Source organism: Amycolatopsis sp. cmx-8-4, from assembly GCF_046548675.1.
In the GTDB taxonomy this organism is placed as follows: domain Bacteria; phylum Actinomycetota; class Actinomycetes; order Mycobacteriales; family Pseudonocardiaceae; genus Amycolatopsis.
On record NZ_JAEBDZ010000024.1, the window covers coordinates 52990 to 108118 of the forward strand.

Annotated in this window: 57 protein-coding genes (3 of these 57 only partly in view); 35 read left to right on the forward strand and 22 right to left on the reverse strand. The window is 71.8% G+C overall.

Features of this window, described 5'->3' with window-relative positions; all coding sequences use genetic code 11:
- Positions 1 to 5, reverse strand: partial view of a response regulator gene (locus ACLJQZ_RS36770; protein ID WP_247061497.1) — the 5' portion only. The gene continues 646 nt to the left of window position 1, outside the view; only the first 5 of its 651 coding nucleotides appear in the window; its start codon is at positions 3 to 5; its stop codon lies beyond the left edge, outside the window.
- Positions 1 to 1195: the 5' portion of a sensor histidine kinase gene (locus tag ACLJQZ_RS36775; RefSeq protein WP_410624865.1), read on the reverse strand. Its footprint begins 8 nt before the window's first position; only the first 1195 of its 1203 coding nucleotides appear in the window; its start codon is at positions 1193 to 1195; its stop codon lies beyond the left edge, outside the window. Before ACLJQZ_RS36775 ends, ACLJQZ_RS36770 begins: the two co-directional genes overlap by 13 nt.
- 133 nt (positions 1196 to 1328) lie before the next feature.
- On the opposite strand from ACLJQZ_RS36775, the gene ACLJQZ_RS36780 reads away from it, so the two are divergent.
- From ACLJQZ_RS36780 to ACLJQZ_RS36795, 4 genes are all read left to right on the forward strand, one after another.
- A complete protein-coding gene (locus tag ACLJQZ_RS36780; RefSeq protein WP_410624867.1) occupies positions 1329 to 2063 on the forward strand; it encodes an ABC transporter ATP-binding protein in 735 nt (244 codons plus the stop codon).
- A gap of 2 nt (positions 2064 to 2065) precedes the next feature.
- Positions 2066 to 4609, forward strand: coding sequence for an ABC transporter permease (locus ACLJQZ_RS36785; RefSeq protein ID WP_410624996.1), 2544 nt, complete (start codon positions 2066 to 2068; stop codon positions 4607 to 4609).
- Between the two features lie 180 nt (positions 4610 to 4789).
- Positions 4790 to 5455, forward strand: coding sequence for a glycoside hydrolase family 11 protein (locus ACLJQZ_RS36790; RefSeq protein ID WP_410624869.1), 666 nt, complete (start codon positions 4790 to 4792; stop codon positions 5453 to 5455).
- Positions 5456 to 5457: 2 nt separating this feature from the next.
- Positions 5458 to 6114, forward strand: coding sequence for a polysaccharide deacetylase family protein (locus ACLJQZ_RS36795; RefSeq protein WP_410624870.1), 657 nt, complete (start codon positions 5458 to 5460; stop codon positions 6112 to 6114).
- 37 nt (positions 6115 to 6151) lie between these two features.
- Here the strand turns inward: ACLJQZ_RS36795 and ACLJQZ_RS36800 are convergent, their stop codons facing one another.
- Both ACLJQZ_RS36800 and ACLJQZ_RS36805 read right to left on the reverse strand, forming a co-directional pair.
- Positions 6152 to 6868 carry a hypothetical protein gene (locus ACLJQZ_RS36800; RefSeq protein ID WP_410624872.1) on the reverse strand — a complete coding sequence of 239 codons (717 nt, stop codon included), beginning with the start codon at positions 6866 to 6868 and terminating at the stop codon, positions 6152 to 6154.
- Between the two features lie 17 nt (positions 6869 to 6885).
- The gene (locus tag ACLJQZ_RS36805) at positions 6886 to 7788 is read right to left on the reverse strand and encodes a LysR substrate-binding domain-containing protein (RefSeq protein ID WP_410624998.1); all 903 of its coding nucleotides are present in this window, start codon (positions 7786 to 7788) and stop codon (positions 6886 to 6888) included.
- A 111-nt stretch (positions 7789 to 7899) separates the two neighbouring features.
- Here ACLJQZ_RS36805 and ACLJQZ_RS36810 point away from each other — a divergent pair, with 111 nt between their 5' ends.
- Both ACLJQZ_RS36810 and ACLJQZ_RS36815 read left to right on the forward strand, forming a co-directional pair.
- Entirely contained in the window at positions 7900 to 8895 is a 996-nt protein-coding gene (locus tag ACLJQZ_RS36810) for a YncE family protein (RefSeq protein WP_410624874.1), read from the forward strand.
- A gap of 54 nt (positions 8896 to 8949) precedes the next feature.
- Entirely contained in the window at positions 8950 to 9798 is an 849-nt protein-coding gene (locus ACLJQZ_RS36815) for an alpha/beta fold hydrolase (protein ID WP_410624876.1), read from the forward strand.
- On the opposite strand, the gene ACLJQZ_RS36820 is transcribed toward ACLJQZ_RS36815, so the two are convergent.
- Complete coding sequence (locus ACLJQZ_RS36820) at positions 9795 to 10397, reverse strand: response regulator transcription factor (RefSeq protein ID WP_326946607.1); 603 nt, start codon at positions 10395 to 10397, stop codon at positions 9795 to 9797. The genes ACLJQZ_RS36815 and ACLJQZ_RS36820 overlap by 4 nt on opposite strands.
- Positions 10394 to 11536, reverse strand: coding sequence for a sensor histidine kinase (locus ACLJQZ_RS36825; protein ID WP_410624878.1), 1143 nt, complete (start codon positions 11534 to 11536; stop codon positions 10394 to 10396). The genes ACLJQZ_RS36820 and ACLJQZ_RS36825 overlap by 4 nt, the downstream gene beginning before the upstream one ends.
- 107 nt (positions 11537 to 11643) lie before the next feature.
- On the opposite strand from ACLJQZ_RS36825, the gene ACLJQZ_RS36830 reads away from it, so the two are divergent.
- The 4 genes from ACLJQZ_RS36830 to ACLJQZ_RS36845 all read left to right on the forward strand — a co-directional run bounded on the left by ACLJQZ_RS36830 (position 11644) and on the right by ACLJQZ_RS36845 (position 16821).
- Positions 11644 to 12528 carry an ABC transporter ATP-binding protein gene (locus ACLJQZ_RS36830; RefSeq protein ID WP_328646293.1) on the forward strand — a complete coding sequence of 295 codons (885 nt, stop codon included), beginning with the start codon at positions 11644 to 11646 and terminating at the stop codon, positions 12526 to 12528.
- Positions 12529 to 12543: 15 nt separating this feature from the next.
- Positions 12544 to 13263 carry an ABC transporter permease gene (locus ACLJQZ_RS36835; protein ID WP_247061517.1) on the forward strand — a complete coding sequence of 240 codons (720 nt, stop codon included), beginning with the start codon at positions 12544 to 12546 and terminating at the stop codon, positions 13261 to 13263.
- A gap of 173 nt (positions 13264 to 13436) precedes the next feature.
- Entirely contained in the window at positions 13437 to 13598 is a 162-nt protein-coding gene (locus tag ACLJQZ_RS36840) for a hypothetical protein (RefSeq protein WP_410624880.1), read from the forward strand.
- 100 nt (positions 13599 to 13698) lie between these two features.
- On the forward strand, positions 13699 to 16821 hold the full coding sequence (locus ACLJQZ_RS36845) for a BTAD domain-containing putative transcriptional regulator (RefSeq protein WP_410624882.1): 3123 nt from the start codon (positions 13699 to 13701) through the stop codon (positions 16819 to 16821).
- A gap of 67 nt (positions 16822 to 16888) precedes the next feature.
- Here ACLJQZ_RS36845 and ACLJQZ_RS36850 read toward each other — a convergent pair whose 3' ends face one another.
- The 5 genes from ACLJQZ_RS36850 to ACLJQZ_RS36870 all read right to left on the reverse strand — a co-directional run bounded on the left by ACLJQZ_RS36850 (position 16889) and on the right by ACLJQZ_RS36870 (position 21438).
- A complete protein-coding gene (locus ACLJQZ_RS36850; RefSeq protein ID WP_410624883.1) occupies positions 16889 to 17626 on the reverse strand; it encodes an ABC transporter permease in 738 nt (245 codons plus the stop codon).
- On the reverse strand, positions 17623 to 18546 hold the full coding sequence (locus ACLJQZ_RS36855) for an ATP-binding cassette domain-containing protein (protein ID WP_410624885.1): 924 nt from the start codon (positions 18544 to 18546) through the stop codon (positions 17623 to 17625). Before ACLJQZ_RS36855 ends, ACLJQZ_RS36850 begins: the two co-directional genes overlap by 4 nt.
- Positions 18543 to 19757, reverse strand: a complete 1215-nt coding sequence (locus ACLJQZ_RS36860) for a cytochrome P450 (protein ID WP_410624887.1) — start codon at positions 19755 to 19757, stop codon at positions 18543 to 18545. The genes ACLJQZ_RS36855 and ACLJQZ_RS36860 overlap by 4 nt, the downstream gene beginning before the upstream one ends.
- Before the next feature lie 85 nt (positions 19758 to 19842).
- Positions 19843 to 20937: a sensor histidine kinase gene (locus ACLJQZ_RS36865; protein WP_410624889.1), complete on the reverse strand. Its 1095-nt coding sequence runs from the start codon at positions 20935 to 20937 to the stop codon at positions 19843 to 19845.
- Between the two features lie 6 nt (positions 20938 to 20943).
- A complete protein-coding gene (locus ACLJQZ_RS36870; protein WP_410624890.1) occupies positions 20944 to 21438 on the reverse strand; it encodes a VanZ family protein in 495 nt (164 codons plus the stop codon).
- 182 nt (positions 21439 to 21620) lie between these two features.
- On the opposite strand from ACLJQZ_RS36870, the gene ACLJQZ_RS36875 reads away from it, so the two are divergent.
- Together ACLJQZ_RS36875 and ACLJQZ_RS36880 are read left to right on the forward strand one after the other, a co-directional pair.
- Positions 21621 to 22094, forward strand: a complete 474-nt coding sequence (locus ACLJQZ_RS36875) for a nuclear transport factor 2 family protein (RefSeq protein ID WP_410624892.1) — start codon at positions 21621 to 21623, stop codon at positions 22092 to 22094.
- Between the two features lie 25 nt (positions 22095 to 22119).
- Positions 22120 to 22746: a TetR/AcrR family transcriptional regulator gene (locus ACLJQZ_RS36880; protein ID WP_410624894.1), complete on the forward strand. Its 627-nt coding sequence runs from the start codon at positions 22120 to 22122 to the stop codon at positions 22744 to 22746.
- A 24-nt stretch (positions 22747 to 22770) separates the two neighbouring features.
- Here the strand turns inward: ACLJQZ_RS36880 and ACLJQZ_RS36885 are convergent, their stop codons facing one another.
- Complete coding sequence (locus tag ACLJQZ_RS36885; RefSeq protein ID WP_410624895.1) at positions 22771 to 24261, reverse strand: right-handed parallel beta-helix repeat-containing protein; 1491 nt, start codon at positions 24259 to 24261, stop codon at positions 22771 to 22773.
- A gap of 337 nt (positions 24262 to 24598) precedes the next feature.
- On the opposite strand from ACLJQZ_RS36885, the gene ACLJQZ_RS36890 reads away from it, so the two are divergent.
- From ACLJQZ_RS36890 to ACLJQZ_RS36910, 5 genes are all read left to right on the forward strand, one after another.
- Positions 24599 to 25219 (forward strand): dihydrofolate reductase family protein, encoded by a 621-nt coding sequence (locus ACLJQZ_RS36890; RefSeq protein WP_410624897.1) that lies wholly within the window; start codon positions 24599 to 24601, stop codon positions 25217 to 25219.
- Positions 25220 to 25263: 44 nt separating this feature from the next.
- Positions 25264 to 25587: a YciI family protein gene (locus ACLJQZ_RS36895; RefSeq protein ID WP_410624899.1), complete on the forward strand. Its 324-nt coding sequence runs from the start codon at positions 25264 to 25266 to the stop codon at positions 25585 to 25587.
- Positions 25584 to 26819 (forward strand): RNA polymerase sigma factor, encoded by a 1236-nt coding sequence (locus tag ACLJQZ_RS36900; protein WP_410624901.1) that lies wholly within the window; start codon positions 25584 to 25586, stop codon positions 26817 to 26819. The genes ACLJQZ_RS36895 and ACLJQZ_RS36900 overlap by 4 nt, the downstream gene beginning before the upstream one ends.
- A 62-nt stretch (positions 26820 to 26881) precedes the next feature.
- A complete protein-coding gene (locus tag ACLJQZ_RS36905) occupies positions 26882 to 27943 on the forward strand; it encodes a hypothetical protein (protein WP_410624902.1) in 1062 nt (353 codons plus the stop codon).
- A gap of 54 nt (positions 27944 to 27997) precedes the next feature.
- Complete coding sequence (locus tag ACLJQZ_RS36910; protein ID WP_247061536.1) at positions 27998 to 28441, forward strand: hypothetical protein; 444 nt, start codon at positions 27998 to 28000, stop codon at positions 28439 to 28441.
- A 24-nt stretch (positions 28442 to 28465) separates the two neighbouring features.
- Here ACLJQZ_RS36910 and ACLJQZ_RS36915 read toward each other — a convergent pair whose 3' ends face one another.
- Positions 28466 to 28837 (reverse strand): winged helix-turn-helix transcriptional regulator, encoded by a 372-nt coding sequence (locus ACLJQZ_RS36915; RefSeq protein WP_410624904.1) that lies wholly within the window; start codon positions 28835 to 28837, stop codon positions 28466 to 28468.
- A 92-nt stretch (positions 28838 to 28929) separates the two neighbouring features.
- Here ACLJQZ_RS36915 and ACLJQZ_RS36920 point away from each other — a divergent pair, with 92 nt between their 5' ends.
- The 4 genes from ACLJQZ_RS36920 (at position 28930) to ACLJQZ_RS36935 (ending at position 31967) form a co-directional block, all read left to right on the forward strand.
- The gene (locus ACLJQZ_RS36920) at positions 28930 to 29769 is read left to right on the forward strand and encodes an SDR family oxidoreductase (protein WP_410624906.1); all 840 of its coding nucleotides are present in this window, start codon (positions 28930 to 28932) and stop codon (positions 29767 to 29769) included.
- 118 nt (positions 29770 to 29887) lie between these two features.
- Positions 29888 to 30382 (forward strand): RICIN domain-containing protein, encoded by a 495-nt coding sequence (locus ACLJQZ_RS36925; RefSeq protein WP_410624908.1) that lies wholly within the window; start codon positions 29888 to 29890, stop codon positions 30380 to 30382.
- A 113-nt stretch (positions 30383 to 30495) separates the two neighbouring features.
- Positions 30496 to 31320 (forward strand): DUF72 domain-containing protein, encoded by an 825-nt coding sequence (locus tag ACLJQZ_RS36930; protein ID WP_410625000.1) that lies wholly within the window; start codon positions 30496 to 30498, stop codon positions 31318 to 31320.
- A 101-nt stretch (positions 31321 to 31421) separates the two neighbouring features.
- The gene (locus tag ACLJQZ_RS36935; protein ID WP_410625002.1) at positions 31422 to 31967 is read left to right on the forward strand and encodes a dihydrofolate reductase family protein; all 546 of its coding nucleotides are present in this window, start codon (positions 31422 to 31424) and stop codon (positions 31965 to 31967) included.
- Here ACLJQZ_RS36935 and ACLJQZ_RS36940 read toward each other — a convergent pair.
- The 9 genes from ACLJQZ_RS36940 to ACLJQZ_RS36980 form a co-directional block, all read right to left on the reverse strand.
- Complete coding sequence (locus ACLJQZ_RS36940) at positions 31873 to 32958, reverse strand: RNA polymerase subunit sigma-70 (protein ID WP_410624910.1); 1086 nt, start codon at positions 32956 to 32958, stop codon at positions 31873 to 31875. The two genes, ACLJQZ_RS36935 and ACLJQZ_RS36940, sit on opposite strands and share 95 nt — an antisense overlap.
- A 5-nt stretch (positions 32959 to 32963) precedes the next feature.
- Positions 32964 to 34388 carry a M1 family metallopeptidase gene (locus ACLJQZ_RS36945; protein ID WP_410624913.1) on the reverse strand — a complete coding sequence of 475 codons (1425 nt, stop codon included), beginning with the start codon at positions 34386 to 34388 and terminating at the stop codon, positions 32964 to 32966.
- A 166-nt stretch (positions 34389 to 34554) separates the two neighbouring features.
- Complete coding sequence (locus ACLJQZ_RS36950) at positions 34555 to 35757, reverse strand: MFS transporter (protein ID WP_410624915.1); 1203 nt, start codon at positions 35755 to 35757, stop codon at positions 34555 to 34557.
- 40 nt (positions 35758 to 35797) lie between these two features.
- Positions 35798 to 36871 (reverse strand): hypothetical protein, encoded by a 1074-nt coding sequence (locus tag ACLJQZ_RS36955; RefSeq protein ID WP_410624916.1) that lies wholly within the window; start codon positions 36869 to 36871, stop codon positions 35798 to 35800.
- A 10-nt stretch (positions 36872 to 36881) separates the two neighbouring features.
- Positions 36882 to 37625, reverse strand: a complete 744-nt coding sequence (locus ACLJQZ_RS36960; protein WP_410624918.1) for a class I SAM-dependent methyltransferase — start codon at positions 37623 to 37625, stop codon at positions 36882 to 36884.
- Between the two features lie 11 nt (positions 37626 to 37636).
- A complete protein-coding gene (locus ACLJQZ_RS36965) occupies positions 37637 to 38578 on the reverse strand; it encodes a TauD/TfdA family dioxygenase (RefSeq protein WP_410624919.1) in 942 nt (313 codons plus the stop codon).
- A 2-nt stretch (positions 38579 to 38580) separates the two neighbouring features.
- Positions 38581 to 40164, reverse strand: a complete 1584-nt coding sequence (locus tag ACLJQZ_RS36970) for an AMP-binding protein (RefSeq protein ID WP_410624921.1) — start codon at positions 40162 to 40164, stop codon at positions 38581 to 38583.
- Entirely contained in the window at positions 40164 to 40832 is a 669-nt protein-coding gene (locus ACLJQZ_RS36975; protein ID WP_410624923.1) for a thermostable hemolysin, read from the reverse strand. The genes ACLJQZ_RS36970 and ACLJQZ_RS36975 overlap by 1 nt, the downstream gene beginning before the upstream one ends.
- Before the next feature lie 81 nt (positions 40833 to 40913).
- On the reverse strand, positions 40914 to 42230 hold the full coding sequence (locus ACLJQZ_RS36980; protein ID WP_410624925.1) for an FAD-binding protein: 1317 nt from the start codon (positions 42228 to 42230) through the stop codon (positions 40914 to 40916).
- A 253-nt stretch (positions 42231 to 42483) separates the two neighbouring features.
- Here ACLJQZ_RS36980 and ACLJQZ_RS36985 point away from each other — a divergent pair, with 253 nt between their 5' ends.
- The 14 genes from ACLJQZ_RS36985 to ACLJQZ_RS37050 all read left to right on the forward strand — a co-directional run.
- Positions 42484 to 42846 carry a MarR family winged helix-turn-helix transcriptional regulator gene (locus ACLJQZ_RS36985; protein ID WP_410624927.1) on the forward strand — a complete coding sequence of 121 codons (363 nt, stop codon included), beginning with the start codon at positions 42484 to 42486 and terminating at the stop codon, positions 42844 to 42846.
- On the forward strand, positions 42843 to 44273 hold the full coding sequence (locus ACLJQZ_RS36990; protein WP_410624929.1) for an MFS transporter: 1431 nt from the start codon (positions 42843 to 42845) through the stop codon (positions 44271 to 44273). The genes ACLJQZ_RS36985 and ACLJQZ_RS36990 overlap by 4 nt, the downstream gene beginning before the upstream one ends.
- 33 nt (positions 44274 to 44306) lie before the next feature.
- Complete coding sequence (locus ACLJQZ_RS36995) at positions 44307 to 44600, forward strand: DUF1330 domain-containing protein (protein ID WP_410624931.1); 294 nt, start codon at positions 44307 to 44309, stop codon at positions 44598 to 44600.
- Between the two features lie 135 nt (positions 44601 to 44735).
- The gene (locus ACLJQZ_RS37000; protein ID WP_410624933.1) at positions 44736 to 45941 is read left to right on the forward strand and encodes a sensor histidine kinase; all 1206 of its coding nucleotides are present in this window, start codon (positions 44736 to 44738) and stop codon (positions 45939 to 45941) included.
- Complete coding sequence (locus tag ACLJQZ_RS37005; RefSeq protein WP_410624935.1) at positions 45923 to 46585, forward strand: response regulator; 663 nt, start codon at positions 45923 to 45925, stop codon at positions 46583 to 46585. Before ACLJQZ_RS37000 ends, ACLJQZ_RS37005 begins: the two co-directional genes overlap by 19 nt.
- A 102-nt stretch (positions 46586 to 46687) precedes the next feature.
- Complete coding sequence (locus tag ACLJQZ_RS37010) at positions 46688 to 47857, forward strand: glycosyltransferase 87 family protein (protein WP_410624937.1); 1170 nt, start codon at positions 46688 to 46690, stop codon at positions 47855 to 47857.
- A gap of 294 nt (positions 47858 to 48151) precedes the next feature.
- On the forward strand, positions 48152 to 49579 hold the full coding sequence (locus tag ACLJQZ_RS37015) for a CshA/CshB family fibrillar adhesin-related protein (protein ID WP_410624939.1): 1428 nt from the start codon (positions 48152 to 48154) through the stop codon (positions 49577 to 49579).
- Positions 49580 to 49671: 92 nt separating this feature from the next.
- Complete coding sequence (locus ACLJQZ_RS37020) at positions 49672 to 51357, forward strand: hypothetical protein (protein WP_410624941.1); 1686 nt, start codon at positions 49672 to 49674, stop codon at positions 51355 to 51357.
- A 2-nt stretch (positions 51358 to 51359) separates the two neighbouring features.
- Complete coding sequence (locus ACLJQZ_RS37025; RefSeq protein WP_410625003.1) at positions 51360 to 51854, forward strand: hypothetical protein; 495 nt, start codon at positions 51360 to 51362, stop codon at positions 51852 to 51854.
- A complete protein-coding gene (locus tag ACLJQZ_RS37030; protein WP_410624943.1) occupies positions 51851 to 52201 on the forward strand; it encodes an LPXTG cell wall anchor domain-containing protein in 351 nt (116 codons plus the stop codon). The genes ACLJQZ_RS37025 and ACLJQZ_RS37030 overlap by 4 nt, the downstream gene beginning before the upstream one ends.
- Before the next feature lie 95 nt (positions 52202 to 52296).
- A complete protein-coding gene (locus tag ACLJQZ_RS37035; protein ID WP_410624945.1) occupies positions 52297 to 52527 on the forward strand; it encodes a hypothetical protein in 231 nt (76 codons plus the stop codon).
- A 205-nt stretch (positions 52528 to 52732) separates the two neighbouring features.
- Positions 52733 to 52984 carry a hypothetical protein gene (locus ACLJQZ_RS37040; RefSeq protein WP_410624947.1) on the forward strand — a complete coding sequence of 84 codons (252 nt, stop codon included), beginning with the start codon at positions 52733 to 52735 and terminating at the stop codon, positions 52982 to 52984.
- Positions 52985 to 53104: 120 nt separating this feature from the next.
- Positions 53105 to 54691, forward strand: a complete 1587-nt coding sequence (locus ACLJQZ_RS37045; RefSeq protein WP_410624949.1) for a plasmid pRiA4b ORF-3 family protein — start codon at positions 53105 to 53107, stop codon at positions 54689 to 54691.
- 4 nt (positions 54692 to 54695) lie between these two features.
- A protein-coding gene (locus ACLJQZ_RS37050; protein WP_410624950.1) for a hypothetical protein crosses the window boundary here: on the forward strand, positions 54696 to 55129 show its 5' portion. 286 nt of this gene lie beyond the right edge of the window; 434 of the gene's 720 nt are visible here — the first part of the coding sequence; it begins with the start codon at positions 54696 to 54698; its stop codon lies off the right edge, out of view.

Consider the following 55129-nt stretch of genomic DNA (forward strand, 5'->3'; position numbering starts at 1 on the left):
CGCATGGCAGCTCCACTCGCAGCTCGGTCGGCCCACCGGGTGGGCTGGTCAGGGTGAGGGTCCCGTCGAAGGCCTCGGCGCGCCGCCGGATCCCGGCGAGCCCGCTGCCGGCGGCCTCTTCGGCGCCGCCGCGGCCGTCGTCGCGGATGTCGATGGACAGCAGGCCCGGCGTGCCGCCGAGGGTGATCTCGATCTTCGACGCGTCGGCGTGCTTGGTCACGTTGGCCAGCGCCTCGGCCACGACGAAGTACGCGGCGGCCTCGACCGCCGCCGGCCGTCCGGCGTCGTTCTCGACGGTGAGCGCGACCGGCACCGGGCTGCGTTCGCCGAGGGCCCGCACCGCGCCGGCCAGCCCGCGTTCGCTCAGCAGCGGCGGGTAGATGCTGCGCACGACTGTCCGCAGCTCGGCCAGCGCGTCGGTCGCGGTGTCCTGCGCCTTGACCAGCAGGTCCCGCACGGTGTCCGGGTCGCGCTCGTACAGCTGCCCGGCGATGCCCAGCTGGAGCACGACGGCGGCGATCCGCGCCTGCGTCCCGTCGTGCAGGTCACGCTCGATGCGGCGCAGCTCGGCACCGTGCGCCTCCAGCGCGGCGGCCCGGGTCGCCGTCAGTTCGGCGACGCGGTCGGCCAGGACGACGCCCGCGCCGGGCTTGAGCAGCGACCGCGCGGTACGGGCCTGCCAGCGCGCGACCACCGGCGCGAGGAACAGGGTCACCGCGGCCATCGCGACGCCGCTGAGCACGGCCAGCCCGGCGGTCGGCCACGAGTGCACGACGATCCCCATGGACGCTTCGATCCCGCCGGGCACCGCCGGCCAGACGGCGGCCGTGACGACCTGCTGGACCGCGCCGATCGGCAGGCCGAAGGCCAGTGCGCCGATGAGCATCCCGGTCGCCGCGTGGATCGCCAGCCACGCGATGTCACGGCGGGTCGCCGGGTCGGTCACCGGGTTGCCGTCGCGGTAGGGCTCGGGGATCGGCTCGCCGAGCGCGCGGGCGGCCCGGCGGCGATCGAGCCGGACGACCTTGCGCGACAGCCGGATCGCGGGCGCCACCGACGGGATCCCGATGCCGAACGGGCACAGCACGAGCACGACGAGCAGCCCGATGAGGGCGAAGATCGACAACAGCGACGTCGCCGCCCCGGCCAGCAGGTAGCGCACCGCCGACCAGCAGGCACGCAAGCGGGTCGTCACGCCGTCAGTGTCCCACCGAGGCACACCCCACCGCTCTGGTGGTGCAGGCGCTACCCCCGATCCACCTCCCCACGGGATCGATCGGACGCCGCCACGAACCTAGTTTTGGTGCTACAGAACGAAAGGGATCGTGATGACCACAGGGCATGCGCTGGAGCTGGCCGAGGTGCGGAAGGTGTACGGCCGCGGGGACGGCGCCGTCACCGCGCTCGACGGGGTGTCCGTGGGGGTGCCGCGAGGGACGTTCACCGCCGTGATGGGGCCGTCCGGATCCGGCAAGAGCACGTTCCTGCACTGCGCGGCCGGGCTCGACCGGCCGACGTCGGGCCGGGTGCTGCTGGGCGACACCGAGATCGGCAAGCTGAAGGAAACCGCGCTCACGCAGCTGCGGCGCAGCCGGATCGGGTTCGTCTTCCAGGCCTACAACCTGCTGCCGTCGCTGAACGTGCTGCAGAACATCACGCTGCCGACGCGGTTGGCCGGCCGCAAGCCGGATCCGCACTGGCTGCGGGAAATCGTCGAAGGCGTCGGCATCGCGAAGAAGCTGGAAGCCCGGCCTTCGGAGCTGTCCGGCGGGCAGCAGCAGCGCGTCGCGATCGCGCGGGCGCTCGTCAGCCGGCCCGAGGTCGTGCTGGCCGACGAGCCGACCGGCGCGCTCGACACCCGCACCGGGCGGCAGGTGCTCGACCTGCTCCGCGCCGTCGTCGAAGGCATGGGCCAGACCGTCCTGATGGTCACGCACGACCCGGTCGCCGCATCGGCGGCGCACGGCGTGCTCTTCCTCGCCGACGGCAAGCTCGCCGGCCACCTCACGCAGCCCACGCCCGAGCGGGTCGCGGAGCGCATGACGCACCTCGGGGAGTGGTGACCGTGCTGACCCTGGCCCTGCAGACGATCCGGACGCGCATCGGCGGCTTCGCCGGCGCGTTCGTCGCGATCCTGTGCGGCGCGGCCCTGGTGGCCGCGTGCGGGATCCTCATGGAGTCCGGCCTGCGCGCCGGCGTCCCGACGCAGCGGTACGCGGCCGCGGCCGTCGTCGTCGGCGGCACCCAGTCGGTGCGGCCGCCCGGCGCGGACGCGCTGTCGTCGGAGCAGGTCGCCGAGCAGGCCACCGTGCCCGCGGACCTGACCGGCCGGTTCGCCGCGGTCCCCGGCGTCCGCGCCGCGGTGGCGGAGCAGAGCTTCCCGGCGCAGGTGGTGACCCGCGACGGGCAGGTGCTGACCGGCGTCCCGTCGCTCGGGCACAACTGGGACGCGGCGGTACTGGCGCCGTTCACGCTGAGCGCCGGCCGGGCGCCGGCGACCGACGGCGAGGTCGTCCTCGACGCCGACCTGGCCCAGCGCGCCGGCGTCGCCGTCGGCGACCAGGTGCGCGTCATGACGCGGTCGGCGCCGGTGCCGTTCCGGGTGTCCGGCGTCGCCACCGCGGCCGGCCTGTCGCGGCAGTCGGCACTGTTCTTCACGGTTTCCGAGGCCGCTCACCTGGCCGACCGGCCGGGCCAGGTGAACGCGATCGGCGTTCTGGCCGATCCGGGTGTCGCTCCGGACGCGCTCGCCGACCGCGTGCGGGCCGCGACGGCCGGGGCGCCGGTCGAGGTGACCAGCGGCGTCGAGCGCAGCACCGTCGAGTTCCTCGACGTCAGCCAGACCCGCACGCTGCTGCTCGCGATCGCCGGCTCGTTCGGTGGGTTCGCGCTGATGGTGGCGGTGTTCGTGGTGGCGAGCACCCTCGCGCTCACGATCAACCAGCGCCGGCGCGAGTTCGCGTTGCTGCGCGCCGTCGCGGCGACGCCGAAGCAGATCCGCAAGCTCATCGGCGTCGAGACGACGCTCATCGCGCTGGTCGCCGGCGTGCTCGGCAGCCTGCTCGGGCTGGCGGTCGCCGCCGGGATGCGCGACGCGTTCGCCGCGATCGGCGTCATCCCGGCGGACTTCGGCCTGGTGATCGGCCCGCTCCCGCTGGTGGCGGCGGTGGTCCTCGGCCTGGGCGCGGCGCGGCTGGCGGCCTGGACGGCGTCGCGGCGGCCGTCGACGATCAAGCCGGTCGAGGCACTCGGCGAAGCCGCGGTGGAGCGGCGTGAGCTCGGCAAGGTCCGGCTCGTCACGGGCTGGGCGCTGGTCCTGATCGGTCTCGGCGGCGCGGCGGTCCCGCTGTTCGTGCACGGCGACGCGGGCACGGCGGCGTCGTCGATGGCGACGCTCGTGACCGTCATCGGGCTGGCGGTCGTGGGGCCGCAGGTGGTCGGGCTGATGGTGCGGGTGCTCGCGCCGGTGCTGTCGCGGGTGTCGCGGATCAGCGGCTACCTGGCCGCGGCGAACAGCCAGGCCAACACGCGCCGGCTGGCGGCGGCGGTGACCCCGCTGATGCTGGCGGTCGCGTTCGCGCTGTCGATGTTCTACAGCCAGACGTCGGCCTCGGCGGCCGCCGAGCAGCAGACGGCGCGCTCGACCACGGCGGACTACGTGCTCACGAGCCCGGCGGGCGGCATCTCACCGGAGGTGGCCGAGGCGGTCCGCCGCGTCCCGGGCGTGGCGGCGGCGACCCCGGTGGTGCGCACCCAGGTGATCGTCGCGACGCCCACGGGCGAAGACATCGACGTCCAGAGCCTGCCCGCGCAGGGCCTGCTGGGCGACCAGGCCGGCGCGACCCTCGACCTGGGCGTCTCGGCCGGCCGCCTGGCGGACCTGCGGGGCGACACGGTGGCGTTGAGCGAGTCGGAGGCGAGCTGGCTGGACAAGAAGATCGGCGACCAGGTCGAGTTCTATTACGGAGACGGAGTTCCGGCCACGCTCCGCTTGGTCGCGACGTACACGCACGACTTGGCCTTCGGCGACTTCGTGCTGCCTGCTTCGCTGGCTCGTGCGCACACCGGCGACCAGCTGGACGACTCGGTCCTGGTCCGCCGTTCGCCCACCGCGGATCCCTCGGCCGTGTCCGCGGCTCTGGGCGCGGTCGCCGAGCGCTACCCGGGCTTGGGTTTCACCGCGGCATCCCCGGAAACGGGCGGCCAGCGGCAGGCGCAGTTCTACCTGAACCTGGTGGCGGTCGGCGTGCTGATCGGATACGTCGCGATTTCGGTGGCCAACACACTGGTGATGAGCACCGCCCAGCGCGGCCGCGAGTTCGCGTTGATGCGCTTGGTGGGCACGACGCGCGGCCAGGTGATCCGGATGATGCGCCTGGAGGCACTGGCCACGGTCGGGGTCGCGGTGGTCGTCGGGACGCTGGTTCCGTTGTTACCGTTGGCACTGCTGAACATGGGCCTGCGGGGGACCGTGGTGCCATCGGGCTCGCCGACCGTCTACTTGGGAATCATCGCGGGTGCGGTGTTGCTGGGACTGCTGTCGATGGGCCTGGCTACCCGGGTGGCCCTGCGAACCAAGCCGATCGACGCCATCGGGCTGCGGGAGTAGCCGTAGTCGCGGATCCGCCCTGCTGCAGTCAGTGACTGCAGCAGGGCGTTGATCCGTAGGTGGGGCGTCTCGAAACTCTCGAAACTCTCGAAAATCCTCGAAAGTTATTGCCCAACCAACCGTGCGGAAATCATGCTTCCGTCATCCTGGCTTGCCTGCCAGCCTCAATGAGGAGGAAGCATGCGCACCAAGAACCACGGCCGCTTCAGGGCGTTGACCGGCGGGGTCGCCCTGGCGCTGATCGCCGCGTTGACGCCGGGTGTCGCCCACGCCGACACCGTTGTCACCACCAACCAGACCGGGACCAGCAACGGCTACTACTACTCCTTCTGGACCGACGGTGGTGGCTCGGTTTCGATGACGCTCGGCTCCGGTGGCAACTACCGCACCTCCTGGAGCAACACCGGGAACTTCGTCGCCGGCAAGGGGTGGGGCAACGGGAGCCGGCGGACCGTGAACTACTCCGGCAGCTTCAACCCCTCCGGCAACGGCTATCTCGCGCTCTACGGCTGGACGTCGAACCCGCTCGTCGAGTACTACATCGTCGACAACTGGGGCACCTACCGGCCCACCGGCACCTACAAGGGCACCGTCACCAGTGACGGCGGCACCTACGACGTCTACCAGACCACGCGGTACAACGCGCCGTCCGTCGAAGGGACCAAGACGTTCAACCAGTACTGGAGCGTGCGGCAGCAGAAGCGGACCGGCGGCACCATCACCACCGGCAACCACTTCGACGCGTGGGCCCGCTACGGCATGCGGCTGGGCAACTTCAGCTACTACATGATCCTCGCGACCGAGGGTTACCAGAGCAGCGGCAACTCGAACCTGACGGTGGGCTGATCATGCGCAAATCCCTGGTGGCCGCCGCCATGCTGGCCGCGGCGAGCACGATCTCCGTCACTCCGGCCCACGCGGCCGCCTGTTCCGGGTACGTCGGGCTCACCTTCGACGACGGCCCGTCCAACGGCAACACTCCGGCACTGCTGACCGCGTTGCGGCAGAACGGCTTGCGCGCGACGGTGTTCAACGAGGGCCAGTACGCGGCCGCGTACCCGGCGCAGGTGCGGGCGGAGGTGAGCGCCGGGATGTGGGTCGGCAACCACAGTTACACGCACCCGCACCTGATCCAGCAGAGCCAGTCCCAAGTGGACTCGGAGATCTCCCGGACGCAGCAGGCGATCGCCAACGCGGGCGGCGGCACCCCCCGCCTGTTCCGGCCGCCGTACGGCGAGACCAACACGACCCTCCGGACGGTCGAAGCGAAGTACGGTCTCACCCAGATCATCTGGGACGTCGATTCGCAGGACTGGAACGGCGCGAGCGTGGACGCGATCGTCGCGGCCAACGCCCGGTTGCAGAACGGCCAGATCATCCTGATGCACGAGTGGCCGGCCAACACCCGGACGGCGATCCCGCGCATCGCGCAGGGGCTGGCCTCCCGCGGCCTGTGCGCGGGGATGATCTCCCCGCAGACGGGCCGCGCGGTCGCGCCGGCCTGAACCGGAAGCGCGGCGGCTCCCGGCGAGCCGCCGCGCGTCAGTTCACGTACCACTCGACCCGGACGGCCGTCGCCGACCGGGTCCGCAGCTCCGCGCACACCTCGTGCGTCACGAGCACGCCCGTGCGCCGGCAGAGCCGGGGCACCCCGTCGATCTCGCTCGCCGGCGTGAAACCGTGCGGCGCCAGATAGCCGCGCATCACGTCGGTGGCGCGGTCGCCGGTGGCGTCCAGGACACCCCAGCACCCGCCGGACCCACAGCCGACGGTCCGCACGACCGTCAGCTGAGACGGCCCGGGCGCGACGCCTTCGTTCCCGGGCGGCGCCTCCCACTCCGAGAACACGATGACGCCGGCCGCCACGAACCCGATGACCACCATGGTGAGCAGCAGCGAGCTGGGACGTTGCCGTTCGGCCAGCATGCCGGCCGCGCCGACGACGGCCGCGAGGGTGGTGTGGAACCAGTAGACCTCGATCGCCGCGGGCACCCACGGCCCGGCCAGCTCGAGCCCGCGCGGCACCGTGAACCAGGCCAGCAGGAGCAGCAGGAGCAGTCCGAAGAGCACGCCGGTTCGCGGTGCCGTCGCGAGGAAGCACCAGGCGATGATCGGAAGCAGCCCGAAGAAGGCCGCGAAGGGGTGCTCCCAGGAGAACGCGGCGACGCCGACGGCGGCGGCGACCAGGGCGATCCGCCACCAGTGCCGACCCAGCCACGACGGCACGGTGGTCGGTTCGGCTACCTCGGCATCGGACACCGGGTGATTGTCCCGGCTCAGCGATCGTCCTCGCCCAGCGCCCGCCGTACGGCCGAGCGCAGCCAGGAGTGCCCGCCGTCCGCGGAGTTCCGCGGGTGCCACGCCATCCCGATCACCACCGGTGGCAGTGGCAACGGCACCTCCAGCAGCCGCAGCCCCAGCGCGCGGGCCGCCTCCGTCATCGGGCCGGTCTCCCCGCCCGGCACCAGGCAGACCAGGTCCGTCCGCGCCGCCAGCGTCATCGCCGTCAGGTGGCTGGGCAGCACCGCCACCACCCGCCGCTGCAGGTCGGCGTCCGCCAGGGCCGCGTCCGCCGGGCCCGTGAAGCGGCCTCGCCGGCTCACCACCACGTGCGACGCCGCCGCGAAGCGGGCCGGCGTGAGGGGTCCCTCGGTCAGCGGGTGGCCCGCGCGGACCCCCGCCGCCAGGTGCAGGGTGACCAGCGGTTCCGTGCGGGTTTCCGGGTCCGCGTGGTCCAGGGCTCCGACCTCGAGGTCGACCTGGCCGTCGCGCAGCGCCGGGCCGCCCTCCAGTTCCTCGGCCCGGAACCGAACCGACACCCCGGGTGCCTCCGAAGCCGCGAGGTCCAGCAGGCCCGGGGCCAGTGCCGCGGCGACGATGTCGGCCGCCTGGACCGTGAACGTCCGATGCAGCGTCAGCGGGTCGACGTCCTTGCCGGGGGAGAGCAGCGCCCCGCAGCGGCGGACCACCGCCGCCACCTCGTCGCGCATCGCCTCCGCTCGCGGCGTCGGCACCATCGCCTGCCCCGCGCGCACCAGCAGCGGGTCGCCCAGCAGCCGCCGCAGCCGGGCCAAGGTGCGGCTCATCGCCGCCGGGGACGTGCGCAGCCGCTCCGCCGCGCGCGTGACGCTGTGTTCGGCCAGCAACGCGTCCAGCGCCACCAGCAGGTTCGCATCGATGTTCACCAGCACCGTTCCGATCTGAGCAACTATCCCGTGCCGACATTCCTATTGTGGCAATCCCGCCGCACGACGCAAGGTGGGACCAGAACGAACGAAGGAGAAACCAAGATGTCCACTTACCCCCGCCCCGGCGACCGGATCGCCGTCGTCAGCCAGAGCGGTCCCACCGTCACCCTGTTCGACGCCGTCACCCACGAGGCCGGCGCCGTCCTGACCGTGCCGGCCGAGCCGCACGAACTGTGTTTCGACGCCGAACACCGGCTGCTCTACTGCACCAGCGCCTACGTCCGCGGCTACTACGGCGCCCACGACGGCCACAACCACCAGGTCACCGTCATCGACCCGGACGCCGGTGAGATCGTCGAGGTGCTCGACCTCTCACCCGAGCACGGGCCGCACGGCCTGGCCCTCGACCCGGCCCGGCGGCTGCTCTACGTCAGCGTCGAGGCCGGTCCGGCGGGCCCCGGCGGGGTCGTCGTCGTGGACACGACCACGCGCCGCGTGCTGCGCCGCATCGACACCCTCGCGCCCGGCCCGCACTGGTTCGCCATCGACCCGGACGGCCTGCGCGGGTATGCGGCGAACAAGGAAGCGCCGTTCGTCACGGTGGTCGACCTGGCCACCGGCGAGCTGCTCGACAAGATCGCCGTGGCCGGCAGCGAGGGCATCGCCGTCAGCCCGGACGGCGCGACCGTCGCGGTGGCCGTGCGGGACGCCGAGCCCGGCGTCGCCCTGATCGACACCCGGAGCGGCACGGTCGTCCGGACCCTGCCCGCCGCCCACGCCGTGATCCCGGTGCACTGGACGGCCACCGGCCTGCTGCTGGCCGGCGAGCAGCACCGCCCCGACGGCCGCCTGTCCGTCTGGAAGGGCGCGTCGCCCGAGGCGCTGGAGCTGGTCGGGACGGCGGAGGTCGGCGCGATGCCGCTGACGCTGACCTCGTCCCCCGACGGCGACCGCGCGTACGTTTCGGCGGTGGTCGGTTCCACCGTCACGGTCGTCGACCTGGCGGATCCCGCCGCGCCCGCTGTCGTGGGCACGCTCGCCGTGCCGCGCGCCGGCGAGCCCGGCGCGCACGGCCTGGCCTACATCCCGGCCGGCTGAGGACTGGAACCGGCGGGGCGCATGAGGCAGGGTGGGCGGAACGAGGAGGCAACGATGCCCGATGAGACGTTCACCCTGCCCGGAAGCGTGACCGCGTACCGCTGGGACCCGGCAGGACCGCCGGTCGGCGTGCTGCAGCTGACCCACGGCATGGGGGAGCACGTGCTCCGCTACGACCGGGTCGCCCGCGCGTTCACCGAGCGCGGGTTCGCCGTCTACGGCCAGGACCACCGCGGCCACGGCGCGTCCATCCGGGACACGCCCGGCGACCTCGGCCCGGACGGCTGGCCGGCGCTGGTCGCCGACATCGGCGTGCTCACCGCGCACATCCGCGAAGAACGGCCGGGCCTGCCGGTCGTCCTGCTCGCGCACAGCATGGGCTCGTTCGCGGCCCAGCAGTACCTGCTCGACCACTCCGCGGACGTCGACGCGGCCGTCCTCACCGGCACGGCCGCGCTCGACGTCCTGGAGCCGGCGCTGGACCTCGACCAGCCGCTGGACCTGGCGATGTTCAACGCGCCGTTCCAGCCACCGCGCACGGACTACGACTGGCTCAGCCGCGACGAGTCCGAAGTGGACGCCTACGTCGCGGACCCGTTGTGCGGCTTCGGGATCGACCCGGCGAACACGAAGGCGATGTTCGCCGGTGCCCGCCGGCTGGCCGATCCCGAAGCGGTCGGCGGGATGCGCGCGGACCTGCCGCTGTACCTGGCCGTCGGCGAGCAGGATCCGGTGAACGGCAACCTCGCGCTGTTCGACGTCCTCGTCCAGCGCTACCGGGACGCGGGCATCAAGGACCTGACGGTCAAGGTCTACCCGGGCGCCCGGCACGAGATCCTCAACGAGACGAACCGCGCCGAGGTCGTCGCGGAACTGCTGGCGTGGACGGAAAAGCTGGTCTAGAGCCAGTCGTGCTCGCGGGCGTAGCGGGCCGCTTCGTGGCGGGTGCGGGTCTGGGTCTTCTGCATCGCGTTCGAGAGGTAGTTGCGGACCGTGCCCTCCGCGAGGTGCAGCTGGCCCGCGATGTCGGCGACCGCGAACCCCTCGCGGGTCGCGCGCAGGACGTCGACCTCGCGGTCGGTGAGCGGGCAGTCGTCGACGACGGCGAGCGCGGAGACGTCCGGGTCGATCCAGCGCTTGCCCTCGTGCAGGGTCTTGATCACCGACGTGATGTGCGCCGGTTCCGCCGCCTTGCTGACGAACCCCTGGACGCCGAGTTTCAGCGCCTTGCGCAGCACACCGGGCCGGGCGTGCCGGGTGAGCATGAGGATCACCTGGTCCGGCCGCGTGCGGCGGATCTCGGCGACGGCGCCCAGTCCGTCCACGTTGGGCATTTCGAGGTCGATCACGAGCACGTCGGGCCGGTGTTCCAGGGTGGCCTTCACGGCTTGTTCGCCGTCTTCGGCCTCGGCGAGCACGGTGATCTCGCCCTCGAGGGGCAGCAACGCCGCCAACGCCTTGCGCAGCAACGCCTCGTCGTCGGCGAGCACCACGGTCGTCATCGGACGTCCTCCCGTCGCGGGAATGCGGCCGCCGTCAGGAACCGGCCGTCCCGCTGTTCCACCTTCAGTTCGCCCCCGGCCTCCGCCAGCCGCTGCCGGAGGGTGGCGAGCCCGTTGAGCTCGGGCAGCCCGTCGTCCTGTGCGCCGTCGTTGACGATGCTGATCCCGGTCTCCGTCAGCGTGATCCGCACCTGCTCGGCCTGGGCGTGGCGCAGGATGTTCGTCGTCGTCTCGCGCAGGACCTGGCCGAGCAGCTCGCCCGCCCGCGCGTCGACCTCGGCCTCGCGGTCGACGCGCACGTGGATGCCCGCGGCCTCGAAGAGGTTCTTCGCGTTCTCCAGCTCCGCGGACAGGTTGAGCCGCCGCTGGGCGTAGGCGAGCTCCTTGGTCTGGACGATGGTGTCGCCGACCAGGGTGTGCACTTCCTTCAGCTCCTCCTGGGCCCGGTCGACGTCGCTGCGCAGCAGCTTTTCGGCCAGCGCGACCTTCAGCTTCACGACGTGCAGCGTGTGACCCTGGATGTCGTGCAGGTCGCTGGCGAAGCGCATGCGTTCGCGGATGACGGCCAGCTCCGCCTCCCGGTCGCGGGACTGCTCCAGCTCGGCCACCAGGTCGTAGAACCGCTGGCTGACGAACGTGAACGCGGTCGAGACCACGACGGAGACGGCCGGGATGACGACGAACTGCATCAGCCGCCCGATGCCGTGGCCGGGGTCGGAGTGCGCGAACAGGTTCGTCGAGCCCAGCGCGGCGACCAGCACGCCCAGCCCCAGCAGGGCCGCGATGCGGTGGCGGGGCAGCGGCGGGATGGTGAACGAGCCGACGACGCACAGGCCGTAGAACGCGGAGGAGTCGTCGGTCATCGCCCCGGCGAGCCAGACCGCCGCGGTGATGGCCACGCAGGGCCGCGCGACGCGGATGAAGTCGCCCGCGGTCCAGCGCTCCGCGGTCGCCAGCGCGGCGATCAGGCCCACGACCTGCAGGACGACGTGCCACCAGGTGCGGGCGGTGAGCACCACCAGCAGCACCCCGACGAACGCCAGCGGCGGCACCGTCGTGATGAGGTTGAGCCGGCGCAGCCGTTCCTGCACCGCCCCACCGGTCCAGGTCGCCCGGCGCGCGAGCGTGGTCACCTCCATACCCCGAGCGTAACGGCCACCGCGGGTACCACCAGTGACACCACGTCATGTCCCGTGGTGACGTGGCCACACTGCCGCCGGGGCGCGAACGGCGCTGGAATCGGAGCATGTCCACGACACCAGTCATCGACGTCGACCACCTGAACCTCACCTACGGCGGCTTCCACGCCGTCCGGGACCTCTCGTTCCAGGTCGAGCGCGGGGAGCTGTACGCGCTGCTCGGCACGAACGGCGCCGGCAAGACCTCGACCCTCGAGACCGTCGAGGGCCACCGCGCGCCCACCTCGGGCGCCGTGCGGGTGTTCGGGAAGAGCCCGCGCGACCGCGCCGCGGTGCGGCCGCGGATGGGGATCATGCTGCAGGAGAGCGGGTTCTCCCCGGACCTGACCGTGCGCGAGTCGGTCCGGCTGATCGGGAGTCTCACCGAGCGGGCCGACAACGTCGAGCGCGTGCTCGGCATCGTCGACCTCACGCGCAAGGCCGGCACGAAGGTGTCGCAGCTTTCCGGCGGCGAGAAGCGGCGGCTGGACTTCGCCACCGCCGTCTACGGGACGCCCGAGCTGATCTTCCTGGACGAGCCCACCACCGGCCTGGACATCCAGTCCCGCGACGCGCTCTGGGACGCCGTCGACCGGCTGCGCGAGGACGGCTCGACCATCGTGCTCACCACGCACTACCTCGAAGAGGCCCAGCAGCGCGCCGACCGGATCGGCCTGATGCACGAGGGCACCTTCCACCGCGAGGGCACCGTCGCCGAGCTGACGCGGACGCTGCCCTCGACCATCCACTTCGCACTCCCGCCGCACGCGCCGGCGCCGCCGCTGCAGGCCACCCGCGAGCCGGACGGCCGGTTCCTCATCGAGACCTTCGGCCTGCAGAAGGACCTCCACACCGTGCTCGCCTGGGCGCAGGACCACGCGGTCGAGCTGCGTGGGCTCGAAGCCGGCCCGACCCGCCTCGACGACGTCTTCCGCGCCATCAGCAACTCCTGAGAAAGGGCCTCTCCCATGCTTTCGATCGCTCGCGGCGAACTGATCCAGATCTTCCGCAACCGGCTGGTCCTGGTCACCGCCCTGCTCCTGCCGGTCGCGTTCAGCGCGTTCCTCATCAATCAGCACGAGCTGTTCACCAAGGTGGGCAGCCTCGGTTACATCGCGGCGCTGGCCCTGTTCTTCGTGGTGAGCATCGGGCTCTACACGACGTCGGTGACGACGCTCGCGTCCCGCCGCCAGAACCTCTTCCTCAAGCGGCTGCGTTCTACCGCGGCCGGTGACGTCGGCATCCTCGCCGGGCTGCTGGTGCCGATCACCGTGCTCACGCTGGTCCAGGTCACCGTGATCCTGGGGGTGCTGGCCGCGGTCACCGACCGGCCGGCCCACCCGCTCCTGCTGGTGGCGGCGGTCGTCTCGACGATCGTCATGATGCTCGCGCTGGGCCTGGCCACGGCCGGCCTGACCAACTCCCCGGAGCACGCCCAGGTCACCACGCTGCCGGTCACCGTCGGCGTCGTCGCCGTGGCCGGCTGGGTCGGCGCCACCGGCACCGAGCAGCTCACGCTGCTCAAGCGCCTGCTCCCCGGCGGCTCGGCCACCGAGCTGATCCTCGACGCCTGGAACGGCGGCGTCGCACTGGGCGACTCGCTGATCCTGCTCGCGCCCACGCTGGCCTGGGTGATCGTCGCGATCGCGCTGGCCACCCGCCTCTTCCGCTGGGAGCCGCGCCGGTGACGCCGTGCGTGTCCACAGTGGACTGACTCGCCGGGGCTGGCTTCGCCTTCTCGTCCGGCTGATGGGCCGGTGGCCGTCGATCGGCTTCCTCGACGACCGGGATCGGCGCCGATCGGGCGTTCGGCGGCGTTCTGGAGTCCTATGAGGACATTCGCGGGCGCGTCTTCACGGCCGTGGAACGGGAGATCGCGTGGGGCGCCGGCCTATGGCCCGCCGTGCACAACGCCCGCTGGGAAGCCCTGCACGGCGACCGCCCGCTGTCCGGTGCCGCGCTCCGGGCGCAAGCGGCCGAACGGCTGCGCCGGGCGAACGCCCGACCCCGCGTCTCGCCGTAAGCTGCGCAGCGAACCCGGCTCGCCACTGTTCGTGACCCCCGGCCGGCGGGAAATCTTGCCGGACCACCCGTAGCCGGGCGCCCGTGGCAAGATCGGCCGGGTGCAGATCGGGATGCTGGGACCGTTCGAGGTGCGCACGGACGACGGCGGCACCGCCGACGTGCCGGGCGCGCGGCTGCGCGGGCTGCTGATCGCCCTCGCGCTCGAACCGGGGCACGTGGTCCCGAAGACGGCGCTCGTCGACTGGATCTGGGGTGAGCACCCGCCCGCGGAAGCGGCGAACGCCCTGCAGCGCTTGGTTTCCCGGCTGCGGAAAGCGTTGCCGGACGGCTCGGTCGAGGGGCAGCCGGACGGCTACCGGCTGAAGGTGGACCCCGACGCCGTCGACGCCGTCCGGTTCGAGCGCCTGGTCAACCGCGCTCGTACCGAGGAAGACCCGCGGCTGCTGCGTGAGGCCGTCGGGTTGTGGCGCGGCGCGGCCATGCAGGACGTCGGTCTCGCGGAGAGCGAGGCCTTCGACGCGGCCGTCACCCGGCTCGAGGCGTTGCGCCTGACCGCCGTGGAGGACCGGTTCGACGCGGAGATCGGCGCCGGCCGCGGCGCGGACCTCGTCGCGCAACTGACCGACCTGGTGGCCGCGCACCCGGTGCGCGAGCGGCTCGTCGCCGCGTTGATGCGCGCCCTCGCCGCGGCCGGCCGCGACACCGAGGCGCTGCTCGTCTACCAGCGCACCCGGGAAGCCCTGGCCGACGCGCTGGGCGTCGACCCGTCGCCGGAGCTGGCCGCGGTGCACGTCGCGCTGCTGCGCGGCGAGCTGGCCCGGCGGGAGGAGACCCGGCAGACGAACCTGCGCGCCGAGCTGACCAGCTTCGTCGGCAAGGACGCCGACGTGGCGACGGTCCGCGACCTCGTCGCCGCGCACCGGCTCGTCACCCTGATCGGGCCCGGTGGCTCGGGAAAGACCAGGCTGGCCACGGAAACCGCGCGCACGCTGCTCGGCGGCTTCCCGGACGGCGCCTGGGTGGTGGAGCTCGCGGCCCTCGGCGCGAACGGCGATGTCGCGCAGGCGACGCTGTCGGCGCTCCGGCTGCGGGACGCGCTGCTCGCCGAGGCGACGGACGCGGAGGCGACGGACCGGGTCGTCGCCGCGGTCCGCGACCGGGACGTGCTGCTGGTCCTGGACAACTGCGAGCACGTGATCGAGTCGGCGGCGACGTTCGCCCACCGCGTGCTCGGCGAGTGCCGCCGGCTCCGGATCGTCGCGACGAGCCGGGAACCCCTCGGCATCACCGGCGAGGCGCTCTGGCAGGTCGTGCCGCTGGTCCTGCCCGCGGACGACGCCGGACCCGGCGAGATCGAGGCCGCGCCGGCCGTCCGGCTGCTGCGGGACCGGGCCGGCGCGGTGCGCACGGACCTCGCGACCGACGCCGCCACGGCGTCGACGCTGGCGCGCATCTGCCGGGCGCTGGACGGGATGCCGCTGGCCATCGAGCTCGCCGCGGCCCGGCTGCGCACGATGGCCCCCGACCAGCTCGCCCACCGGCTCGACGACCGGTTCCGCCTGCTGACCGGCGGCAGCCGCACCGCGCTGCCGCGGCACCGCACGCTGCGCGCGATGGTCGACTGGAGCTGGGAACTGCTGACCGACGCCGAACGGACGGTCCTGCGCCGGCTCGCGGTGTTCTCCGGCGGGGCGAGCCTGGACGCGGCCGAGCGCGTCTGCGCCGGTGACGCCGTCGAAGCGTGGCAGGTGCTGGAACTGCTGACCGCGTTGACGGAGAAGTCGCTGGTGGTCACGGGAAACGATGCGGCGCCGCGCTACCGGATGCTCGGCACGATCAAGGAGTACGCCGCCGAGCGGCTCGCCGAGGCGGGGGAGGCGGAGCAGGCGCGGCACGCGCACCTCGCGTACTTCACCGAGCTGGCCGAAACCGCGGAGCCGCACCTTCGCCGCGTCGAGCAGCTCGACTGGCTGGCCACGCTCGCGGCCGAGCACGACAACATCGGGGCCGCGATGCGCGGCGCGCTCGCGGCCGGCGAGGCCCAGGGCGCGATGCGGCTCGCGGCGGGCGCCGCGTGGTACTGGTGGCTCGGCGGGCACAAGGCCGAGAGCAACGAGCTGATCATGGCGGCCACCGCCGTGCCCGGCGAGGTGACCGACGACGTCCGCGCCACGGTGTACGGCTACGCCACGATGTTCCTGAGCTCCGGGCGGGGCGGGGACCAGTACCGCGCGGAGGAGTGGATTCACAAGGCGTACGAATTCACCCGGCGCAGCCCACGGCACCACCCGATCTGGGGCGTCGTCGGCGCGCTGGAACGGCTGCTGCGGGCACCGGAGGAGCCCCTGCCCGCGTGGGAACCGCTGCTCGCCGACGAAGATCCGTGGGTCCGCGCCCTCGCCCGGCTGCACCTGGGCAAGATGCGGATCGAGCTCGGCCGGGAGGGGCGGGCCGCGGATGAGTACCTCGAGCTGGCGCTGGCCGAGTTCCGCGCGCTCGGCGAGCGGTGGGGGATCGCGTTCGCCCTGATGGAGCTGGCGAACCGGATCGCCACCCGCGGCGAGTTCGCGCGGGCGTGCGAGCACTACGAGGCCGCGATCGCCGTCGTCACCGAGGTCGGCGCGCTCGACGACGTCGTGCCGATGCGGTCGCGGCAGGCCCAGCTGTACTGGCTCTCGGGGGACGCGGAGGCGAGCGAAGCGGCCATGGCGGAGGCGCAGCGGCACGCGGAACGCGTCGCCTGGCCGAGCGCGCTGGCCGAGCTGGCCCTGGCGAAGGCGGAGCTCGCCCGCTGGAGCGGCGACACCGAGCAGGCCCGCCACCAGCTCGACGCGGCGACGGCGTTGCTGGGCGAGGCCGCCGAGCTGCCCGGCGTCCGCGCGATGACGCGGGACCTGCTGGGCTACCTCGCCGACGACGTCGCCGAGTCCCGCGAACACCGCGCCGCGGCCCTGCGCGCGGCGACCGAGGCGGGACACCCGCTGACGATCGCCCAGGTCCTCGTCGGGTTCGCGGACGTGGCCCTGCGTGAAGACCGCCCCGCGCAGGCCGTGCGGCTGCTCACGGCCAGCGCCGGCCTGCGCGGCCTGCAGGACTGTTCCCACCCGGACGTGGCCCGGCTCGAGCGGGCCGCGCGAGACCGCCTCGGCGGTGAGGGGTTCGCCGAGGCGGTTCGCGAGGGCACGGAGACGGCGTGGAGCGAGCTGGTCAAGCCCTCGTGAGTGGTTAGGGCGGTTCTAACCGCCCTAACCACTCACGACCACCGGCACCGAGGTCCAGGCGAGGTGGTCACGCTCGTTTCTTGAACGTCGCCCGCGCCCAGAGGTAGCCGACCACCGCGATCCCGGCGCACCAGGCCAGGGCGGGGATCACGTCGGCCGCCGTCGGGGCGCCGTTGAGCAAACCGCGCAGGGTTTCGATGATCGGCGTGAACGGCTGGTACTCCGCGAACTGCCGCAGGCCCGGGCCCATCTTCTCGGCCGGGACGATCGCGCTGCTGAAGAACGGCAGCATGACCAGCGGCACGGTGGCCAGCCCGGCCGTCTCCGGGGTCTTCGCCGCCAGTCCCAGCGCGACGGTGAACCAGCCGGCCGCGACCCCGAGCAGCACGACGATCCCGGCCACGCCGAGCCAGTCGAGCAGGCTCGCCGACGTGCGGAACCCCAGCAGGAACGCCACCCCGACGAGCGCCGCGATGGCGACCAGGTTCGTCAGCAGGCTGGCGACGACGTGCCCGGTCAGCACCGCGCCGCGGGAGACGTCCATGACCTTGAAGCGGTTGATGATGCCCTTCGTCATGTCCGAGTTCACCGACGTCGCGGTCGCTCCCAGGCCGTAGCAGACGGCCAGCAGCATCAGCCCCGGCGTCGCGTAGTCCACGTAGTCGACCCCGACGCTGAACGCGTCGCCGAGCATGTACACGAACATCAGCATGATCACGATCGGCATCAGCACCGCGTTGAACACCGACGTCGGGTTCCGGGCGATGTGCTTGAAGTTGCGGCGCACCATGACCTGGGTGCTCATTTCACGGTCACCTTCGTGTTGTGGCCCGTCAGGGCGAGGAAGACGTCGTCGAGGTCCGGCGTGTGGACGGAGAACCCCTCGGCACCGACCGCGTACTCGTCGAGCCGGTCGAGCAGGGCCCGCAGCGACTGCGTCCCGCCGTCACTGGGCACCCGCAGGGCCAGGGTTTCGTCGTCGCGCGTGGCGCCGGGGAAGATCCGCGCGGCCGCGTCGAGCTCGGCGGCGGTGGTGAACCGGAGCCGGACGTGCGTGCCGGGGAGCCGGTGCTTGAGCTCGTCGGGCGTGCCCTGGGCGACGAGCTTGCCCTGGTCCAGCACCGCGATCCGGTCGGCGAGGCGATCGGCTTCCTCGAGGTACTGGGTGGTGAGGAAGATGGTCACGCCGCTGTCGACCAGCTCGCGGATGATCGTCCACATGGTCCGGCGGCTGCGCGGGTCCAGGCCGGTCGTCGGCTCGTCCAGGAAGATGATCCGCGGGTCGCCGACGAGCGTCATCGCCAGGTCCAGCTTCCGGCGCATGCCACCGGAGTAGGTCGACGCGAGCTTGCCCGCCGAGTCCGTCAGATCGAACCGCTCGAGCAGCTCGGTGACGACCCGGCCGTCCGCCCGCTTCAGGTCCACCATCAGCTGCAGGTTCTCCCGGCCCGTCAGCAGCTCGTCGACCGCCGCGAACTGGCCGGTGACCCCGATCCGGGCGCGCACGGCCTTGGCCTCGGTCCCGACGTCGTGCCCGCCGACGCGGACCGTCCCGCCGTCGGCCTTCATCAGCGTGGTCAGCACGTTCACCGTGGTCGTCTTGCCCGCGCCGTTCGGGCCGAGCAGGGAGAAGACCGTGCCCTCGGGGACGTCGAAGCCGACGCCGTCGAGCACGACCTTGTCCTTGAACGCCTTGCGCAGCCCGGAAACCTCGATCGCCGTCACTGGTCCGCCGCCGTCCAGGTCACCGGCAGCTCGTGGACGCCGTAGATGTTCATGTCGGTCCACAGCTTCACTTCGCTCGCGGGGACGGCCAGTTCGAGCGTCGGGAAGCGGCGCAGCAGCGCCTCGAACCCGGCGCGCATCTCGATCCGGGCCAGCTGCTGGCCGAGGCACTGGTGGACGCCGTGGCCGAAGGACAGGTGCCCGCGGGCCGTGCGGTGGACGTCCAGGGTGTCGGGGTTCTCGAAGCGTTTCGGGTCGCGGTTGGCGGCCAGCAGCGAGACGACGACGGTCGACCCCTCCGGGATCGTCTCGCCGCCGAGCTCGATGTCCTCGGTGGCGTAGCGGTAGAAGATGTCGGCGACGGACAGGTAGCGCAGCAGCTCCTCGACGGCGCCGGGCAGCAGCGCCGGGTCGGCGGCCAGCTCGGCCCGCTGCGCGGGGTGCTCCAGCAGCGCGAAAGTGCCCAGCGACAGCATGTTGGCGGTGGTTTCGTGGCCCGCGAGCAGCAGCAGGAAAGCGACGCCGGTCAGTTCCTCGATGCTGAGGTCGTCGTGGCCGGCCAGGTCGGACAGGATGTCGTCACCGGGCTCGGCGCGTTTGCGCGTGACCAGCTCGGAGAGAAAGGTGTTCAGCGCGATGTAGGCGCCCATCTTCTGCTCGAGCGGCTGCTCCTTGACCATGAACTGGGCCGAGTTCGCCTGGAACTCCGCGCGGTCGGCGTAGGGGACGCCGAGCAGCTCGCAGATCACCAGCGACGGCACCGGCAACGCGAACTCCGCGACCAGGTCGATCGGCGGCGTCAGCTTCGCCAGCACGTCCAGCTGCCGCTCGACGACGTCGACGATGTGCGCTTCGAGCTGCTTCATCCGCTTGACGGTGAAGGCCCCGGTGAGCCTTTTCCGCAGCCGGCTGTGATCCGGCGGGTCCATCGCGATGAAGACGCCGGGGAGCGGCGGAGACGGCTCGGTCGCGACGGGCATCCCGGGCGTCTCGTACGGCACGTGGAGCACGCCGATGTCCTGCCGCGAGCTGAAGCGCGTATCGGCCATGAGCGTCCGGACGGCGTCATACCCGGTGACGAGCCAGCCTTCGTGGCCGTCGGGGAAGAGCAGCGGGCTGACGGGCCGCGTCTCCCGCAGCCGGGTGATGTCACGGGGCGGGTCGAAGGGGCCGGCGTCGCGGTCCATGGGCAGGCCTGCGGTCTTGGTCATCTGACTGCCTTTCGTGGCGGGCTGGTGAAGCCACGATCACGGCCGGAGCTGACACGCACCTGACACCGCCCTGACACGGCCGTGGTCAGCCGCGTCCCCGGCCGGTCTCGGGGAGGCGGACCGTGACCAGCAGGCCGCCGCCCGCACGGGGGGTCAGCTCCAGGTGCCCGTCGTGGGCCCGGACGACGCTGTGCACGATCGCCAGCCCGAGGCCGACGCCCGCGTGCTCGTCGGTGCGGGTGCGCCGGGTGCCGCGCTGGAACGGCTCGGTGAGCGTCGGCAGCAGGTCCGCGGGCAGCACCTGGCTCGTGTTCTCGACCCGCAGCACGCTCGCGTAGCGCTTCGCTTCGGTGCGGACCGTCACGGTGCCGCCGTCGGGGAGGTTGTGGACGATGGCGTTCTGCACGAGGTTCGTCAGCATCCGCAGCAACAGCTCCGCGGAGCCGACGCTCCGGGTCGGCTCGCCGGTGACGTCGAGCGTGATCCCGCGCTGCTCGGCGAGCGGAAGCAGCGTCTCGGCGGCCTCTTCGGCGATGAGCGAGAGGTCGACGGCCTCGCGGGTGAAGCTCCCGCGCTCGCCGCGGCTGAGCAGCAGGAGGGCTTCGGTGAGGTCGATCGCCCGCGCGTTGACGGCGTGGAGGCGTTCGACGAGCTCGCTCCGGTCCCGGGTGGGGTCGGTGCGGGCGACGTCGAGGAGCGTCTTCGAGATCGCCAGCGGGGTGCGCAGCTCGTGCGAGGCGTTGGCGGCGAACCGCCGCTGCTCGGCGACGTGGGATTCGAGCTGTCCGAGCATGACGTCGACGACGTCGGCGAGGTCGCGGAACTCGTCTTTGCGGCCTTCCAAGCGGATCCGGTGCGAGAGCGATCCCCGCGAGGCCAGCCGCGCCGCGTCCGCGATCCGGGTGAGCGGCGCGAGCATCCGGCCGGCGAGCACCCACCCGCCGACGAGACCGACCACGACCAGGACGCCCATCGCGGTGGCCGCGGCGGGGAAGAAGACGCGCACCAGGAGGTGGCGGTTGGGGGCGATGCCGAGCAGGCCCCGGTCGTTGTCGGGGACGTAGCGCAGCAGGAACACCCACACCACGACCAGCAGGACGGCGCCGGTGAGCAGGAGGAGCCCGGCGTAGCTGAGGGTGAGCTTCAGGCGGGCGCTCGGTCCCGGACGTCTATCCGGCACGCGCACTCAGCGGGTCGCCCACCAGCGTCGTGACGCCGGCGCGGCCGGCCCCGCACCGGCGGCGTTGAGCAGCACATCGTCCACAGAGGACACCCGGTCCAGCCGCAGGACGTACTGCGCGGTCTCGAGCAGGATCGACAGGCCCGCCGCGAGCGCCAGGACCCGCGGCACCGGCACCGCGAACCGCACCGGGACGAAGAACCCGAGCGCCGCGAACACGAGCAGGTTGCCGGCGATCTGGCTCGCCGGCGTCGTGAGCAGGTCGCGCAGCGGCACCAGGCTCACCCGCCCGGGCACGGTGCCGGCCCGGCTGCCCGGCAGCATGATCAGCCACACCCACGGCACCGTCCCGTACCCGATGGCGACCTCGGCCAGCGCCGTCCGCCACGCCCTGCGACGGGCCGACACCCACACGGCCAGTGCGGCCAAGGGCAGTGCGGCCACCGTGAGGACGGCGACGCCGTTGAACGTCCCGGTCCAGCCGTGCCACCCGTCGAGCACGCGGCCTCCGTTCGCTGTGGTCCACCCGCTCACTGAAGCCGCCGGGCCGTTGCGAGGGGGTACGCGGATTCCGATACGCCCGCGATAAGCCCGGGCTGCTAGCTTTTGGCGACAACCTGTCGTAATCTTTACGACAGGTTGTCGCATCAAGGCGACGTCGTACCGAACGGAGAGGGATCCCCATGAACGCGCTCAGCGATCGCGCCGAACTCGTCGAGCTGCTCGGCCACTACGCCGACATCGCGGACCTGAAGGAGTTCACCGAGCTGCCCGGCCGCGTCTTCACCGATCCGGTGACGCTCGACTTCGGGTCGGTCGCGGACATCCCGCCGATGACCGTGCCGCTCGCCGACTACGTCGAGAACCTCCGCGGCGCCTTCGCCTTCTACACGGCGACGCACCACGCCATCACCGGCCACGTCGTCGACGTCGACGGCGACCGGGCGAAGATCCACGCGCACGTCCGTGCCGACCACTGGGTCCCGGACGAGCTCGCCGGCGGGGGACCGAACCACTGGCTGGTGGTCGGCTTCTATGACAACGAGGCGGTCCGGACGGCGGCCGGCTGGCGCCTCGACCGCGTCAAGCTCACCTCGGCGCACCAGGACAACCCGCACCTGTCGAGCGTCGCACTGGCCGCGGCGCGGGCGAGCTAGCGCGCGGCGATGGGAAGATGATCCGATGCCACGGATCCGCGGAGCCAGCATCGAGGAGCACCACGAGGTGGTGTGGGCCGAGCTCGCCGCGGCGACGCGGCAGCTGCTGCTCGAACGCGACTACGACTCGATCACCATGGGGCACATCGCGGCCCGGGCGGGGCTCGCGCGCAACACCCTCTACAACTACGCCCGCGACAAGAGCGCGCTGGTCCTGGCGCTGACGCAGCGGCTGGCCCAGCCGGCGGTCGAGCGGGTGGCCGCGATCGCCGCGCGGTCCGCGGACCCGGCCGCGCAACGGCTGCGCGAGATCATCGTCGCCGTCCTGGACGCGTTCACCGACCAGGTCGTGCAGCTGATGTTCCGGCCGGGCGCCGGCCTGCCCTTCGCCGGGACGCCGAAGGGCCCGGACAGCCCGTTCCACGCGATCGTCGTCGAGGTGGAGAACGTCGTCCGGGCCGGCATCGAGCGTGGGGAGTTCCGCGACGTCGGTGACGTCCGGCTGGCGGTGGAGCTGCTGTCCGGGGTCATGCGCTCGGGCGCCGAACGCATCGGCCGGGACCCGGCCGCCTTCGCGGCCACCGACCGCGCGGCGCGGGAGATCATCCTCGCGTCGCTGGCCCGCCGCCCGGATCAGGGCGACGGCGGCTGACGGGCCCCGTCAGCCGCCTCCCGTTCAGCAGGGGCCGGCCACGCCGTCGAAGGAGGCGCAGTCGTCCTGGTCCCAGGGCGTCGACTGCCACTGCTGCGCGGTGAGCGTGCGCGAGGTGTCGCCGGCGACGAAGCTCCACGGGCCGTAGTAGGCGTTGCTGAACCAGTAGTTGCCCTGGTCGTGCGTGATCGCGTCCTGCACGACGGTGCCGTGGTAGGGCGACCAGTCCGGGTAGGTGCCGTAGTTGGCCAGCAGCGCCATCCGGCCGCACAGCGCGCTGGTGCAGCCGATGTGGGCGGGGTCGATCCGGAACGTGTTGTCGTGCACCTCGACGAACTGCGTCTTCCACCGGCAGTCGTCGTAGAGCGGCCGGGTGGCGATCGCCGGGGCCGAGCACGACGTCCGGTCGGGGACCAGCTTGGTGCAGGTGTTGCTGGAGGTGTTGGCGGGGCTGTTGCAGAACCGGTCGGCGTTCTCCCACGCGGTGATCCCGGACCAGTTGTCCTCGAAGGTGTTGTCGTAGACGTCGATCAGGTGGGTCCGGGCCGGCACCCGGCGGTCCCCACCCGACTCCGAGATGTACACGCTGGCCACGGGGAAGTTGTCGCCGCGATCGGCTTTGTACTTGCCGGAAACGAGGGCGTTGCGCCGCAGGGTGTTGTCGCGGAAGACGAGGTTGTAGCTGATCTCGTAGAACAGGCCTTCGGCCTCGTTGCCCTCGATGAGGTTGTGCTCGATGAGGAAGTCGTTGTTGTTGGTGTCCGCCCACAGGCCGGCGCCGTGGTTGTCGTGGACCCAGTTCCCGCGGATGTCGGCCCGGTTGACGGACCAGAACTTGATCCCGCCGCTGCACCCGCAGCCGGGGACGCGGGTTTCCCAGTCGTCGGTGTTGTTCCCGGCGATTTCATTGCTCTCGACGACCAGTCCGGTGATCGTGTTGTCCGAGCGGTAGGCGTTCATGCCGTACTGCCCGTTGTTCCGCAGGCAACTGTGCCGCACCACTTGCCGCGCACCGGCCATCAACCCGGCGCCGGCGTTGTTCTGCACCGTGGAGTTTTCGATGGTCCAGTGTTCCCCGGAATCGTGGTTGACGACGCCCTGGTCCTGCGGCGGGACGAAGTTCTGCACCGTCAGGCCGCGGATGACGACGTCCTTGGCCTGCTGGGTGAACGCGGCCAGGTTGATCCGCTGCCCGTCGAGCACCGCGCCGGGCGCGCCGAGGTACACGTCCCCGTCTTTCGGGATGACCTGGCCGTACGGATCCGACGCGAGCGTGTGCGTTCCCGGCGCGAGCCAGAAAGTGGTGCCGGGCGGCGAATCCTGCGTTTTGTGGTACAGGTCCGCGGAAACCGCCGGGTCGATGACCACGGCCCCGGCGGGCGCGGTGGTGTTGGCGACCGGCTGGTGGTCGCACACCGGCCCCGGCGTCGGCGACTTCGCCGCGGTGGCGGCGGTGGGGGGAATCAGCAGGACGGCCAGTACTGCGGCAGCGAAAACGGGACCGATGCGGGACATGTGGACGAATCTACGGAGTGGGCCCGGAAATGAGCATAGACCACCCGTGTTGACTTCGCCGCTTTCGAGTGTACGTAGTGACGGAAATCGGGGTGATCAATTAACTTCGATGAGGAAAGGGTAGGTAAAACGTCGTGGTAATCGCCCGGAATTTCCTCGGTGGGCGGGTTGCCGGACTCCCGTGTGGGGAAAAATGCGGTGGCGGCGCCCCGCCGCGTGCGTGTCCGGGAAAGTTCCTCGAAGAAATCCGGGCGGGGTTGTCGGATCGGGTCGGTGGTGTTCGTAGCAGGGGTGAGGCCGCCCACGAGGGGCGGCGCCGAGGTGAGGAACCACGACCATGAAGCTGACGACCATCACCCAGATCACCCTCGACGGCGTGGTGCAGGGCAACGGCGGCGCGTCGGACGAGGACCGCCGCAACGGGTTCGAGCGCGGCGGGTGGGCCCTGGGCGCGGGTGACGACGAGACCAGGGCGTTCATCACGCGGACCTACCAGCGTGCCGGGGCGTTCCTGTTCGGCCGCCGGACCTACGAGCTGTTCGCCGGCTCCTGGGGAGCGGCCGACGGGATGCGCGCCCACCCCGTCGGCGTGGCGTTGAACGAGGCGCCCAAGTACGTCGCCTCGGCCACGCTCACCGCGCCGGGCTGGGCGGACACGACCCTCCTCGACGGTGACCTGGAGGCGGCCGTCCGTGAGCTGAAGGCCAAGCCGGGGGACGAGCTGCAGGTGCACGGCAGTGGCACCCTGGTCCGGTGGCTGCTGGCGCACGACCTGGTCGACGAGCTGACGCTGATCGTCGTGCCCGTGGTCGTCGGCCAGGGCACGCGGCTGTTCCCGGAGACCGGCCCGGATCTCGCGCTCGAGGTGGTCGAGTCGCGAGTGGACTCGAACGGCGTGACGATCCAGGTCCTGCGGCCGGCCGGGCGCCCGCGGTACGCCACCGGCTCGAAGTCCTGACCGCCGGACCACACTGTCTCGACCCCGCAGGAGAGGAGCTTCGGATGCAGTACCTGGTTTCCGTCATCGACGACAAGGACGATCCCGGCCGCACGGACCGGCAGCCCGCCATCAGCGCGTTCAACGAACGCCTGATCGCCGAGGGCTACTGGGTCTTCGCGGGCGGGCTCGCGGACACCGACACGGCCACGGTCGTCGACAGCCGCGGCGAGCAGGCGGTGTTCAGCGACGGCCCGTTCGTGGAGTCGAAGGAGTACCTCGCCGGCGTCTGGGTGTGGGAGGCCCCCGACCTGGACGTGGCGCTCGAGCTCGCCACCGAGGCGTCGAAGGTGTGCGACCGCAAGATCGAGGTGCGGCCGTTCCGATGAGCGACGTCGAGGAGGCGATCACCCGGGTGCACCACGCGGAGTGGGCCCGGGTGGTCGCCACGCTGACCAGGCGTTTCGGCGACCTCGACGTCGCCGAGGAGGCCGCGGCCGAGGCGTTCGCGACCGCCGTCGAGCGGTGGCCGGCCGACGGCGTGCCACCCAACCCCGGCGCCTGGCTGACCACCACGGCCCAGCGCAAGGCCATCGACCGGATCCGGCGTGAGAACAAGCGCGACGACAAGCACAAGGAGGCCCAGATGGTGTCCGACGACGCGCCACCCGAGCCTCTCGGTGCCATCGACGACGACCGGCTCCGGCTGATCTTCACCTGCTGCCACCCGGCGCTGGCGATGGAGACCCGGATGGCGCTGACGCTGCGGATGGTCGGCGGCCTGACCATGCCGGAGATCGCCCGCGCCTTCCTGGTGGCCGAGACCACCATGGGGCAGCGGATCACCCGCGCGAAGGCCAAGATCAAGGCGGCCCGCATCCCCTACCGGGTGCCGGCCGCCGAGGACCTCCCGGCCCGCGTCTCCGGCGTGCTCGCCGTCCTGTTCCTCATCTTCAACGAGGGCTACCTGGCCACCGGCCCCGACACCGATCCGGTGCGGCACGACCTGACGGCCGAGGCGATCCGGCTCGCCCGCCTGATCCGCGCGCTTCTGCCGGCCGACGGCGAGGTGACCGGCCTGCTGGCGCTGATGCTGCTCACCGAGGCCCGCCGCCCCGCCCGCGTCTCGGCGAGCGGCGAGCTGGTCGCGCTCGCCGAGCAGGACCGCGGGGCCTGGGACGCGGTGCTGATCGCCGAGGGGCACGGGCTGGTGCGCGAACGCCTCGCCGCGGCCGCCGCCGGGGTGGCTCCGGGGCGCTACCAGATCCTCGCCGCGATCAACGCCGTGCACACCTCCGCCCGCGACATGCGCGACACCGACTGGTCGCAGGTCCTGGCCCTCTACGACCGGCTCGTCCGGCTCGACCCGTCGCCGATCGTCGCCCTCAACCGGGCCATCGCGGTCGCCGAGCTGGACGGCCCGGAGGTGGCCCTCGCGGCCGTCGACCGCCTGGCGGACAAGCTGGCCGGCTATCACGCCTACCACGTGACCCGCGCCGACCTGCTGCGCCGGCTGGGCCGCAGCGGGCAGGCGCGCGCGGCGTACGACAGAGCCATCGAGCTGGCGGGCAACACCGCCGAGACCGCCTACCTGACCCGCCGCCGCGACCAGCTGGGATAGCCCGGATCCGGCCCGGTACGCTGCCGCGGCCGAGCACACGGACCGACGGGGGACGACGAGCCATGGACATCGCTTCCGACGTCGGCAGAGTCCGCGTCCACGAACCCGTGCCCGCCGTGCCGTCGGGGGCCGAACCGCTGTTCCCCGGGTACGTCCGGCAGCTGACCAACGCGACCATCGTCCGCATGGGGCTCAGTGGCGCGCTCCTCCTCTTCGGCGTCCTGCTCGCGCTGGTCGAACGGCCGGGGAGCGCCCTGCCCTACTACTACTTCGCCGTCTTCGGCGGCTCGCTGGCGCTGTGGAGCTACGTCCTGAGCGTCTACCAGCGGGTCCGGCGCCTGTTCGGGGAGCCGTACCACCGGCTCGACGTCGCCCCGGACGGGTTGCTCGCGAAGGGGGCGCGGGTGTTCGTACGGCTGCCGGACGGGCGGTGGCTGGGGTCCCGGCTCCCCGGCGGGGCGCGGGTGCAGCTGGCCGGCGAGCGACGGCTGTGGGTGCTCGGCGGCGGCCGGCGGGTGTTCGTCCGCCTGCCGGGCGCGATGTGGTTGCGGGCCGGGCGGATCGAAGACACCGCGGCAGCCGGGGCGACGCTCGTGGAGCCGGTCTCGCGTCATCCGACGCCGCCGCGGCACGATCCGGTGCTGGCCGCGCACCGGGCGGCCAGGATCCGGCGGACGGTCGTCTCCGCAGGCACGTTCCTGGTGCTGGGCGCGGCGGGTTTCGCCGCCGTGGCGACCGTGCGGTTCGAGCCCGACGGCATCACCGGCCCGGCCGCGCTGGGCGGCATCGCCGGCGGCAGCGCGGTGCTGGTGCTGCTGGGGTTGCTGATGGTCGTCGGCGTCCTGCGGATCCGCGGGCCGATCACCGAGGACGTCTGGGTGGAGCTGCGGGTCGCGCTCGACACGCCGTTCGCGCCGCGCACCCGCGGCGTGGCCAAGGTGACCGGCTGGGCGCTGCACCCGGACGGCCGGCAGACGCGGTTCCGTTTGTTCGCCGACACCTCACTGGCCGCGAACGTGGCGATGACCGGGCAGCTGTGGTTGCTGGGCTACCCGCAGCCGGCCAAACCGGCGACGGCCGGCGTGCCGGGCTACCCCTGCGCGGGCAGCTTCCGGATCGGCTGAGCCGCACCCGAGTGCGGTGCGCACGACGGTGGCCGCGCAGGCTAGTTTGCCAGGATGAGTCTCCTCGATGACGTGGCCGAGCGCGACGGCTGGCGGTGCTGGGTGTGCGACGAGCCGGTCGACCCCGACATGTCGGTGAACGACCCGCGGGGACCCAGCGTCGACAGCCGGACCGCCGACCGCAAGGCCAAGATCGCCGAGCGGCTCGCGCACCGCGGGTGCAACACCCGCAAGGGCGCGGTCAAGGTGGTCATCGCCTGGCCGGATCGCCTGCACGTGGCCGAGCCCGCGCCGCTGATCACCGTGGCCGGGCGGCTGGAGCGCAAGGGCGGCCGCGAGATGGTGGCCCGCTGCCCGACGAAGCAGGACGCGCAAGAGGCGGCGGACTGGCTCGTGGACCGGTTTTCCCGGCTGGTGCCGGACCTGCCGGTGACGGCGAACATCGAGCCGGGCGGCGGTCAGTTCCTCGTCATCCTGGCCACCGGCCGCCGTCGCTGACCGGGAGCCCCTTTCCCGTCGACGCTAGTCCGTGCCGCGCGGTGCCAGCCGTTCGGTGATCCGGTCGAACAGCTCCGTCAGCGGCTCGCTGGCGTACCGGCCGAACTCGCTCAGCCCGTAGGTGACCTGGGGCGGCGTCGTCGGCTCGACCTTCCGCCAGACCAGGCCGTCCTGGACGAGGGTGCGCAGGGTCTGGGAAAGCATCTTCTCGCTGATGCCCTGGATGCTCTCGCGCAGTTCGTAGAACCGAAGGTCGTTGCTCCGCAAGCAGATCAGCACCCAGATGCCCCACCTGCTGGTGACGTGGTCGACCACGTCACGCGCCAGGCAGCCGGTGTGAAACACCTCATACCGCTTGCCCGCCTCGGCGGGGGTGAGCTGCGCGCCTCCGGTCATGTCCGGAGCTTACCTCCAGGTATGTCCTTACCAAAAGTTAGTTCGGCTCCTAGCGTTCCGGCCGTAGCGGACGTCGAACCGAGGAGCTGAAGATGATCGTGGTGACCGGAGCCACCGGAAACGTGGGCAAGCCGCTGACGCGGGCGCTGATCGAGGCGGGCGAGCAGGTGACGGCGGTGTCGCGGCACGCGGCGCCGGCGCCGGAGGGTGGCCGGCACGTGGTGGCCGACCTGGCCGCGCCGGCCGGCCTCGAACCGGCGCTGGCCGGGGCGAAGGCGTTGTTCCTGCTGCTGTCCGGCGACCTGCACGCCACCGGAGCCAGCCCCGCCGACGTCATCCGCCAGGCCGTGGCCAGTGGGGTCCGGCGGATCGTCCTGCTCTCCTCGCTGGGTGTGGCGACCAGGCCGTTCGGCGCGACGCGGATCGCGTTGCGCGCGGTGGAGGACGTGCTGCGGGAGTCCGATGTGGACTGGGCCGTTCTGCGGCCGGGCGGGTTCGCCTCGAACGCCTTGTGGTGGGCCGAATCCGTCCGCGAGCGGCGGGTAGTCGCCGCGCCCTTCGGTGACGTCGGCGTGCCGATCGTCGACCCGGCGGACATCGCCGAGGTCGCGGCGGCCTGCCTGCTGGACGACCGGCACACCGGCGGCGTGTACGCGCTGACCGGCCCGGAGGTGATCACGCCGCGGGGGCAGGCGGACGCCATCGCCACCGCGTTGGGCTCACCGGTGCGGTTCCACGAGCTGACCCGGGCGGAGGCGAAGGCCGGGATGGCCCGGAGCATGCCGGCGGAGCTCGCCGACGACACGTTGGACATCCTCGGTGCCCCGAACCCGGACGAGCTGCGCGTCAGCCCGGACGTCCAGCGGGTCCTCGGCCGCGCCCCGCGCCCGTTCGCCGGCTGGGCCGCGCGCAACATCGCCGCGTTCCGCTGAGTTCCCGCCCGTGGTGCCGCCCTTTGTGCTGCCCCTTGGACGGGCTGCCACACCGGCCGATCCGGTGATGCTATCCGGTGCGAAGCCCTGTCCACCAGGAACGGCGAAAGGTCTCACCATGCGCGGATTCAGCCGAGTGATCGTGGCGCTTGCCGGAGCGCTGGCGTTGACGGCCGGCGTCGCCCTCCCGGCGAGCGCCACCGACAGCCGCCCCATCCACAGCTTGGCCGTGTCGCCCGCCAAGTGCGTCGGCCTGGCCGACAACGGCAGCGCCGCCAACGGGACGCGGCTGGTCCTGTGGGACTGCCACCTCAACCCCGACCAGTACTGGTTCTGGGGCGGTAACCCGTTGTTGCGCAGCACCCCGTCCGGCAAGTGCGTCGGCCTGGCGAACAACGGCAGCACGGCGAACGGGACCGAGCTGGTTTTGTGGGACTGCCACGGGAATCCCGACCAGCAGTGGAGCTGGGCCGACGTGCCGGCCGGGGGGTGGGCGTTGAAGAACACGCCCTCCGGCAAGTGCGTCGGCCTGGCGAACAACGGCAGCACCGCGAACGGGACCCGGCTGGTGCTGTGGGACTGCCACTACCACGTAGACCAGAGGTGGAACTGACGCAGCCGCCGCCCGCTCCCGTTGCCGTGAGTGGAAAACTGCTGCCCGGGTGGTGGTTTCCCGCACGAGCGAGGGGAGCGGACGGAGTGGCACGTCTTCATGTCGGCTGCGCGATGTGGACCCACAAGGCGTGGCCCGGCCGGTTCGTCCCGCAGGCGCTGCCGGCCGGCGAGCGCCTGCGGGCCTACGCCGGCTGGTGCAACGCGGTCGAGGGCAACACCACCTTCTACGCGACTCCCGCCCGCACCACCGTCGCGACGTGGGCGGAGCAGACCGGCCCCGGCTTCCGGTTCGTGCTCAAGCTGCCCAAGGTCGTCACGCACGAGCGCCGGTTCGCCGGCGTCGAGGCCGAGATGCGGGCGTTCCTGGACGCGATCGAACCCCTCGGCGACCGGGCGATCCTGTGGACCCAGCTGCCGGGCTCGTTCGGCCCCGCGGACGTCGACGCCCTGGTCCGCTTCCTGCGCCGGCTCCCCGCCGACCGCCGGCGCGCGGTGGAGGTGCGTCACCCCGGGTTCTTCACCGACGACGCCGCGACGTCGCTGCTGGAGGGTGCGCTGGCCGCCGCGGACGCCGAGTGGGTGCCGTTCGACACCACGGTCTTCTTCGGGAGCCCGCCGACCAGCGAGGCCGAGCAGGAAGCCTGGACCAAGAAGCCGCGGCTGCCACGGCGGACGCGCGCCCTGACCGACCAGCCGGTAGTCCGCTACCTGGGCCGCGACTCGGTCGAGGAGACGGTCGAGGGCTGGCAGCCGTGGGCCGAGGTGGTCGCCGGCTGGTTACGGGAAGGCCGGTCGCCGACGGTCTTCCTGCACACGCCCGACAACAACGACGCGCCGGCACTGGCCCGCCACTTCCACGACGACGTCCGAGCACTGGTGCCCGCCCTCGAACCACTGCCCGAGCCGGAGCCGATCGAGCCCGCGACCCTGTTCTGAGCGACGTCGTCGCGCACCGATGAGATTCGCGCGCCGCGCCCGTCTATACGTGTGAGATCGACTCACAGGAGGCTGGCTTGACCCGGAAACTGATCTTCGGCATGAACGTGACGGTGGACGGTTACGTCGCCGCGCCCGGCGACGACCTCGGCTGGAGCGGGCCGCCGAGCGACGAGATGTTCCAGTGGTGGCTCGACCAGGAGCTGGCGGGCACGCTGTCGCTGTACGGGCGCGGGCTGTGGGAGGCGATGAGCTCCCACTGGCCGACCGGCGACCAGCAGCCCGGCGCCACCCCGGCGCAGGTCGAGTTCGCGCGGAACTGGCGGGACACGCCGAAGGTGGTGTTCTCCTCGACGATCGACGAGGTCGGCTGGAACACCCGCCTGGTCACCGGCGACGCCGTCGCCGAGATCACCCGGCTCAAGGCGGGGGACGGCGGCCCGATGCGGGTCGGTGGCGCGACGCTGGCCGGGGCGGCCGTGCGGGCCGGGCTGGTCGACGCCTACGAGATCGTCACCCACCCGGTCCTGGTGGGCGGCGGCACGCCGTTGTTCACGGCGCTGGACAGCTGGGTGAACCTGAACCTCGTGGAGACGCGGACGTTTCCCGGCGGCGTGGTGCTGACCCGGTACGAGACGAGGCGCTGAGGGTCGGGGGCAGCTCCAGCCATGGCTTGCCGGTGACGTCGAAGCCGGTGAGCTCGGCGATCTTCCCGTCGGCGATGTGCAGGACCGCGATGTTCAGCAACCGGTACTCCGGGTCGTCGGGGGTGCGGCGGTACAGCACGGCGGCGGGCATGCGGTTGACCGTCGTGGCGAAACAGCGCCAGTCGTGGCCGGGCCGGAAGAGCCCGCCGGCGACCCAGCCGTCCACCGCGTCCCCGGCCCCCACGATCACGGTGCCCGGATCCGGCAGCATCGCGAAGCGCAGGTCGTCGCGCAGCAGGGCCGTCAGCGCGTCGAGGTCGTTGCGCTCATGGGCGTCGATGTAGGCCTTCACCACGCCGCGCTCGTCGTCCGACAGCTCGTGGGTGGCGGGGCTCCGCCAGTCGAGGCGGCGGCCGGGCAGCTGCGCGCGCATGGTCACGCGCGCCCGTTGCAGCGCGCTGGTCACCGACGCGACGGTCAGCTCGAGGGCGTCGGCGGCCGTCGACGCCGGCCAGCCGAGGACGTCGCGCAGGACGAGCACCGCCCGCTGCCGCGGCGGCAGGTGCTGGACGGCGACGATGAACGCCAGCTCGATCGTCTCCCGCGCCACCACCGATTCCTGCGGGTCCTCGGGGAGCATCCGGTCGGGGTAGGGCTGCAGGTACGGCACCTCGGAGCCGGGGTCCGGCAGCTCCGACGCCACGAGTGTGCGTTTGTCCAGGAAGTCGAGGCAGACGTTCGTCGCGATCCGGTACAGCCAGGTCCGCAGCGCCGCGTGGCCCTTGAACGTCTCCCGCTTGTGCCACGCGCGCAGGAACGTCTCCTGCGTCATGTCCTGGGCGTCCTCGTAGTTCGCGAGCATCCGGTAGCAGTGCACCTGCAGCTCACGCCGGTGGCGTTCGGTGACGACCGCGAACCGCGCCGTGTCGCCGGAGCGGACCGCCGCGATGAACGTGGCTTCGTCGGCCTCCTGCGGTCCGGCGTCGGTCATGGTCGTCAGAGTGCCGGCTTGCCCGGCTGGTAGAGCCAGGTGTGGAAGAACGTGTCGAGGTCGCGGCCGGTCAGCCGTTCGACGAACTGGATGAACTGCCGCGTCGAGACGTTGCCGTACCGGTGGGCCGTCGGCCACTGCGTGAGCACCTTGAAGAAGGCGCGGTCGCCGATCTTCATCCGCAGCGCCTGCAGGGCCATCGCGCCGCGGTTGTAGACCAGGTCGTCGAAGATGTGATCACGTCCGGGATCGGCGACTTCGCCGCTCCAGTCCTTCTCGTCGGCGTAGGCCTTCGCGAAGGTCTGCTGCACGGGAACCTTGTCGAACTTCTCCTGGTAGAGCCACTCCGAGTAGGTCGCGAAGCCTTCGTTGAGCCAGATGTCCGACCAGTGCACCGGGGTGAGGCTGTCGCCGAACCACTGGTGGCCGAGCTCGTGGGCGAGCAGGTCGCCGTCGACGTCGCTGGTGCTCTGGTCGTAGACCGGGCGGCTCTGCGTCTCGAGGGCGTAGTCGACGCCGACGTCGGCGAGGATGCCGCCGGTCGAGTCGAACGGGTACTGCCCGTACACCGAGGATTCCCACTGGATGACCTGCGCCGTGGTCTGGTTGAACACCTTGCCCTGACCGGGCTTGGTGTCGATCGACTTGCCGATCGCGGTGATGTTCGGCAGGCCGCCGGCCGCCACGCCGCGGGTGACGTCGTAGTCGCCGATCGCGAGCATGCTCAGCTCGCTGGACATCGGCCGGTTCATGGACCAGCGGAAGGTGGTCTGGTGATCGCGGGTGGTGGTGGGCCCGGGTTCGCCGTTGGCCAGCACGGTGAGCCCGGCAGGCACGGTGATGGTCTGCGTGTAGGTCGCTTTGTCGTCGGTGGTGTCGTTAACCGGGTAGTAGGTCGCCGCGCCGATCGGCTGGTTGAGCGCGACCGCGCCGTCCTTCGTGGCGACCCAGCCGGACAGGCCCAGCGCGGGGTCGTCGATCTTCCGCGGGACGCCGGCGTAGCTCACCGAGACGACGAACGCGCTGCCCTCCCGCAGGCCGTACGGCGGGGTGATCACCAGCTCCTGGGCACCGCCGCGGGTGAAGGCGGCGTTCCGGCCGTTCACCGAGAGCCTGCTGATCTTCAGCGGTCCCTGGAAATCCAGGTCGAAGCGGGAGAGGTCCTGGGTGGCGGTGGCGAAGATCGTCGTGGTCGCGTCGATCGCCTGGGTCGCGGGGCTGAACGCCAGCCGGATGTCGTAGTGGCCGACGTCGTAGCCGCCGTTGCCCATGTCGGGGAAGTACGGGTCCCCGGCGCCCGGTGCACCGGGGGAGTACCGCGGTGCCTGCGCCGGCGCCGCCTCCGCCGGGCTCGTCGCGGCCAGCAGGCCGGCGGTCAGCGCGCAGGAGATGATCACCAGGTGGCCACGGCTACGGTTGATGCCTCGCATCGGTCCTCCTCGGCAGTCATCGACGCTGAAGAGTAGGTCCGATCCGACACGCGGATCAAGCCTGTCGCGGCGGCCTCGAAGTCCGGTTCGGGCGGTTCCTGGCCGGTTGTGCCACAAAGGACTCCCGGCGCGATCCGCCTCCGCCGGTTATTGCGCCCGCCCGTGCTCAGCGTGCGGGTACCCGGTCCGCCGTAGCCGGTCGCGGCAGGCGGGCACGGGCGGCCAGGCCCAGCAGCACCGCACCCAGGAACGCTCCCGCCGCGCACACGCCCGTCCAGCCCGCCACGACGTACGCCGCGTTGCCGAGGCCGGAGCCCGCCGCGCCGCCGACGAAGTAGGCGATCATGTAGTTCGCCGTGATGCGGCCGTTGCGGCCCGCGGCCAGGCGGTAGATCGTCGCCTGGTTGGTCACCTGGAGGCCTTGCACCCCGACGTCCAGCACCACGATCCCGAGCACCAGCAGGACCACCGACTGGCGGCCCAGCACCAGCAGGCCGAACGACAGCAGCACACACCCCGCGAACGCGACCCCCGGGCGGCGCCCCAGGTCACGGTCGGAGAAGCGGCCCGCGAAGTTCGCGGCGAGCGCGCCCGCCGCTCCGGCCAGGCCGAAGAGGCCGATCGTGCTCGCGTCGAAGTGGTGGGGCGCGTCCGCGAGCATGAACGCCATCGTCGCCCAGAACAGGCTGAACGTCGCGAAACCGACCGCACCCATCGCCATCCGGTTGCGCAGCACCGGTTCCGCGCGGAACACGCGGTAGATCGACACCAGCAGCGCCGGGTAGCTCAGGCGCTCGCGCGGGCCGTCGGCCGGCAGGCGGCGGGCGAGGACGCACGCGACGAGCGTCACCAGCACGGCGCCGCCCCAGTAGACGATGCGCCAGCCGGCCGCGTCGGCCAGCAGGCCGGCCACCGTGCGAGCCAGCAAGGTGCCGACGAGCATGCCCGTCATCACCGTGCCGACCACGCGGCCGCGTGAGGCGTCGTCGGCCATGGACGCCGCGAACGGCACGATCACCTGAGCCGCCGTGACGCCCAGCCCGATCAGCACGGACGCCCCGATGAGCACCGCGACCGACGGGCTGCTCGCCGCGACGACCATCGCCGCGGCGAGCAGGGCCAGCAGTCCCACCGCCAGCTTGCGGCGGGCCAGCACGTCCGCGAGCGGGACGACCGCGGCCAGGCCCACCGCGAAACCCAGCTGGGACAGGGAGACGGTCAGCCCGGCCGCCGTCGAGCCGACGTGGAACTCCGCCTCCACGATCGGCAGCAGCGGCTGCACGTAGTAGAGGCTCGCGACCGTCACCCCGGTCGCGATCGCCATCACCAGGACGAGCGACCTCGTCGGCGCGGTCCGTTCGCTCGGCATCCCGACCTCTTCTCCGTGGTTCGGCACCGGCCGGCGCCGATCAGCGTGGTTTACAGTGCAGCGCACCGAAGCGGGCCGGCGCGAGAGATGCCGCACGCAGGAAGATGTCGTCACCGGAAATGGTGAACTCCGTGAGACAGGCGTCGGTGAACTTGATGACGTGCTCGTCGCCGTGCTCGACGGCGGCCGTGCGGAGCGCGTCGATCGACGGCGCCGGTTCCGCCGGCACCGTCGCCGGCTCCGGCGTCAGCGCACCGAACCCGGCGAAGATCCCGGCGAAGAACTGCCACAGGTGCCAGGCCGTCGACTCCAGTGCCTCGGCGGTCAGGTCCTTGCTCAGCATCCGCAACGCCGACGGCGCGGTCACCAGGTGGACGAACGGGATCGGCGTGTTGTGGTGTGCGGCGAACGCGCGGGCGCCGATGCCCGTCAACCGGCCGATCTGGTCCGGCCACGACACCGTAGGACGGAAGCTTTCCACGCCTGCGGCGAACGCGCGGTCATCCCGCAGCAGGTCGAGCCGGCCCGGGATGCCCTCGCGCCGGGACTTGGCCGTCGCCGGGAGCCACGGGATCGTTTCGAGCGCGTCCGGGGCCGTGCGCAGCGGCCGGGCCGCCGCGTAGACACCCGGCAGCTCCTGGTAGCGCGCCGCCCAGTACCCGAGGCCGTGCGCGATCTCGTCGAGCAGCAACGGGTGTTCGCTGCCGTGCTCGTTCATCGCGCGAACGGCGTGGGCGGTGCGCAGGAAGCCGTGGGTGCCGGCCGCGGAGATGCCGCGCAGCAGCCGCGGCCACCACGCGGCGACGACGTCGCGCCAATGCGCTTCGGCCAGTTCGCGGGTGAAGAACTCGACCCAGTCCGTCGACCGCTCGATGTCGCCGAGCGCGCAGGCGAGGGAAACCGGATCGCCGTCGATCCGCTGCTTCGCGGGTTCGGGATCGTCCACCCAGGTCAGGTACGTGTCGGTCCAGCCGACGAGCTCCTCTCCGACGTCCATTGTGGACAACACCTCGGCGCCCATCGGCGCGTGGTTGGCGACGAACCCCTTGTACTCGAAGCCCTTCCGCTGTGCGCGGCCGAGCGACTCCAGCAATGGTTCGAGTCCGGCGGGCACGGTGACCTCCTCACTTCCGGGCGCGCAGGCCCAGAATCGTCGGGTTGGCCAGGAACTCCGCCCAGAAGCCGGCGCCGAACTCGGCGACCGCCGCTTCCGGGAGGTCGGGCGCGGTGAACTCCACGGACCGGAAGCCGGCATCGAGGAACGCGCGCACGATCGGGCTCGCCGACCAGAAGACGGCCTTGAACGAGATCTCCGGCTCGACGTGCGCGGTGACCTCCAGCCGCTTGCCGTCGTCGAAGTCCTCCAGCACCCGGTGGGTGAGGCCGTACTTCGTCGCCGGCTCGCGGCTCCAGTCGAAGGCCGGGTTCATCTCGATCCCGACGTACTCGCCCCCGTCGCGGAGGTTCGCGTACGCCGTGGCGGCCATGGCCGTCAGGTCGGCCTGCGTCTCGGCGTAGCACAGCAGCCACACGGCGGTGACCACGTCGAACTCGCCGAGCACGCCGGCCGAGCGCGCGTCCCCGACGCTGAACTCGATCCCGCGCGGTTCGGCGTGCTCGGTGCGCCGGGCCGAGGCGACCATCTCCTGGGAGATGTCGACGCCGTGCACGGCCCGCGCGCCGCCGTGGGCCAGCGCGCGGCTGTACCAGCCGGTGCCGCAGGCGAGGTCGAGGACCTCGGCCGCCGCCGCGCCCGCGGGCCGGGTGGCCAGCCGGTGGAAGGTCGCGCCCTCGGGGAAGCGGGCCAGCGGCATCTGCTTCTTCAGCCGCTCGTAGGACTGGCCGATCGCGTCGTACTGGGTTTCCATCGCGCCTCCGATCAGGACAGCCGGGACCGGGCCTCGGCGAGGAGTTCGGGCTTGACGTAGCTCTGCGCGTTGAACAGAGAACGGTTCTCGTCACGGATCTTGCGCCGGCCGTGCATCACCCGGCTGTTGTCGACGATCGCGACGTCGCCGGCGTACCAGTCGATCTCGTCGGTCTCCAGCGCGGTCGCTTCGATGATCTCGCGCATCAGCATGGCGTCGAGCGGGGTGCCGTCCTCGAACTCGATCACCGGCGGCTCGTAGTTGACCGACGGGGTGAGGATGCTGTTGGCGAAGACGGGGCCTTGACCGAACAGGGTGGTGTGGGCGGCGTGGGTGAAGTACGTGTAGTGCACCGAGCCGTCCGCCCGGAGCAGGTACTTGACGTCGACGTCGTCGTCGGTGACCGCGAGCAGGTCGTCGAACGTGATCTGATCAGCGGTCTTCGTGCCGTCGAGCAGGCGGAACACCAGGTTCTTCCACTTGTCCGCCGGCATCGGCCGGGCGAACGAGATCCGCTGTTCCAGGAACCGGTCCTGGGTCCGCGGCGACAGCCGGTCCCAGGTGCGGGCGCCGTCGCAGATCGTGGTCTGCGAACCGATCTTCGCCGGCCGCTCGCAGTAGAACCAGACCAGGTCGGGCACCCACGGCGTGGCCCCGTTCTCGACGTGCAGGCCTTGGGGCACCAGACCGGCCTCGATCTTCTGGGCCACGCTGCCGCCGGCGAACCGGCGCGCCGGGTCCAGGGTGATCCGCGAGGAAACCCGTTCGACGAGACCGGAGAACGACTCCGGCGCGGTGTCGAAGCCGCGCAGGACCGCGTAACCGTGCTCGGCCAGCGCGGTCAGCAGCTCGACGCCGTCGACCGCGGTCAACGGGTCGCGGGCGCCGCTTTCGACCACGAGGCCGTGGCCGTCGATGTGGTCGGCCAAGGTGAACTCGGCGAACTCGGACATGCTTACACCTCCACCATGTTGAAGCGGTGCCCCTGCACCGCGTTCCAGATGTCCGTCCGGCGGGGACGTCCCGTGACGGTGAAGAACTCGGCGTGGAACAGCTCGTCGCCGGTGACGAAAGCGGCTTTGGAGACCTGCTCGATCTCGGAGAGGATCTCCGCGTTCACCTGCCGGACTTGCGAAAGCGCTTCCCCGGGCGCCGCGCCGGGCGCGAGCACGAACACCGCGACCAGGCGTTCGAGGTTGTCCCCGAACACGACCGCGGACTCGATGGCCGGCCTGCTCTTGTACTGGGCCTCCACCCATTCCGGGCTGACGTTGCGCCCGTTCGAGGTGATGATGACGTTCTTCAGCCGGCCGGTGATCGTCACGTACCCGTCGTTGTCGAGCAGCGCGATGTCGCCGGTGTGCAGCCACCCGTCGTCGTCCAGCGGCAGGGCGCTCGGGTCGCTCGAACCGAGGTAACCCGACAGCTGGGACGTGCTCTTGATGAGCAGCTCGCCCGACTCGCCGACCCGGGCCTGGCAGTGGTTCAGCGGCCGGCCGACCGTGCCCAGCTTCACCTGGCCGGGGGCGTTCAGCGTGGCGACGGAACCGTTTTCGCTGAGGCCGTAGGCGACGTACACGGGCAGCCCGCGATCCCACATCGCCCGCAGGACCGTGTCGGAAACCGGCGCGCCGCCGCTGAAGAGCAGCATCGGGTCTTCACGGCCGTACAGCGAAAGGGAAAGCGCGCGTGTGCCGGCTTCCCCGGTGCGGTCCACCTTCTGGGCCAGGGACTCCACCAGGGACGGCGGTACCAGCGAGACGGTCGGGCGGACGCGCGGGAGCAGCTCGCGGACCCGCTCCACATCGGACCCCGCCGTGCCGAGCGGCTTGACCTCCTCGGGCAGGAACACCACCGTGCCGCCGGCCAGGAAGGTCAGGTACACGGCGAAGACCTGCTCGACGAGCAAGCTCATCGGCACCACCGAGACGTAGCGCTGCCAGGCCTCGACGCCGACGCGGGAGCGGATCGAATCGAGCAGGTCGTCGACCGCGCCGCGGCGGAGCATGACGCCCTTGGGTGTCGACGTCGTCCCCGAGGTGTGCACGATCTTGCAGATCGTCTCCTCGGAAAACGTTTCCGCCAGGGCGATGCGCTCGCGGGCGTCCGCCAGTGCCGTGGCGTCGGCCTCGGCGGTCACCGGGACGATCTCGCACTTCTGCGGCAAGAGATCCGCGGCCCCGCCCCACGCTTCCAGCTGCCGCGTCCCCTGCTCGTCGACCAGCACGGTGATCGCCGTGCGCAGCAGGTGGCGCGCCTGCTCGCGGGCGAACGCGAGCGGGATCGGGACCGAACTGACCGTCGTGAGCTGGCAGGCGATGTCGGCGATCACGGCCGCGACACCGTTGCCGGTGAGGATGCCGACGGTGCTGTCGTCGTCACCCCGGCCGCGGGCGCGGAGGTCGAGCGCCTCCGCCAGCCGGACGGCGGCCCCGAACACCGCACCGTAGGTGTAGGTCGTGACCGTCCCGTCGGCGGCGAGCTCCTCGACCGCCACCGCGTCCGCGGTGTCCAGGTCGACCTGCCTCAACCAGCGCATCAAGCTGCTCCTTTCGCGGTGCCGTGCGACGCGCACAGCAGGATCCCGGTGCGAGGCCGGGTCGAGTAGTAGGTGCCCCAGCGCTCTCGGTCCGTGTCGCGCAGGTCCGAGAGGCAGGCGTTCGCGAGGGTGGTGAACCGCCAGCCGGCGCGGTGGGCGACACCGTGCAGCTGTTCGGTCAGCGTGGCGAGGAGGTAGTCGAAGCCGAGCGAGCGCACGATCTCGGGGACAGTGCGCATCAGGAACAGCCCGCACCCGCGCTCGTTCGACACGACTGGGCCGAGCTCGCACACGCGTTCGCGCGGTGGGACTTCGGCGCTGAGCCGCGCGCAGGCGTCCTGCGCCGGACAGTCGAGGTACTGCTCGGAGAACAGTGTCCGGCCGCCGGCCGAGGTGATCCCGGCGACGCCGAGGGGTTCGGCCGAGGGACGGACGACGTCACGAGCCGCGACGAAGAAGTCGGGATGCGGGTCGATGACGGCGCCGTAGACGGCCAGGTACTTGGCCTTGGCCGTGTCGACGCAGACGTCGTAGTACGGATCGTCCGGCCACACGGCGCAGGCGTCGGGCACCACGCCGTCGCGCAGATCGCGCACGACGACGGGACCGACCGGCCGGCGCACCGGATCCACCACGGGAGCGCGGGCAATACTGGGGGAAACCGCCATGCCCGTAAGGGTCACACGACGGCGTGGGAGCAGGCTGCTCCTGGATTGCGGTCCCTTCGCGTCAGCGACGCCCCGTTGTGGTCACTCCGCTTCTTCGCCGGTGAAGACACCCTGACCGCTGCCGAGGACGTTGTCCGGGTCGTAGCGCTGCTTCGCCGACTCCACCAAAGGCCAGGCCTGTCCGAAGTGGACGATCCAGTCGGCCGGGCGCATCGGGACGGAACCGACGGGGTACTGCACGGCGCCCAGCGAACGGGCGCGGTGGTACAGCTTTTCGTTGGCGGTGACGAGCGCTTCCGCGGCGACCGGGTCCGGCGGCGCGGTCCGGAGCAAGGCGAAGAAGAACGCCGTCGCACCCCGCGGCATCCGCGGCAGCGGCGCGGCGGTGGTCTTGACGGGGTAGAGCAGGACGACGCCGCTCGGCCCGATGTGGTCCGGGGTGAGCTCGGCGGCGACCTCGGCGACGAACTCGGCCGCCACCTCGTCGGGCAGCAGCAGGTTGAGCCCCGGGTGCGGGTGGAACCAGTCTCCCGAAGCCCGGAACGTCGCCTCGCCGGCCGCCATGCGGTGCAGGAACTCGGAGTAGGTCAGGTCCGCCGTGGTCGCGTCCGCCGGGTCGAAGCCCAGCTCGCCCAGCGCTTTCGCGTCGTCAGGCGGCGTGGCCGCGTCGTAGAAGGCGGCGACGTCGAGCAGGAACCCGCTGCCACCCTCCGCACGGGCCTGCACCATGCCTTCGACGTACGGCCACTGCGTGCTCCCGATCAGGGCCCGCTGCGCCGCGATGAGGGTCGCGGCGTCCGGCACCGCCACCAAGTGCCGCCGGACGCGCTCGGGCGCCGGCACCAGCCGAAGCACCACGCGCGTGATCACGCCGGACAGCCCCAGGCCACCGAGGGTCGCGGCGAACAGTTCGTCGCCGCTGTGGCAGGTGTGCACCTGGCCGTCGCCGGTGACGACGTCGAGTTCCAGCACCGAGTCGGTCAGCGGGCCGTACTGGTGCGCTGTCCCGCCGAAGCCGCCCGCCACCAGCGTGCCACCGACCGACAGTTCGAGGTAGTTGGGCAGCACCGGCGGCGTCAGGCCGGCCGCGAGCGTCGCCTCGAGAAGAGCCGACCAGCGGGTGCCCGCCAACACGGTCACCTGATCCGCGGCGACGTCGAGGACCCCGGCCAGCGACCGCAGGTCCGCCAGCACGCCCCCCGCGGACTGCGCCTGCCCGAACGTCGAGTGCCCCTCCCCCCGGGCGACGACGGTCCGGCCGAGGGCGGCGGAGCCGACGATGAGCGCGGCCAGCTCGTCAGGTCCGCCCGGCTGCTCCACAAGGGCGGGACGGCGGCTCACCAGGTGCCCGAAGTCATCATCGGGCGGCGTTCCACGACCTGCGTGCGGTGCGGTCATCAGGCATCCTCCGACGATTTCGACGTCCTCTGATCCTGTCTGAACGCCCGCCTGCGCGGTAGTGCATTCTGCACGTTCTGGTCAATGGGTTTGACAGGTTGATCGGCGCCCGGACTCGCCTCGCGAGATGCATAAAGGATTCATATAAACCTGCTATGCTTCAGACGTGAGTCGCCGAACCGCCGCTTCCGATGCCATCGGGTCAGCCCTCTACGGTCTGGCCACCAGGGCCGTGAGACGCCTTCCCCGCGACATGAGCCTGACGTCCGCCGCCACTTTGGCCACCCTGGACAAGACCGGCTCGCGACGGATCACCGATCTGGCGGTGGCCGAGGGCGTCACCCAGCCCGCGATGACCGTCCTGGTCCGGGTGATGGAGGAATCCGGGCTGGTCGAGCGGCGGGGCGATCCGTCCGACAAGCGGGTCACGCTGGTGTGCCTGACCGAGGCCGGCGCGTCGTACGTCCGGACGCGACGCCAGGCGGGCGTCGACGCGTACGCGCGGTTGATCGACGAACTCACCGGTGACGAGGTCGAGGCCTTGGCGGCCGCCCTTCCGGCGCTGCTGCACCTGGCGGAGCTCGAAAGCCACGCCCGAGAGGAGCCGGACCGGTGACCGCGGCCCAGGATCGTGACCAGCCCAAGAGCGCTGCCCTGACACGTTCCGAGGCACGTCTGCTGGTCCCCGCCCTGATGTTCATCGCCCTGGTCGTGGCGGCGGTCGCCAGCCTCGGGACGCCGCTCATCACCAGCGTGGCGACCACGTTCCACGTCTCCCTCGACAGCGCGCAGTGGACGCTGACCATCGCCCTGCTCAGCGGCGCCGTCGCCACACCCGTCCTCGGCCGGCTCGGAGCCGGTCCGCACCGGCGGGCCACGATCCTCGCCACGCTGGCGATCGTCGTCGCCGGCAGCGCGCTCACCGTGCTGCCGCTGCCGTTCGCCTGGCTGCTCGTGGGCAGGGCGGCCCAAGGCGCCGGACTCGGTCTCACGGCGCTGATGATGGGCGTGGCCCGCGACCATCTTCCCGAGGAGCGCGGCGCGGCCACGATCGCCCTGATCTCGGTGGTCTCCATCATCGGAGCCGGCGTCGGCTACCCGCTGGCCGCGCTGCTCGCCGAGTTCGGCGGCCTGCGGGCCGCCTACGGCCTCGGCCTGCTCGTCACCGCCGTCGCCTTCATGACCGCGTGGCGCTCCATGCCCGCAGCTCCCGAAGGCCGCTCCGCTCGCGTGAACGTGGCCAGTGCGCTCGTCCTGACGGGCGGACTGCTCCTCGTCCTGTTCCTGGCCGGCGAGAGGAGCCTGTGGAGCCGGCACCTCGCCGTGGCGGTGACCCTCGCCGTCGCCGCCGTACTCCTGCTCTGCGTCTGGACCGTTTCCGAACTGCGAAGCAGGACGCCCCTGGTCGACGTCCGGGCGGTACGGCACCCGGCGGTCGCCGGGGCGAACGTCGCCATGTTCGTCGGCGGGAGCGGCATGTACCTCCTGCTCACGCTCGTCACCCGCTACGCGCAGACGCCGCACAGCGCCGGCTACGGCTTCGGGCTGACCACCTTCGTGGCGGGGCTGGTCCTTATCCCGTTCTCCGTGCTGGGGTTCGTCGCCGGCAAGCTCACGCCGCGGGTCCGGACGCGGATCGACGGCCCCCCGCTCCTGGCCGTCAGCGCCGCCATCGTCGGCGGCGGGTTCGTCCTGTTCGCCGTCGCCCGGTCCAACCTGGCCGAACTGCTCGCGGCCATGGGCGTGCTGGGCTTCGGCGTCGGCAGCTTCTCGGCCGCCATGCCCGGCGTCATCCTGGCCGTCACCCCCAGGAGCGAGACGTCGAGCGCCATGAGCTTCAACTACGTCGTCCGCAGTGTCGGGTACTCCCTGGGCAGCGCCATCGGCGGCCTGATCCTCGCCGCGGGCACCGGCCCCGGCCACCTCTTCCCCGACGACAGCGCCTACACCACCGCGGCGCTGGTCGGCATCGGCGCCATGGCGATCGCGACGCTGACAAGCCTCGCTCTCGCCCGCCGGCGCTCGTCCGAGACCAACCCGTAAGCCGGATGCACTCGTCCCAACACTGGAGGTTCCATGCCCAAGGGCTACTGGGTCAGCGTCTACCGCACCATTGCGGACCCCGAGAAGCTGGCTGCCTACAACAAGCTGGCTGCTCCGGCCGTCAAGGCCGGGGGCGGGCGGGTGCTCGCCCGCGACGGCCGGGTCGTCGCCCACGACGCCGGAATCGCCGAGCGCACCATCCTGATCGAGTTCGACAGCTTCGAACAGGCGGTCGCCGCACGTGCGAGTGCGGCCTACCAGGAGGCACTGGCCGTACTCGCCGACGGCGTCGAGCGCGACTTCCGCATCATCGAAGGCCTCGGCTGACGTTCGAGGCCGCGTCGGCGACGGTTCCCGGCGGCGCGGCGGCCCGGACGTCGCCTCCGGGGCGGCGGCCGGGACATGCCGGTCGCCACCGGTTGCGGCGAGGGCAGCTGTCGCGGTGCCTGTACCGTCCCGCAGGTGAAGGGCTTGGAACCGGCGAAAGCCGCCGTCGCGGTGGTGGCGGGGACGCTGGTCGGGGGTTCCCGCCCGGCCGATCGGCCGCGGACCGCTCAGCGAGTGCTTCTCGTCCTGGTCGCGGCCGCCTCCGGAATGCTGGCCATCACGCCCGGCGATCGGGCCGCGACCGGGGCCCTGTGGGTGGCCGGGGTGCTGACCGCGGCCACCGTCGCGCTGACGGTGCTGGACCCCCTGTGGGCCTGGCGGCTGCTGATCGCCCTGGTGGCCGGTGCGGACCTGCTCTACGGGCACCACGAGCGGTTCGGCTGGCCCTGGACACCCGGCTTCGCGCTGGCCGCGCTGCCGGTGCTGTTCGCGGCCGGGCGGGTGAGCCGGCCGGGCGTGCTCGGTGGTGTCTGGCTGGTGTCGGTCGCGCTCAGCGCACCGACCGCGAACGTGCGTGACGAGCTCGTCCCGATCGCGATCCTGCTCGCGGTGCCGCTCGTGTTCGGGCACCTCGTCGCCCGGCTGCGCGGCACCGAACACGACCTCGCCGCCGCCGCCGCGGACCGGGCCGTGCTGGAGGAACGCGCCCGGATCGCCCGCGAGCTGCACGACGTCGTCGCCCACCACATGTCGATGCTCGCCGTGCGGGCCGACTCGGCGCGCTACCGGTTCCCCGAGCTGACCGACGACCTGCTCGGGGAGTTCCGGGCCATCCAGGACACCGCCCGCGACGGGATGACCGAGATGCGCCGTCTGCTCGGCGCACTGCGAGCCACCCCCGAGCCGCCGGAGACCGAGCCGCAGCCCGGCGCCGAACACGTCACGGCGCTGGTGGAGCGCGTCCGCGCGGCGGGCACCGACGTGCGGCTGGAACAGACCGGAGACCTGGGGAGCCTGCCCGCCGGGGTGTCGCTCTCGGCGTACCGGGTCGTGCAGGAGGCGCTCAGCAACGCGGTCCGGCACGCCCCCGGCGCGGCCGTCGCCGTGCTGCTGGAGGCCACGCCGGACGAGCTGCGGATCGTGGTGCGCGACACCGGCGCCTGCGCGGCGGCACCGGCGGAAGCTTCGCCCGGCCGGGCGAAGCACGGGCTGGTCGGGATGCGTGAACGCGCGAGCGCGCTCGGCGGTAGGTTGACGGCGGGGCAGGGGTCCGAGGGCGGCTTCGTGGTGGCACTCACCGTTCCGCTGGGCAAGGAGAGCCGATGGCTGTCACGGTCGTGATCGCCGACGACCAGACCATGGTGCGGCAGAGCTTCCGCGCGGTGCTCGACGCCCAGCCGGACATCGTCGTCACCGGTGAAGCGAGTACCGGCGCCGAAGCCGTCACCGTCTGCCGCGAACTGCGCCCGGACCTCGTGCTGATGGACATCCGGATGCCGGAGCTGGACGGGCTGGCCGCGACCCGCCGGATCCTCGCCGAGACGCCGGGCGACCGGCCGCGCGTCCTGGTCCTCACGACGTTCGACGCGGACGAGTACGTCTACGGTGCGCTGGGTGCCGGAGCGAGCGGGTTCCTGCTCAAGGACTCGCCGCTGGACGACCTCGTCGTCGCGGTGCGGATGGTGGCCGCCGGGAACGCGCTGTTCGCGCCCGCGGTCACCCGCCGCGTCATCGAAGGGTTCGCCGGGCGGCGGCCACACACGCAGAACCCGGCCCGGCTGCGCGAGCTGACCGCACGCGAAACCGACGTGCTGCGGCTGATCGCCTGCGGGCTGTCCAATGCGGACATCGCGGACCGGCTGGTGATCGCCGAGCAGACGGCCAAGACCCACGTCAGCCGGGTGCTGGGGAAGCTGGGGCTGCGCGATCGCGCGCAGGCGGTGGTGCTGGCGTACGAGGCGAAGCTGGTCGTGCCGGGCGCGTGATACCCCGGTAGCACGGCACGGCCGCCGTGGTACCGGGGTAGTGGTCCGAAGATGGCTCCGCGGACCGACGACACCGGCGTCGAATATTCCTAGATTTTCTTTGTGCTCAAAGGGAAAATGGTTCCAGTCGCGCTGGCCGGAGGAATCGTCGCGGTGCTCGCCGTGGTCGCGGTCGTCCACTTCTCGCGTGGCGCGGCGCTCGGCACCGACAGTGCGGTGTACCGGGCGGGCGGCCTGGCCGTCGTGCGCGGCGAGCCCCTGTACGACCCGCTGCTCGCCTTGGCTCCGCGGGTCCGGGCCGAACTGCCGTTCACCTACCCGCCGTTCGCGGCGCTGCTGTTCGTGCCGCTGACCACGGTGCCGGCGCAGTTCGGGTGGCTGGTCGTGGCCGTGGGCTCGGTGTTCGCCCTGGGGGCGGTGGTGCGCCGGTTCGCCGGCGGACCGGCGCCGGTGTTGCTGTGCTTGCTGCCGGTGCTGGAACCCGTCTGGCGGCTGGTGTCGCTCGGGCAGATCAACGCGCTCCTGATGGCCATGGTGGTGGCCGACGTGCTGCCGGCGCGGCGGTCGCGGTGGGGCGGGGTGCTCATCGGTCTGGCGGCCGCGGTGAAGCTGACGCCGCTGATCTTCATCGCGCACCTGCTGGTGACCGGCCGGCGCGCCGACGCTGCCCGTGCGCTGGCGGTGTTCGCCGGTGCGTCGGCGCTCGGTGCGGTGGTGCTGCCCGGCGACTCGCTGCGCTTCTGGACCTCGGCCGTGGTGGACAACCACAACGCCGGCTCGATCGACTGGGTGCTGGATCAGTCCTTGCACGGGCTGCTCGCCCGCTTCGGCGCGCCGTCGATCGGCTGGTACGCCGCGGTCGCGGCGCTGGTCCTGGCGGTGGCTGCCGTGGTGGTCCGTGACTTCCACCGCCGGGGTGACGCGCGAGCGGCGCTGCTGGTGTCGGCCGGGTGCGCGCTGCTGGTGAGCCCGCTGTCCTGGACGCACCACTGGATCTGGGTCGTGCCCCTGGCCGCGTACTTCGCCGGGCGGTGGGCGTCGTTGGCCGTCGTGGTGGCGGTGTTCACCGGCTGGACTCTCGTGTGTGTACCCGAGGGCGACCACCGCGAGCTGGCCTGGAGCCCGCTGCAAGCGGTGCTCGGCAACGCGTACGTGCTGACCGCGCTGGCCGCGGGCGCGGTACTCGGGCTGCGGCTCCTGCGGCGAAGCCGGGGGAGCGGCGCGCGCCGGCACGCAGCGGAGGTGCCGGCCCGCGTACCGCTGACCCGGTGATCGCGGTCATGCCGCCCGGTGAACGAGCAGATACCGGTTCTGGTCCTGAAAGGACAGAGAGAAAAGTCATGAAGCCGCGGTCTTGCGTCGGGTTGCGGAGTTCGTTGAAAGGTCTTGTCGCGGCCGGGTTTTGGTCGGGAGCCGGCGTGATCGTCCACTACGGACTGATTGCTGGTCTCTCCGGATGCCGGAACGGCCACTCTCGCGCACGATGACCGTGGAGTGGTAACCGAGCCGAGGGGTCCGAAGTCGATGAGTGGTGCGGTGTTCGGCGCCGGAAGGTCCAGGCGGGGGGTGCTCGGGCTGCTGGTCGTGGTGCTGCTGGCGCTCGGTGTGGCCGTGCCCGGCACGGCGCCCCGCGCGACGGCGGCCGGGACTGAAGGTTGCGGGTTCGCCACGGCGGGCACCGGCACCTACGCCCGGACGCTCTGCTGGTTCGACCTGTCCGGCTACAACGCGGCGGAGGCCACGTCGGCGTCGGGCCAGCGGCTGACGTTCGCGCTGCCCGGCGGCTACCGGCTCGCGGCCACCCTCACCGTGTCCGGCGGCCCGGTCGAACCGAACGCGTTGCCCACGTATTCCGCCGCCTACCTGGGCAACTCCGGGCACTACACCGGGGTGCCGGGCAAGCCCGCGCTGTACCAGGCCGTAAATGGCACGACGACCGTCGCCGCGCTGACCGACATCGTCGCCACCGACGCGAGCGGCGCTGTGGTCAAGGGCTACGGCCTGGTGGGTGCGGACGCCGAGTCGACGGACGCCCGTGAGTCGATCGAGTGGACGTCGTCCGCCCCGCTCGAGTCGCTGACGGCGGACAGCTCCGGACCGGGCATCGGCAACGCGTGCACCGGCGGCTACAGCGGCGTCGGCACGCGGACCGTTCAGTGTCCCGGCCGCGTGAACGCCAAGAAGACGGGCACCGCGATCCTTTCCTCGGACGACCCGACCTCGTTCACCCAGCGCATGGTCGGTGGCGGTTCGCAGGCGGTCGCGTTCGGCGTACTGGTCTCGAGCATCCAGGTGTCCAAGAAGGTGGTACGAGGCTTCTCCGGTGACTCGTTCGCCGTCTCGGTCGCGTCTTCGGGCGGGGCTGTGCTCGGCTCGGCCGACACGAAGGGCGGCACGGCGGCGTCCACCGGCGAGGTCACCGTGCTGGCTGGGGCGCGCGGCGGCGAGTACGCCCTGCGCGAGGTGGCCACTTCGGGTCTGGAGTCCAATTACGAGAGATCGTGGTCTTGCACCCGCAACGGTGTCTCGGACAGCACGTTGCCCAGCGGGGACGCGGGCGGCTCGGCCCAGGTTCACGTCGACATCGGCGACTTCGTCTCATGCACGGTTACCAACACCGCGAAGGCGGCGACGCTGCAGCTGGTGAAGCACGCCGCCCCGCCGGTGGACGTCAACAGCAACGGGATCACCGATGCGGGTGACACGATCGGGTACACCTTCACCGTCACCAACACCGGCGCGCTGGCGCTGAACGACATCGCCGTGACCGACGCCAAGGCGGGTGTCGTCACCTGCCCCCAGCCGACGCTCGCTCCGGGTGAGTCGCAGCTCTGTACCGCCCAGAACCCTTATGCGATCACCACGGCGGACGAGGTGGACGGCGCCGCGGTCAACACCGCGACGGCGTCCGGGTTGCCGCCGGGCGCGACCACCAGGGTGACATCGAACCCGTCGTCCACCCGCATCCCCACCGAGACGCCGAACCGGCACTGACGCTCAAGAAGTCCGCCTCGCCCGATGACCCGGAGTCCTACACCGCCGGCCGGCTGATCACCTACTCGTTCCTGGTCACCAACACCGGCAACGTGCCGCTGGGCGAGATCGGGGTCGACGAGACCGCGTTCTCCGGTAGCGCCGCCCTGTCCACGCCGGTCTGCCCCGTCGCCACGCTCGCCCCGGGCGCCGGCACCACGTGCACCGCCACGTACGTGCTGACGCAGGACGACGCCGACTCGGGCCGGCTGGACAACACCGCCACCGCGCACGGCAAACAGCCAGGCTTTCCCGGCCCGACCACCTCGAACCCCTCCAGCGTGTCCGTCCCGACGTCGGCACACCCGGCGATCACGCTGGTCAAGTCCGCCGACCCGGCGACCGCCGACCGCGCGGGCCAGTCCGTGACCTACCGGTTCACGGTGACCAACACCGGTGACGTGACGCTGTTCGGGGTCGGGGTCGCCGAGACCCGGTTCACCGGCTCCGGCCCCGCCCCCGAGGTCTCCTGCCCGCAGACGGCGCTCGCGCCCGGGGTGTCCCAGACCTGTCTCGCGACCTACTCCGTGACCCAGGCGGACATCGACACGGGCTCGATCGAGAACACCGCCGTCGCGCACGGCACGGCGCCTCGCGCGACCGAGCCGACCACCTCCGCGCCGTCATCGGCGAAGGTGACCGCCGGGCGTTCCGCGGCGCTCGCTCTGGCGAAGTCGGCCGACCCCGGCACGGTAACGGCCGCCGGCGGGCCGGTGCGCTACTCGTTCCTGCTGACCAACACCGGGAACGTGACGCTGAAAGACGTGACCGTCACCGAAGGTGACTTCAGCGGAAGCGGGACGCTGTCGGCGATCTCCTGCCCGGCGGGCGGGGCTGCGGTGCCGGTGCTGGCGCCCGGCCAGGCCGTCACCTGCACCGCGGACTACACCGTGACCCAGGCCGACCTCGACGCCGGCCGGATCACCAACAGCGCGACCGCGGTCGGCACTCCGCCCGGTGACCTGCCGACGGCGACCACCCCGCCCGCGACCGCAGTCGTCACGGCAGGCGGCGGAGCCACGCTCCAGCTGGTCAAGTCGGTCGAGCCGGCCACCGTCGACGGCGCCGGGCACACTGTCACCTACCGGTTCACCGTGACCAACAACGGCAACCGCACGATCACGTCGGTGGGCGTGCGCGAAACCGCGTTCACCGGCACCGGGACGGTGTCGGCCATCGCGTGCCCGTCGGACACGCTGGCCCCCGGGCAGGCCGTCACCTGCACCGCCACCTACACCCTGACCCAGGCCGACGTGGACGCCGGCTCGGTGACCAACACCGCCGTAGCGACAGGCAAGCCGCCGCAGGGCGACCCGGTGACCTCCGGCCCGTCGCAGGCGAACGTGACCGTGCCTGGCAAGACGGGCCTGTCGCTGGTGAAGTCGGCGGACCCGGCGGACGACGGGCACTTCCGTGCGGGGCAGACGGTCACCTACTCGTTCGTGGCGACCAACACGGGCAACCGGACGCTCACCGCCGTGACAGTGCGGGAGACGGCGTTCTCCGGCACTGGGCAGCTCTCGCCGCTGTCCTGTCCGGGCGGCGGCTCGACGGTGGCCGTGCTGGCGCCGGGCGGGCAGGCGACCTGCACGGCCACCTACCTGCTCAGCCAGTCCGATGTGGACTCCGGGCACGTGACGAACACGGCTGTCGCCACCGGCACCCCGCCCGGCGGGGGCGAGCCGCCGACCTCGGACCCGTCCACGGTCGTCGTGCCGACCCGCCGGACGCCGCGCTGACGCTGGCCAAGACGGCCTCGCCGGGCACGGTCTCCGCCGCCGGCGAGGAGGTCACCTACGCGTTCGTGGTGACCAACACCGGCAACGTCACGCTCAACCCGGTGACGGTCCGCGAGACCCGCTTCACCGGCAGCGGCGAAGCGCCGGCGCCGGTCTGCCCGGGCGGCGCGCTGGCTCCTGGGCAACGTGTCACCTGCACCGCGACCTACCGCGTGACGCAGTCCGATGTGGACGCCGGGTCGATCGGCAACACCGCGGTGGCGTCCGGCACCCCACCGGAAGGCGGCAGCCCGGTCGACTCGAAGCCCGCGAGCGCGACCGTGCACGCCACCGCGGTGGCCGGGCTCGCGATCACGAAGGCCGCCCACCCGGTGGACGTGAACCGCGACGGGCGTATCGGCGCCGGGGACCGGATCACCTGGACGATCACGGTCACCAACACCGGCGCGGCCACCGTCGGTGAGATCAAGGTCGACGACCCGTCCGCGGGCCCGTGACCTGCCCGGGCACCGTGCTCGCGCCGGGCCAGGCGATGACCTGCACCGTGCCGCCGCACACGGTCACTGCGGCGGACGTGACGGCGGGCCGGGTCCGCAACGTCGCCACCACCACCGGGACCGGCCCCGACGGCAAGCCGGTCCCGGGCGGCGAAGCGACCGCCGGCGTCCCGGTGGTTCCCGCGCTGCCACCGGACCCTCGCCCGGGCCCGGCGACGGGCCCGGGCGAGCCGCCGCACCGGCTGCCGGACACCGGCGTGGATGCGGGCCGGCAGCTCGCCCTCGCGGGCCTGCTGCTGATCGCCGGGCTCGCGCTGTACCTGGCCGGGCGACGACGGCGCGCCTGAGGAAATCCGACCCAGCAGAATGCCGCCCGTGACACGCCGGCCGCCTGGAGGACGCGGGCGGCGACGAAGCCGCGCTGTCCGGGGAACTGCGCATCGTGCTGATCTCCGCCGGCTTTGGAAGCGAGATCGCCACCACGGTTCTCTGGCTCACCACGACCGACAATCTCGACATCACCTGCGCCCGGCTGGTTCCGCATCGAGTCGAGGATCGTCCGCTACTCATCTCGGCCGGCGGAGTACTCACCGGCGACGACCTGGTCGAGTGGTTCAGCGGGAAGTTCGCCGATACGAAAAAACCGCCCAACCTGGAACTTCTGTCCCGGTGAGCGGTGTTTCGTCACTGTGGACCTTGGGGGAGCTTATTACAACACAAAACTCCAGGTAGAAGCCCTGGAGGCCCTGCTTCGGAAGCTACCTGGTCCCACTGCGCCGGCTCCACCGCCCGTCGACCGACCCAAACCTGGACGGGCACGCCGGCTCGACGCCGACCAGGTCCAGGAACTCATCGCCGATTACCAAGCCGGAGCGACAGTGTGCGAGCTGGGTGCACGGTTCGGCATCGAACGGCGGACGGTCAGCAACATCCTCCACCGCAACGGCGTGCCGATGCGTCGCCGTGGCCTGTCTCCCGACCAGGTCGACGACGCCGTCCATCTCTACAACCTCGACTGGTCACTCGCGCGGGTCGGCGAACACCTCAACGTCGACCACAGCACCGTGCTGACCAAACTCCGGGAACGCAGCGTCCTCACCCGCGACACCCACGGACGACCACGATCTTGAACCCGTTACTTCCCGCTCGTCGTGAGGGAAGCCGTCTCATGCCGCTTTTGCCCTTGGCGTGGGCGGCTCGCAACAGTCGGGCGAGTTCGCCTGCGAAACTCGCGGCGGTATCTTCGCCGGGTGCCTTCCGATCTTTCCGGCGTTGCCAATGCCTGTCCTGTGGTGGAGGCGGCTGTTCGCCTGGCCGGGTGGGTGGGCGAGGACGGCATACCCGTCACGGCGGGTCAATCGCTTCGGCCCGCCGATGTCGTCGATGCCGCGCGGGCGCTGGGCATATCAGCGCGGACGAAGGTCCGACGGGCCGCCGACGTGCCCGAAGTCCACCGGCCGTGGCTCGTGGCGGTCGCTGCGGGCCTGGTCGTTGTCGCGGACAACCGGGCGGTCCGGGGAGGCCGACCGGACGACCCGCTGGCCGTCTGGTGGGCGGGATTGCAGGCGCTGCTTGCCGCCGAGGCCGCCGACACTTTCGGCGTCGATCCCCGCATCACCGCCTTGGTGACGCTGACCGTGGTGACCGGTGAGCACCTGCGTGAAGGGTGGACCTTGCAGCACCGCGTCGAAGGCACCATGCATGATCGCGGTGACTGGGACAGCTTCGCGGACCCTCGGCGCCACGGCCGTGTCCACCCGGCCGAGGCCGCGTTGGCCGTACTGCACTTGTTCGGCGCCATCGAGGGAACGCGGCTGACGCCACTGGGCGTTTGGGCCGAATCGGAGTTGCGGCGGGTGGTGCCGCCGCAGATCACCCCCGAAATACCGGCGAAAGATCTGCTTGTTCTGCTGGCCGGGGCTGATGAGGTCGACGCCTGGAACCGGGCCACGCACTGGTTCGGCGAGCGCACGAGCGCCCAGATCGTCGCCGAGTTGGCCCAGTGCGCCGCCGAAGCGACCCCCGCCCAGCGAGTAATGGCGATCGGCCTGATCAGCGCATTGGGAGACGATGCGGTGGTCGCGTTGCGCACTTTCGAACGATCCCCGAACCTCGCCGCTCATGTCCGGGTCGTGGCCCACCAGCACGAGCAGGCGCCGGAACCCCGCACCGAGGACCTGGTTTGGCTGGCCACTGAGTACGCCCACGCCGACCTCTCCTGCCACGATGTCGCCACGGCGCGCTACATCGCGACGGACTTTCTGGACGCCGCCGGGATCGACCTGGCGACCGGCGGGATCGAGCGGATCACCGGCAGCGGGCACCCTGACGCGATCACGGTCGCCGAGGCTCTCACTGCTGTGGCCAGGTCGGCCGTGCCGGTTCAACAACTCAAGATCTCACTCGCCGGGCACGGCTGGCGCAGGGTGCTGATCGCGGAGAACGCCACGCTGGCGCAGCTCCACCGCGTGATCATCGCATTGTTCGGCTGGGACAACGACCACCTGCATATATTCACCGTCGGGCGCCGCCACTACGCCGATCCCTTCCACTACCTCGAGGAGACGGTGTCCGAGGACACGATCGGGTTGCACCAGGCACTACCTCAGCCCAAAGCGACGATGTCCTACACCTATGACCTGGGTGCGACCTGGCGCCACGAGATCGTGCTGGAAAAGGTCCTGGGTGATCACCCGCTATCGCAGCCGGAGTGCCTCACCGGCCGGGGTGACAACCCGATCGAGTACTACGACCCGGACGACCCGACGGATCCAGTGCCCTTCGACGTCACAGCCATCAACAAGATACTGAAAGAACTGGCCACGAAGGGTTACTGAGCCAGTGGCGATCGACACCTTCCGGCGCCTGCACGACGCGGGCCAGTCGGAACCGGTCGACTCGGCGCTGTTGCTGTGCACGGACTGGCGGCGGCGGCGGACCAGCGCCCACGTGCTGGCCGGCATCCTGGCGACGGGGATCCTAGACGACGAACAGCAGGACCAGCTTGCCGAAGAGTTACTGTGGCTCGAGAAGGCGCGGTATGTGTACCCGCTCAGTTGGCTCGGCAGCACCTTCATCGAGATAGATCTCCCCTCGGGGCAGGGCGCGCCGCGACAGCGAACGGTCCATGCCGACCCGAAGACCCCGCTGACCGCCGAGCGCTCTGTGTGGCCGCCGTTGCGTTCGTGGGCCGCGGAGCGGGTTCTCGCCCAGCACCGGGCAACCCCCACGGACGTAGTGGCACGTGCCCGTGAGCTACCAGCCCGAGATGGCGC

What these genes read in the sequence shown, in the direction of transcription:
- ACLJQZ_RS36780 (WP_410624867.1), top strand. Translation starts at nt 1,329, where the DNA reads ATGACCACAGGGCATGCGCTGGAGCTGGCCGAGGTGCGGAAGGTGTAC.
- ACLJQZ_RS36790 (WP_410624869.1), top strand. Translation starts at nt 4,790, where the DNA reads ATGCGCACCAAGAACCACGGCCGCTTCAGGGCGTTGACCGGCGGGGTC.
- ACLJQZ_RS36795 (WP_410624870.1), top strand. Translation starts at nt 5,458, where the DNA reads ATGCGCAAATCCCTGGTGGCCGCCGCCATGCTGGCCGCGGCGAGCACG.
- ACLJQZ_RS36810 (WP_410624874.1), top strand. Translation starts at nt 7,900, where the DNA reads ATGTCCACTTACCCCCGCCCCGGCGACCGGATCGCCGTCGTCAGCCAG.
- ACLJQZ_RS36815 (WP_410624876.1), top strand. Translation starts at nt 8,950, where the DNA reads ATGCCCGATGAGACGTTCACCCTGCCCGGAAGCGTGACCGCGTACCGC.
- ACLJQZ_RS36820 (WP_326946607.1), bottom strand. Translation starts at nt 10,397, where the DNA reads ATGACGACCGTGGTGCTCGCCGACGACGAGGCGTTGCTGCGCAAGGCG.
- ACLJQZ_RS36825 (WP_410624878.1), bottom strand. Translation starts at nt 11,536, where the DNA reads ATGGAGGTGACCACGCTCGCGCGCCGGGCGACCTGGACCGGTGGGGCG.
- ACLJQZ_RS36830 (WP_328646293.1), top strand. Translation starts at nt 11,644, where the DNA reads ATGTCCACGACACCAGTCATCGACGTCGACCACCTGAACCTCACCTAC.
- ACLJQZ_RS36835 (WP_247061517.1), top strand. Translation starts at nt 12,544, where the DNA reads ATGCTTTCGATCGCTCGCGGCGAACTGATCCAGATCTTCCGCAACCGG.
- ACLJQZ_RS36850 (WP_410624883.1), bottom strand. Translation starts at nt 17,626, where the DNA reads ATGAGCACCCAGGTCATGGTGCGCCGCAACTTCAAGCACATCGCCCGG.
- ACLJQZ_RS36860 (WP_410624887.1), bottom strand. Translation starts at nt 19,757, where the DNA reads ATGACCAAGACCGCAGGCCTGCCCATGGACCGCGACGCCGGCCCCTTC.
- ACLJQZ_RS36875 (WP_410624892.1), top strand. Translation starts at nt 21,621, where the DNA reads ATGAACGCGCTCAGCGATCGCGCCGAACTCGTCGAGCTGCTCGGCCAC.
- ACLJQZ_RS36880 (WP_410624894.1), top strand. Translation starts at nt 22,120, where the DNA reads ATGCCACGGATCCGCGGAGCCAGCATCGAGGAGCACCACGAGGTGGTG.
- ACLJQZ_RS36885 (WP_410624895.1), bottom strand. Translation starts at nt 24,261, where the DNA reads ATGTCCCGCATCGGTCCCGTTTTCGCTGCCGCAGTACTGGCCGTCCTG.
- ACLJQZ_RS36890 (WP_410624897.1), top strand. Translation starts at nt 24,599, where the DNA reads ATGAAGCTGACGACCATCACCCAGATCACCCTCGACGGCGTGGTGCAG.
- ACLJQZ_RS36895 (WP_410624899.1), top strand. Translation starts at nt 25,264, where the DNA reads ATGCAGTACCTGGTTTCCGTCATCGACGACAAGGACGATCCCGGCCGC.
- ACLJQZ_RS36900 (WP_410624901.1), top strand. Translation starts at nt 25,584, where the DNA reads ATGAGCGACGTCGAGGAGGCGATCACCCGGGTGCACCACGCGGAGTGG.
- ACLJQZ_RS36905 (WP_410624902.1), top strand. Translation starts at nt 26,882, where the DNA reads ATGGACATCGCTTCCGACGTCGGCAGAGTCCGCGTCCACGAACCCGTG.
- ACLJQZ_RS36910 (WP_247061536.1), top strand. Translation starts at nt 27,998, where the DNA reads ATGAGTCTCCTCGATGACGTGGCCGAGCGCGACGGCTGGCGGTGCTGG.
- ACLJQZ_RS36915 (WP_410624904.1), bottom strand. Translation starts at nt 28,837, where the DNA reads ATGACCGGAGGCGCGCAGCTCACCCCCGCCGAGGCGGGCAAGCGGTAT.
- ACLJQZ_RS36920 (WP_410624906.1), top strand. Translation starts at nt 28,930, where the DNA reads ATGATCGTGGTGACCGGAGCCACCGGAAACGTGGGCAAGCCGCTGACG.
- ACLJQZ_RS36925 (WP_410624908.1), top strand. Translation starts at nt 29,888, where the DNA reads ATGCGCGGATTCAGCCGAGTGATCGTGGCGCTTGCCGGAGCGCTGGCG.
- ACLJQZ_RS36930 (WP_410625000.1), top strand. Translation starts at nt 30,496, where the DNA reads ATGTGGACCCACAAGGCGTGGCCCGGCCGGTTCGTCCCGCAGGCGCTG.
- ACLJQZ_RS36935 (WP_410625002.1), top strand. Translation starts at nt 31,422, where the DNA reads ATGAACGTGACGGTGGACGGTTACGTCGCCGCGCCCGGCGACGACCTC.
- ACLJQZ_RS36940 (WP_410624910.1), bottom strand. Translation starts at nt 32,958, where the DNA reads ATGACCGACGCCGGACCGCAGGAGGCCGACGAAGCCACGTTCATCGCG.
- ACLJQZ_RS36945 (WP_410624913.1), bottom strand. Translation starts at nt 34,388, where the DNA reads ATGCGAGGCATCAACCGTAGCCGTGGCCACCTGGTGATCATCTCCTGC.
- ACLJQZ_RS36950 (WP_410624915.1), bottom strand. Translation starts at nt 35,757, where the DNA reads ATGCCGAGCGAACGGACCGCGCCGACGAGGTCGCTCGTCCTGGTGATG.
- ACLJQZ_RS36960 (WP_410624918.1), bottom strand. Translation starts at nt 37,625, where the DNA reads ATGGAAACCCAGTACGACGCGATCGGCCAGTCCTACGAGCGGCTGAAG.
- ACLJQZ_RS36965 (WP_410624919.1), bottom strand. Translation starts at nt 38,578, where the DNA reads ATGTCCGAGTTCGCCGAGTTCACCTTGGCCGACCACATCGACGGCCAC.
- ACLJQZ_RS36970 (WP_410624921.1), bottom strand. Translation starts at nt 40,164, where the DNA reads ATGCGCTGGTTGAGGCAGGTCGACCTGGACACCGCGGACGCGGTGGCG.
- ACLJQZ_RS36975 (WP_410624923.1), bottom strand. Translation starts at nt 40,832, where the DNA reads ATGGCGGTTTCCCCCAGTATTGCCCGCGCTCCCGTGGTGGATCCGGTG.
- ACLJQZ_RS36980 (WP_410624925.1), bottom strand. Translation starts at nt 42,230, where the DNA reads ATGACCGCACCGCACGCAGGTCGTGGAACGCCGCCCGATGATGACTTC.
- ACLJQZ_RS36985 (WP_410624927.1), top strand. Translation starts at nt 42,484, where the DNA reads ATGAGCCTGACGTCCGCCGCCACTTTGGCCACCCTGGACAAGACCGGC.
- ACLJQZ_RS36995 (WP_410624931.1), top strand. Translation starts at nt 44,307, where the DNA reads ATGCCCAAGGGCTACTGGGTCAGCGTCTACCGCACCATTGCGGACCCC.
- ACLJQZ_RS37005 (WP_410624935.1), top strand. Translation starts at nt 45,923, where the DNA reads ATGGCTGTCACGGTCGTGATCGCCGACGACCAGACCATGGTGCGGCAG.